Here is a 54385-nt window from a genome sequence, read left to right as displayed (position 1 = left end):
CACAACCCGGACAACGCGGTGAACTACCACCTGGCCGGCATGTGGCTGAACTTCGTGGCCAGCGCGGTGATGATCGCCTTCTTCGTGGCGCGGCTGTCGGGCGTGCTGCGCCAGCGCGATGCCCAGTTGAACCTCGCCCGCGAGCAGCTGCTGCGGGAGTCGCGTGCCGAGGCGCTGAACGATCAGGCGGCGGCTGTCGCGCATGAGATCGGCACGCCGCTGGCCACGCTGGCGGTGATCGCCGGCGAGTTGCGTGGGGATGCCTCCGACGCAGCGCGTGCGAACACGCCACTCGCCGAGTACCTCCCCGATTTCCGCACGATGGAGCAGCAGCTGGACCTGTGCCGCTCGATCCTGGCCCGGCTGCGCGCGGACCGCGAACCGCTGGCGCCGCAGCCGCTCGACACCTGGCTCGCGCCGTTCGTCGAACGGTGGCAGTTGCGCCATCCGCAGGCCAGCCTGCAATCCACGCTCGCACCGGAGGCGGCCACGCACCCCGTGGACGCCGCCCGCGTGAGCCAGATCCTGACCATCCTGCTGGACAACGCCGCGCGCAGCCAGCAGGCCATGGGCCATGCGATGCGCCAGACGCCGCCGCTGCGGCTGGATATCACCGGCGATGGCCACGCGCTGCGCTTCGCCGTCACCGACCACGGCGGCGGCATCCCCCCGGCGCTGCGCGCGCAACTGGGCGAGGCGCCCGTCGCCAGCACGCACGGCGGCCAGGGCATCGGCCTCTACCTCGCGCAAAGCGCCGCGCGCCAGCTTGGCGGCAGCCTGTCCTGGCAGGACCACCGCGGCGGTGGCACCGTGGCCGTGCTGCGCCTGCCGCTGGCCGGCGCCACCCCGCTCAACCTCACTTCCTCCGACTTCCAACCGTGATGACAGACGCCTCCGCGCCCACCGACGCAACGCCCTTCCTGGTGATCGATGACGACGAGGTCTTCTCGGGCACGCTCGCGCGGGCGCTGACGCGGCGCGGCTATGCGGTGCAGGTGGCCCACCACGGCAGCGCGGCGCTGGCGCTGGCCGCGCGCACGCCGTTTGCCTACGTCACGCTGGATCTGCATCTGGGGCCGCCCGCCGAGGCCAGCGGCACGGCGCAGGCGGAATCGGGCCTGCATCTGGTGGCGCCGCTGCGCGCCGCGCTGCCGGACGCGCGCATCCTCGTGCTGACCGGCTACGCGAGCATTGCCACAGCCGTGGCGGCGGTCAAGCAGGGGGCGGACGAATACCTGGCCAAGCCGGCCAATGTCGATTCGATCCTGACGGCACTGATGGCGGGGATTTCGGAAGAGGCGGCCGAGGCGGCGCTGGAGGAGCCGACGCCGCTATCGGTGGCGCGACTCGAATGGGAGCATATCCAGCGCGTGCTCACCGAGCACGGCGGCAATATCTCGGCCACGGCACGGGCGCTGAACATGCATCGGCGCACCTTGCAGCGCAAGCTCGGCAAGCGGCCGGTGTCGCGATAGTCGCGCTAGGCGCGTCGGGCGAAGCGAAATAACTTACAGACGAAGCTGGACGTAGTCCCAGCCGAGATCATCGGCGGACGATTCATGGTCCACGCCGGCCATGCGCACGGCGTCATTGGCGTGGCGGTCGGCCAGGGTGACCAGCTCGCCCGAGGCGATGGCCAGCGCCGTGGCGGCAGCCTGGCCACCGTGCGCGGCCTGCCGCTCGGGCTGGTCCGCGTGGACCGAGGCCGAAGCCGGGATCGGCAGCGCGGCGGCGGCGGCCGGGGTCACGGCGGGCCGGACGCACAGGAAGACGGTGGCGGCGGTGATGCTCGCCACCACGCTCGCGGTGGCGATGGCAACGCGGCGCTTGCGCACCTGGTTGCGTTTGAAAAAAAGCGTGCGCGAAGGTTGGCGCGACATAGGCAGACTCCCGGCAGGTGTTTGAAGTGAAATGCGGTGGCTCCCGCTCCGGTCCATCGACCAGCAAGGTGCGCAAGGGTCGCATTTCGACGAGGTCTGGCGCCAGCATGCTTACCAATGCTTACGGTCGTTACTGGCGGGAGGCATCCGCGCGGGACGCTGACACATGCCGGTCAAGACCCCAAAACAAAACGAGCCAGACATCGGTCTGGCTCGTTGTTCCTTCAAACCCGCCGGGGCGGCTTACAGCACGTAGCGCGACAGGTCCTCGTTGCCGGCCAGGTCGGCCAGGCGCTCATCGACATACTTGCCGTCGATGGTCACCGTCTCGCCCGAAGAGCGGGTGGCGTGGAACGACAGGTCTTCCAGCAGCCGCTCCATCACCGTGTACAGCCGGCGCGCGCCGATGTTCTCGACCTTCTCGTTCACCGAGAACGCGATCTCGGCCAGCCGGCGGATGCCGTCCTGCGCGAACTGCAGGTCCACCTCTTCCGTCTTCAGCAGCGCCTGGTACTGCTTGGTCAGGCTGGCGTCGGTCTGGGTGAGGATGGCCTCGAAGTCCTGCACGGACAGCGACTCCAGTTCCACGCGGATCGGGAAACGGCCCTGCAGTTCCGGAATCAGGTCGCTCGGCTTGCTCAGGTGGAACGCGCCCGAGGCGATGAACAGGATGTGGTCGGTCTTGATCATCCCGTACTTGGTGTTCACCGTGGTGCCTTCCACCAGCGGCAGCAGGTCGCGCTGCACGCCCTGGCGCGACACCTCGCCGCCGCCCACATCGCTGCGGCTGGCGATCTTGTCGATCTCGTCCAGGAACACGATGCCGTTCTGCTCGACGTTGGCGATGGCCTTGTGCTTCAGCTCCTCCTCGTTGACGAGCTTGGCGGCCTCTTCGTCGATCAGCAGCTTGAACGCTTCCTTGACCTTCATCTTGCGGCGATGCTTCTTGCCCTGGCCCAGCCCGGCGAACATCGTGCGGATCTGCTCGGTCATGTCCTCCATGCCCGGCGGGCCCATGATGTCCATGCTCGGCTGGCCGGCGGCCACTTCCAGCTCGATATCCTTGTCATCGAGCTGGCCCTCGCGCAGCTTCTTGCGGAAGGCCTGGCGCGTGTTCGAGTCCTTGTCCTCGGTCTGGGCGAAGCCGATGTCGCGCGGCGGCGGCAGCAGCACGTCCAGCATGCGGTCCTCGGCGGCGTCCTCGGCCTTGGTGCGCACCTTCTTCATTTCCGATTCGCGCGTCTGCTTGATGGCCATCTCGGCCAGGTCGCGCACGATGGTGTCCACGTCGCGGCCCACGTAGCCCACTTCGGTGAACTTGGTGGCCTCGATCTTGATGAACGGCGCATCGGCCAGCTTGGCCAGCCGGCGCGCGATCTCGGTCTTGCCCACGCCGGTGGGCCCGATCATCAGGATGTTCTTCGGGGTGATTTCCTGGCGCAGCGGGTCTTCCACCTGCTGGCGGCGCCAGCGGTTGCGCAGCGCCACGGCCACGGCCTTCTTGGCCTTGTTCTGGCCGATGATGTGCTTGTCGAGTTCGGAAACGATTTCCGACGGGGTCATGGTTTGCGACATGGTATCCGGGGGTTCAGTGCGGTGCGGTGCAGCGCCAGCGGGCGACGCTTATTCCAGCGTCTCGATGACGAAGTTCGTGTTCGTGTAGATGCAGAGCTCGCCGGCGATGGTCAGCGCCTTCTCGACCACGTCCTGGGGAGCCAGTTCGGTGTTCTCGATCAGCGCCTTGGCCGCCGACTGCGCGTACGCACCGCCCGAGCCGATGGCCGCGATGCCGCCCTCGGGGTCCAGCACGTCGCCGTTGCCGGTAATGACCAGCGTGGTGTCGCGGTCGGCCGTGATCAGCATGGCCTCGAGCCGGCGCAGCGCGCGGTCCGAGCGCCAGTCCTTGGCCAGGTCCACCGCGGCGCGGGTCAGGTTGCCCTGGTACTTCTCGAGCTTGGCCTCGAAGCGGTCGAGCAGCGAGAAGGCGTCGGCCGTGCTGCCGGCAAACCCGACCAGCACCTTGCCGTTGTAGATGCGGCGCACCTTGCGCGCCGTACCCTTCATCACGATATTGCCGAGAGTGACCTGGCCGTCACCGCCGAGCGCAACCTGGTTGCCGCGTCGGACGCTGACGATGGTAGTGCCGTGATACTGTTCCATGGTGCCTTCGTGGTCCTTCTGTGATCTGTGGAGTGTGTCAGGGGGTAGGTGGCGACACGCAGCGCGCTTTCAAGAGCCGCACGCATCACAGGCGCCCGCCACGGGCAATCCCCACAATATAGAAGGCGCCGGGCGGGCGCCAAAACAAAAAGGCCACGCATCGCTGCGTGGCCTTCTGCCTTCCGGGCTGGCGCGGGGGTTAGTCCGTGCTTAGTCCGCGTACACCCCGGCCTTCTTGATCACCGGCGTCCACTTGTTGATTTCCGCCGTCAGGAACGTGCGCAGCGACTCCGGCGTGGCGCGCTGGGCCGGCACGGCCTCGGCGCCGAGTTCCGCCATCTTGGCGCGGAACGTCGGGTCAGCCACGGCCTTCTGCAGCGCGGCGGAGAGCTTGTCGATCACCGGCTTCGGCGTGCCCTTCGGCGCGTACATGGCGTGCCAGATCTTCACTTCCACGCCCGGCAGGCCCTGCTCGGCCGCAGTCGGGATGTCCTTGAACGCCTCCACGCGGCGCGACTGCATGGCCGCGTACGGCTTCAGCGCGCCAGCCTTCAGCTGGCCGGCGATGTTGGTGGTCTGGTCGCACATCAGGTTGACCTGGCCGCCCAGGATGTCCGTCAGCGCCGGCGCCGTGCCCTTGTACGGCACGGTGGTCAGCTCGGTCTGGATCGCGCTCTGGAACAGCAGGCCGCACAGGTGCGAGGCCGAGCCGATGCCGGCGTTGGCCATCGACAGCTTGCTGGCATTGGCCTTGATGTACGGCAGCAGGTCCTTGAAGGTAGCCGGCGGCAGTTGCTTGTTGCCGACCAGCACCATCGGCACGTCGGCCACTTCACCGACCATCTCGAAGTCCTTCAGCGGGTCGAAGCCCAGGTTCCGGTACAGCGCCGGTGCCGTGGACATGCCGATGTGGTGGATCAGGATGGTGTAGCCATCGCCCTTGGACTGGGCCACCTTCTTGGCACCGATGGTGCCGCCGGCACCGCCGAGGTTCTCGATCACGATGGTGGTGCCCAGGTGCTTGGACATGACCATGGTCAGCTCGCGCGCCACCTTGTCGGTCGGGCCGCCAGCCGCGAACGGCACCACGGCCTGGACCGGCTTGTTGCCCGGATATTCCTGAGCCTGCGCCCCCGTGAAAACGCCCACGCCGGCAACAGCCAGCGCGGCCGCGAAATGCATTGCAACTCGTTTCATTACTGTCTCTCCTGGATACCCTGCTTTTCCCGTTCTCACCATCCGCCTTGCCTCCTCCTCTTTACACCCCTTGCCGCCGGCCGGGCCGCCCGGGAGGCGGCGCCGCCGGTCGCGGTCCATATTGGAAACACGCGGTGACCATCGGCTCAATGTATGGGAAGCGAACAGCAACTGACCCCGCTGACAGGCGGAGCCGGAGGTGGATGTTAGCAACCTGAAAGATTAGCGAGGTATAGGGGCTAACCCGCGAGAAAGCGGCGTTTTCGGCGGATTCGCCACGCTTGCGCCGCGCTTGTGCCGCGCAGCCGCTTACGCAACTGAATTGCATCGACCCGGGCGCTATGGTTAAATGGCCCGCATGACACGCACCATCCCGCATCCGGCCGCCCAGGCAGCCGGGCCGCTCCCCGACGCCACGCTGGACGCTGCGCAGGCGCGCCTGCGCCAGCTTGGCGCGCGCGTGACGCAGCCGCGCGTGGCCATCCTCGCCTGCCTGATCGACGCCGAGGACCCGCTCACGCACCAGGCCGTGATCGACCGCCTGCCGGCCGATGGCGACGTGGACCGCGTCACGGTCTACCGCGTGCTCGACTGGCTGGTCGAGCAGGGGCTGGCGCAGAAGCGCGCGGGCCATGACCGCGTGTTCCGCTTCACGCTGGTGGAGCACGAGGCCGCGCGCGCCGAAGTCCATCGCCAGCACAGCCATTTCCACTGCACCCGCTGCGACCGCACGTTCTGCCTCGAGGCGGCCGGCGTGCCCGCGCCGTCGGTAGCGCCCAAGGTGCCGCGCGGCTTTGCCGTCGAGCACGTGGAGCTGACCGTCAACGGCGTGTGCGCCGAATGCGGCCGCACGCGCGGCGCCGGCGACGCCCACTAGGCGCCGCAAACCTTTCCCGGAGTTCCAAGACATGTCCAAACTGATCCCGGTCACGATCCTGACGGGCTTCCTCGGCAGCGGCAAGACCACGCTGCTCAAGCGCATCCTCACCGAGCAGCACGGCATGAAGATCGCCGTCATCGAGAACGAGTTCGGCGAGGAGAACATCGACAACGAGATCCTGGTGCAGGACGGCCGCGAGCAGATCGTCCAGATGAGCAACGGCTGCATCTGCTGCACGATCCGGGGCGACCTGGTGCAGGCGCTGTCCGACCTGATCACCCAGCGCGACGAAGGCAAGCTCGATTTCGACCGCGTGGTGATCGAGACCACCGGCGTGGCCAACCCGGGCCCGGTGGCGCAGACCTTCTTCATGGACGAGGAAATCGCCGCGCGCTACCTGCTGGACGCCGTGATCACGCTGGTGGACGCCAAGCACGGCAACCTCCAGCTGGACAAGCAGGAGGAAGCGCAGCGCCAGGTAGGCTTTGCCGACGCCATCTTCATCACCAAGTCCGACCTGGTGCCCGAGGCCGAGGTGGCCGACCTGCGCCATCGCCTGCTGCACATGAACCCGCGCGCGCCGATCCGCACCGCCAACTTCGGCGAGACCCCGATCGACACGATTTTCGACCTGCGCGGCTTCAACCTGAACGAGAAGCTCGAGATCGACCCCGATTTCCTGCGCGCCGAGGCCCATGAGCACGATGAGCACGATCATGGCCACGTGCACGACGAGCACTGCGGCCACGACCACGATGACCACGACCACGGTCACGGGCATGGCGTGCACGACCACCACCACCATCACCACCACACGGACCACATCGCCTCGTTCGTCTTCCGCAGCGACAAGCCGTTCCACTACGGCAAGCTCGAGGAATTCCTGTCGGGCATCCTGTCGGTCTATGGCGAGAAGCTGCTGCGCTACAAGGGCGTGCTCTATATGGAAGGCGTGGACCGCAAGGTGGTGTTCCAGGGCGTGCACCAGCTGATGGGCAGCGACATCGGCGCCAAGTGGGAAGACGAGACCCCGGGCACCAAGATGGTCTTCATCGGCGTGGACCTGCCGCGCGATGCCATCCTCAAGGGACTGGCTGCCTGCCTGGCCTGAGCCCCTCCCACCCGATGTGAAGCAACCGCCGCATCCTGTGGCGGTTGCCGCCGGACCGGTTTTCCGCCCACCCTTCCCCTCCTTTGGGCGGGGTACCGGGAAAACTCCTGTCTCTTGTCCGGCTTTCTCCCATATCTACGAAAAACTTGTTCAAGTACAATAGGCCGGATTTGATACGGGCGACGCACGTTTGAGCGGCGCCGGTATTGGCAGGGCGGCGGTCGTCGTCAGCATGAGGCGGGCCGCCGGCAGGCGCGGTCGCAGTGCTTCATGCGGAGACCGCCCTCCGCTTGGGGTACCTTGGCAACAGCGCCGTCACTCGTCGACGCGTAGAGAGAGGTGTCCCCATGACAGCCGCAACGAAGACCAAAGAAAGCCGCAGCAAGACAGGCACCGCTGCGGCGGAGACGCCAGACGCGCAGCCAGCAGTGAAGGCAGCGCCAGCTCCCCGCGGCAGTACGGCGCACGCCGATGCGGGCGAGGCCAAGGGAGGCACGCGAAGCAGCAAGACTGCAGCCAGCCAGAGTGAACCGACCGCACCGCGCAAGCGGGCGGCCACTGCACCCGAGCGGACCAAGACGCCGCCGGTCGCATCAACAAGAGAATCAGCAGCAACCATGAGCAGCAACAAACTTCTGACTGAAGCTGAAATCCTGAAGATGAGCGACAAGGATTACATGAACGAGGCGCAACTGGCCTTCTTCAAGAATCGCCTTGAGCAGCTTCGCGACGAAATCCTCAAGAATGCGGACCAGACCACGGAACACCTGCGCGAGACGGTGATCGTGCCGGACCCGGCCGACCGCGCCACCATCGAGGAAGAACACGCCCTCGAGCTGCGCACCCGCGACCGCGAGCGCAAGCTGCTGAAGAAGGTGGAGCAGTCGCTCCAGCGCATCGAGTCCGGCGACTACGGCTGGTGCGAGGAAACCGGCGAGCCGATCGGCGTGCCGCGCCTGCTGGCCCGCCCCACGGCCACGCTGTCGCTGGAAGCCCAGCAGCGCCGCGAACTGCGCCAGAAGCTGTTCGGGGACTGATCTCCCGCCCGCTCCGACAGACACGGCCCGGTCATCCGGGCCGTTTTGTTTGGTGACACATTGATGACGCGCCGGTGCCGGGCGGTTTGTCTCACGGCGGCCACGGCACTACCATTGGCAGGACACCTACCCACGTGGCCGGGCTGTCGTCCGGCGCGGCTTTCTGCTACAGTCGCAACCTTGTTGCAATAACACCTTGCGCGCCGCTTTGGCGCGCCCATCGCCGAAATCGCCCGTTCCATGGCTCCTCGTCTGCCCGTCACCGTACTGTCCGGCTTCTCCGGCGCCGGCAAGACCACCGTGCTGCAACACCTGCTCGCGCAGGGCGGCACGCGCGTGGCCGTGGCCGCGAGCCAGGGCGACCTGCTGGCCGAGGTGGACCGTCTGGCGCAAGCCGGCCAGCACGACTACGTGGTGGTGGAAGCCCAGGCCACCGAAGAGCCGCTCGGCATTGCCGAGGGCTTCGCCTTCGAGGACGCCCACGGCGACGCCCCGGCAGGCGTGGCGCACCTGGACACCCTGGTGACGGTGGTCGATGCCGAGCGCTTCCTGCGCGACTATCACGACGCCCATTTCCTGTCCGAGCGCGGACTGGCCGCCCATGACGACGACGACCGTACCGTCGTGGACGTGCTGATCGACCAGATCGAAGTCGCCGACGTCATCGTCATCAACAAGATCGACCTGGTCGATGCCGGCCAGCTCGGCCGCCTGCACGCGGTACTGCACGCGCTGAACCCGCGCGCGGACCTCGTCGATGCAAGCCACGGCAAGGTGCCGGCCGGGCGCGTGCTCGGCACGGGCCGTTTCGACCCGGACGCCACCCCGAATGCCGCCGGCTGGCAGGTGGCGCTGCAGGGCGAGCCGGTGCCGGCCGCCGCTGGCATGGGGGCCCTGCTGTACCGCCGGCGCCGCCCGTTCCATCCGCAGCGTTTCGCGGACCTGATTCATACCGAATGGATGCGCGAGCATGGCGACGTGCTGCGCTCCCGGGGCATCTTCTGGCTGGCCAGCCGCATGGACATTGCCGGCGACTGGCATCAGGCAGGCGGCGTGTGCCGCCCCGGTGCCGCCGGCGCCTGGTGGGCCGCGATCGACGCCGAGGAATGGCCGGCTGACGCCGCCTCGCGCGCCGGCATCGAGGCCGATATGGTCGATGACGGCCTGCCCGCCGAGTACGGCGACCGCCGCCAGGAACTCGTGCTGATCGGCGAGAACCTCGACGCCCCGGGGCTAGAAGCCCGGCTGGACACCTGCCTGCTGACCGACGCCGAACTCGCGGCGGGCCCCGAAGCATGGGCGGCCTACCCCGACCCGTTCCCCGACTGGGGCGACGCCTTCGGTGACGATCACGATCATGACCACGCGCATGACCATGACCACGATCATGGCGATGACGCGTGCGATTGCGGCCATGCGCACTGAAGCCACCTTTCTCGCCGACCGCATCGGCGGCCGGATGGCCCGCTGGCGCGCCCACGGCCCCGGCCTCTGGACCGCGCTGTGCCTCGTGCTGTGCCTGCTGCTGGCCCAGCACGCGGGCCTGATCCACCGCGTGATGCACGGCGGCCTGCCGGGCATGACGGCCCCGGTGACGGCTGAAGCCGCCACTGACAGCACCGACACCCATACCGACACCTTCGCGCTCAAGCTCGGCCTGCACTCGTGCGTGCTGTTCGATGGCGCGACGCTGGCTGACAGCCACCACGGCAGCGTCGACCTGCCGGTGCTGGTCTTCGGCAAGCCAGTCAAGCCGGCCAGCCTCGCCTGGCGTTGGCCCGACCTGCCCGCCGCCCGGCCCTTCCACTCTCGCGCCCCGCCTGCCTCGCCCGTCTTCGCCTGATCGCGCGGCTGCGGTGTGAACCGCCGCCCGCGCTTCGTCATCGAATTCGAATCGCGAGCCATGTCCTCCCCTATTCATTTCTCCTCGGCGGTGCGCCGCACCCCGCTGGCGGCCGTTGCCGCCTTTCTCGTCACCGCCGGCTTCACCGCTGGCGCCTCGGCTCAGGAAGCCGCGACTCCGGTTGCCCCTCAGGCCGCCCCGCAAACCCTCAAGGAAGTGGTGGTCACTGCCAATCCGCTCGGCAGCGACCTCAACGACATGGTCGCGCCGGTCTCCTCGCTCGGCGGGGACGCCTTGGCCGTGCGCCAGGCCAGCACACTCGGCGAGACGCTGAACAGCCTGCCCGGTGTGACCTCGACCTATTTCGGCCCGAACTCGAGCCGGCCGATCATCCGGGGGCTCGATGGCGACCGTATCAAGGTGCTCCAGAACGGCGGTTCCACGCTGGACGCCTCCACGCTCTCCTATGACCACGCGGTGCCCATCGACCCGCTGGTGGCCGAGAAGATCGAAGTGGTACGCGGCCCGGCCGCGCTGATGTACGGCGGCAGCGCCATCGGCGGCGTGGTGAATGTGATCGATAACCGCATCCCGCGCGACCCGATTACCGGCGTGAGCGGCGCGGCGGACGTAAGCGGCACCATCGGCGGCGACAAGGGCCGCAACGCCAGCGGCCTGATCGAGGCCGGCAATGGCCAGTTCGCCGTGCACGCCGACGCCTTCGTGCGCCAGACCAGCGACCTGAAGATCCCCGGCTACGCACGCAGCGGCAACCTGCGCGCCACCCAGCCGCTGCCCGAGGGCGAGAGCGAGGCCTACGGCAAGATCCCGAACACCAACGCGCACCAGGAAGGCGGCGCGATGGGCGGCGCCTACACCTGGAGCGACGGCTTCGTCGGCGCCAACTTCTCGACCTATCGCAACGACTACGGCACCCCGGCCGAAGCCGACGCGCGCATCAAGATGCGCCAGGACCGCTACGCGGTGGAGGGCGAGGCGCGCAATTTGTCGAACAACACCGGCGGCTTTATCGAGGCGGTGAAGGGCAAGTTCAGCTACACCGACTACGAACACCGCGAGATCGAGGACGGCGAGACCGGCACGATCTTCAAGAACCACGGCTGGGACGCCCGCCTGGAAGCCACGCACGGCAAGATCGGCAACATGACCGGGGTGATCGGCACGCAGTTCGGCCACACCAACTTCTCCGCGCTGGGCGAGGAGGCGTTCGTGCCGAGCACCGCCACGGACAACGCCGCCATCTTCGTGTTCGAGGAAATGCCGCTGGTGGCCTCGGGCGACCTGAAGCTGAACCTCGGCGGCCGGCTGGATCACAGCAGCGTCAAGGCCAGCGCCAACGGCAACGACCGCTTTACCGATGCGAACCGCAGCTTCAACGCGGGCAGCGCTTCGGCCGGGCTGCTGTGGAAGCTGGACCCGGTGTGGTCGGTGACCACGAACCTGTCCTACACCGAGCGCGCGCCCACGTTCTACGAGCTGTACGCCAACGGCCCCCACCTGGCCACCGGCTCTTACGAGGTAGGCGACCCCAACGCGAACAAGGAGCGCGCCACCTCGCTGGACCTGGGCGTGCGCTTCAAGCAGGGCGCGCATAGCGGCTCGCTCTCGGGCTACTACAGCCGATTCCAGAACTACCTGGCGCTGGTGAATTCGGGCAGCTTCCGCGACGCGGAAGGCAATGTGGTGGCCGCCGGCAGTGACGGCGCGCTGCCGGAGCTGCAATACCTCGGCGTGCCGGCCACGCTGTATGGCTTCGAGGCCGAAGGCAAGACGCGGCTGCTGCAGAAGATGCTGACGACCAGCGACACGCTGGACTTCGAAGCCCGCGCCGACTACGTCCACGGCGAGAACCGCAACACCGGCGAGGCCCTGCCGCGCCTGTCCCCGCTGCGGCTGGGCGGCGCGCTGGTCTACGGCGCCGGCCCGTGGGGCGCGCGCATGGACGTGAACTGGAACGCGCGCCAGAGCCGCGTGCCGAGCGGCGACACGCCCACCGACGCGTACACCACGCTGGGCGTGGCGCTGACGTACAAGCTCAAGGTATCGGGCGTGCAGACGCTGTTCTACGTGCGCGGCGACAACCTCACCAACGAGGAAGCCCGCAGCGCCACGTCGATCCTGCGCGACATCGCCCCGCTGCCGGGCCGCAGCGTCAAGATCGGCATGCGGACGTCGTTCTAAGGGTCAGCCCCCCGAGAACCACTCCGGCACCAGCGAGTACACCGCCGCCGCAACCGGCCTGCCGCGCAGGATCAGCCGGTTGCGGGCGATGCATTCAAGCGTGGCGCCGATCTTCACCGCCACGGCGCGGCTCGCCACGTTGGCTTCGGCCGCCACGATCTCGATGCGGGTCAGGCCGAGCCCGTGGAAGCCATGGCAGGCCATCATCGTTGCCGCGCCCGCCGCCAGCCCCTGCCGCTGGCGGCTCTCCCGAATCCAGTAGCCCAGGTTGCCGAGGTTGTCCTCCGGCCGGATCTGGTTGATCGCCACGCCGCCGTAAAGCTCCCGGCCATCGGGCGAGAACACGCCGATGTCGAACGCGGAGCCATCCGCCATATTGGCGTCGCAGCGCGCGAACCACTCCTGGGCGTCCAGCGTGTTGTAGTCATGCCGCGCCCACGGCATCCAGGCGCCGACGGTGGCCATCGACTCCCGCACCGCCGCCGCGAACGGCAGCACATCGGCCGCACGGAACGGCCGCAGCATGAAGTCCTTGCCCCGCAGCGGCGGCATCATGGCCCGGCGCCTCAGTCGCGGTTGTGGACGGTCTCGCCGTCCAGCGCCAGCGCGCCCACCGCCGCCAGCCCGCGCAGGGTCTGGGCGAAGACCGTCTCGAACGGCGTCTCGGCCATGAAGCGCGCGTGGATGCGCTGCATCAGCGGCGTGCCGTGCATCCACGCCAGCAGCGCGGTGCGCGACATCGACTGCTGCTCCAGCAGCTTGAACTTCACCAGCACCTTTACCGCGTGGCTGGCGTTGCGCAGCGGGTCGCCGCGCAGGTGGGCCAGCCGGCCCTGCGCGCGCGCCACCGCCTCGGACACATCGCCGAACACGCGGCCATGGCCGGGGATGACGAGGCGGGCGTCGAGTTCGGCGATGCGCGCCAGCACGGCGGCCTGCTCCGCGAAGCCGCTTTCGCCGTCGAGTTCGGGAAAGATCACGCCGAAGCCGTTTTCCCAGAGCGCGTCGCCCGAGATCAGGATGCGCGGCCCGGGGGCGAACAGCATGACTGCGTGCGGGTCGTGGCCCGGCGCGGCCACCACGTGCCAGTCGAGCCCGCCCAGGCGCAGGTGGTCGCCGTCGTGCAGCAGCGCGTCGAAGGTGAAGCGCTGGCACTGCTGGCCGGTGGCCACGAAGCTCAGGGCGTCGTCATCCCACGCGGACACCGCCGCCGCCTCGGCGGCCGGGATCGACGTGCGTGGCTGCCAGCGCGCCTGCAGCGCGGCGTTGCCGCCGCAATGGTCCGAATGGAGATGAGTGTTGATGACCTGCCGCAGGGGCCGGCCATCGAGCGCCGATGCGACCAGCGCCTCGGTCTGGGCGGCGTGGGTCAGGTAGCCGGTATCGACGAGCGCCGTGTCGCCAGTCTCGTCATCGACCAGCAGCACGTTGTTGGCCGACAGCCAGCCGCGCTCGAACACGCGGACGGACGGCGGCAAAGAGGCGGAAAAGGAAAGCGGCGCGTTCATGCCCCGTCTCCGCCCAGCCACGCCACGCGCGCAGGCAGCAGCGCCCAGACGCGCCGGCGCTCGGCATCATCGGCCTGGGACCAGCCGGCGATTTCCTCGATGGTGCGCAGGCAGCCTTCGCAATAGCCGGTCACCGGGTCCATCTTGCAGACGTTGCGGCACGGSGACGSCACCGGCGACGTCCCCAACGCGGCAGCGGCGCCGCGCGTGAGGTCGGCTTGCAGGCGGCGCGCGGCGGGCGGGAGCACGGCGGACATCGCGCGGGTCAGTTAGCCACCGGCGCCACCTGCGCCGCCACGTCGGCAACTTCGGCGCCGGTCATGGCCTGGAGCTGGTGCGGCGTGAGGTTGAACACCGCGTGCGGATGGCCGGCGGCGGCCCACAGGCTCTCGTAGCGGAACAGGTCCTGGTCGAGCAGCATCACGGGCGGCACGGCGTGGCCGATGGGGCAGACGCCGCCAATCGCATAGCCGGTCTTCTCGCGCACGAACTTCGCATCGGCCTTGCCCAGCGGGCCCACGCGGGCGGCCACCTTGGCCTCGTCCACGCGGTTGCTGCCGCTGGCGATGACGAGCACCGGGGCGTCGTCCGCCACGCGCCGGAAAATGATCGACTTGGCGATCTCCGCCACGCTGCAACCGAGCCCGGCGGCGGCTTCGGCCGAGGTCTTGCCGGTGGCCGGCAGCATCACCACCGGGCGGTCATGGCCGATGCCGGCGAGCAGGTCGGCCACGCGCTGCGCGGCGTCGGGCAATTCGCCGAGTTCGTTCGGCTCGTTGGATGCGGGGGACGCGCTCATGGGTGGATTCTCCTTATCTATCTATATAGGGGGCAGCTCAGGTGCAGACCGCCGCGTCGTCCGCCGCCGCCCACTTGGTCAGCAGGGCGCGGCCCACGCGCGAGTTGTTCGGGCGGCCGATGGCCTGCGAGATGTAGTCGCCGGTGCGCACCACCGCCTCCAGGTCGATGCCGGTATGCAGCCCCATGCCGTGGAGCATGTAGAGCACGTCCTCGGTGGCCACGTTGCCGGTGGCGCCCTTGGCGTACGGGCAGCCGCCCAGCCCCGCCACGGACGCGTGGAAGATGCCGATGCCCACTTCCAGGCTGGCCAGGATGTTGGACAGCGCCTGCCCGTAGGTATCGTGGAAATGACCCGAGAGCCGGTCGATCGCAAACTCCATCGACGCCGCGCGCATCACTTCCTGCACCCGCGCGGGCGTGCCGACGCCGATGGTATCGGCGATGTCGATCTCGTCGCAGCCCAGGTCGCGCATGCGGCGCACCACGTCCACCACGTCGTGGACGGACACCTCGCCCTGGTAGGGGCAGCCCAGCGTGCAGGAGATGCTGCCGCGCAGCCGCACGCCGGCTTCCTTGGCGGCGGCCGCCACCGGCTCGAAGCGGGCGATCGACTCGGCGATCGAGCAGTTGATGTTCTTCTGCGAGAACGCCTCGCTGGCCGCGCCGAAGATCACCACCTCGTCGGCCCCGGCCGCCACGGCGCCCTCGAAGCCGCGCAAGTTCGGCGTCAGGGCCGAATACAGCGTGCCGGGGCGGCGCTGGATGCGCGCCATGACCTCGGCGCCGTCCGCCATCTGGGGCACCCACTTGGGCGAGACGAACGACGCGGCCTCGATATTGACGAAGCCCGCGTCGGTGAGCTGGTTGATCAGCGTCACCTTGACGTCGGCGGGCACCATCGCTTTTTCGTTCTGGAGCCCGTCGCGCGGGCCCACTTCGACGATCTTCACGTACTGGGGCATGGTCATGGCTGTCTCCTCGGTTCCTTGTCTGGACGTGCCGGCCCGGCTCAGTAGCCGCGCTGCAGGTCCACCACGCCGGCAATCGGCTTGCCTTCGGCCAGCGCGCGGATCTTGCCGGCGATCTGGGCGATGCTGTCCTCGCGCAGCGTCAGCGCCGAGATATGCGGCGTGATGGTGATGCGCGACTCCTGCCAGAACGGATGGTCGGCCGGCAGCGGTTCGGTGCGGAATACGTCCAGCGTGGCGCCGGCGATCTGCCCTTCGCGCACGGCGGCCAGCAGGTCGTCTTCCACCAGGTGCGGGCCGCGCGCCACGTTGATCACATAGGCGCCCCGGGCCAGGCGGTAGAGCAGGCCGGTGTCGATGATGTCCTCGGTCTCGGTGGTCAGCGGCAGCACGTTCACCAGCACGCGCAGGCCGTCGAGGAAGGCGCGCTGGCCGTCCTCGCCATGGAACGATTCCACGCCTTCCACGGCCTTGGCCGAGCGGCTCCAGCCGCGCACCGGGAAACCGAAGCCGGCCAGCGTGCGGGCGATGTGGGCGCCCAGCGTGCCGATGCCCATCACGCCGATGGTGAAGTCGGCGCGGCGATGGGGCTTGAGGAATTTCCACGTGCCGGCGCGTTCCTGGGCGTCGTAGGCGTCGAGCTTGCGGAAGTAGCGCAGCACGGCGGCGGTGACGTATTCAGCCATCTGGGCGGCCATGCCGGCGTCATCGAGGCGCACGATGGGCACGCCGGCCGGCAGCGCGTCGGGGTCTTCGTCGCGCAGGCGCAGGATGCCGTCCACGCCGGCACCGAGGTTGAACACGGCGCGCAGGTCCTGGCGGCCACGCAGCATGGCCACGGGCGGACGCCAGACCACGGCGTAGTCGGCGGCCTCGCCCTGGCTTTCCTCCCACTTCAGGCATTGCGCCTCGGGCAGCGCCTCGGCAAAGCCTTCGATCCAGGGTTCATAGCGGCCATCCGGCACGTACAACTGCAACTTCATCTCGACTCCAGTTCTTTTCGGGGGTGTTGTGGGGGCATTTTGGCACGGCAGACCCTGCTTTGCTCCCCTCTCCCTCTGGGAGAAGGGAGCAAACCGTCAGGCAGCCGTTGGCTCCGCCACCGCGAACGCCAGCAGTTGCGCGCCTTCCGCTACCTGCTCGCCCACGCCGTAGAGCACCTCGCTGACCACGCCGTCGGCGGGGGCGCTGATGGTGTGTTCCATCTTCATGGCTTCCATCACCAGCAGCGGGGTGCCGCGCGTGACGGTGCTGCCGGGCGTCACCATCACGGCGATCACCTTGCCCGGCATCGGGGCGGTGAGCTTGCCGCCCTCGCTCTCGGCCTCGCCGGCGTGGCCCAGCGGGTCCAGCCACGCCAGTTCCGTGTGCCGGCCGGCGGTGAAGACGTGGAACATGTCGCCCTCCACGTGCACCTGGCCGTGGGTGCGGCGGGTGCCCAGGTCCACGCGGATGTCGTCGGCCTTGAACACGTAGGCGAACGGCGCCGCCTGATCGGCATAGATCAGCGTGCTGCGGCGCGGGTCGGCGCGCAGCACCACTTCCACCTTGTTGCCGCGATGCGAGAAGTACAGCGTACGGGACTCCCGGCCGTTCAGGCGCCACGGGCCGGCGTGGGTCCACGGCGAGTGCCGGTCGGCCTCGTCGATGCGGCGCGTGCGGGTCTCGCGCTCGAGCAGCGCAGCCACGGCCAGCGCGATGGCCTCCATGCCGGCCGCCTTGGGCGGCGGGAACAGCACCGCCTGGTTGCGTTCGATCAGGCCGGTGTCGAGGTCTGCCGTGCGGAACGCCTCGGACTTGACCAGCCGCTGCAGGAAGGCGACGTTGGTTTGCAGCCCCACCACGTGGTAGCCGGCCAGCGCCTGCTCCATGCGCGCCAGCGCCGCGTCGCGGTTGGGGCCCCAGACGATCAGCTTGGCGATCATCGGGTCATAGAACGGGCTGATGGTGTCGCCCTCGCGCACGCCGGCATCGATCCGCACGCCTGCCGGGCCGTGGGAGTCCCCGCCAAGCATGAACTGCACCGCCGGCGGCGTGCGCAGGAAGCGCAGCGTGCCCGTGGACGGCAGGAACTGGTTGTCGGGGTTCTCGGCGTAGATGCGCGCTTCCAGCGCGTGGCCGTCGATGCGGAGCTGGTCCTGCGTCAGCGGCAGCGGCTCGCCGGCCGCCACGCGCAACTGCCACTCCACCAGATCCTGGCCGGTAATCATCTCCGTGACCGGATGCTCCACCTGGAGGCGGGTGTTCATCTCCATGAAGTAGAACGAGCCGTCCTGATTGGCGATGAACTCGACCGTGCCGGCGCCGACGTAGCCCACGGCCTTGGCCGCCGCCACCGCCGCCTCGCCCATCGCGCGGCGCCGTTCCTCGGTCATGCCGGGCGCGGGGGCCTCCTCCAGCACCTTCTGATGGCGCCGCTGCACCGAGCAGTCGCGCTCGAACAGGTAGACGCAGTTGCCGTGGGTGTCGGCAAAAACCTGAATCTCGATATGGCGCGGGCGGGTCAGGTATTTCTCGACCAGCACCTTGTCGTCGCCGAAGCTGGCCGATGCCTCGCGCTTGACCGAGGCCAGCGCGGCCTCGAAGCCCTCGCCCGCCTCCACCACGCGCATGCCCTTGCCGCCGCCGCCCGCGCTGGCCTTGATCAGCACCGGGTAGCCGATGCGGTCCGCCTCGCGGCGCAGCAGCGCCGGGTCCTGATCCTCGCCGTGGTAGCCGGGCACCAGCGGCACGGACGCGCTTTCCATCAGCTGCTTGGCCGCGCTCTTGCTGCCCATGGCGTGGATGGCCGAGGCCGGCGGGCCGATGAAGACCAGCCCTTCGGCGGCGCACGCCTGCGCGAACGCCTCGTTCTCGGACAGGAAGCCGTAGCCCGGGTGGATGGCCTGGGCGCCGGTCTCCTTCGCCATCTCGATGATGTGGTCCGCGCGCAGGTAGCTGTCGCGCGCGGCCGGGCCGCCGATATGCACGGCTTCGTCGCAGAACGCCACATGGCGCGCGTTCGCGTCCGCATCGGAGTAGACGGCCACCGTGCGGATGCCCAGCCGGCGGCACGTGGCCGCCACACGGCAGGCAATCTCGCCACGGTTGGCGATCAGGATCTTGTTGAACATGGCTCCTCCTTTGTTTCCCTTGTTATCCGGGGGGCGGCCAGTTGCTTACCTCACGGCAGGGCCGTCATCCCGCGTAGCCTTCCGCGCGGATGTCGAGCCGGGCCAGCAGCGCGCGGTCGCGCTCGGCCTGCGGGTTGCCGGTGGTCAGCAGCTTTTCGCCATAGAAAATCGAATTGGCGCCAGCCATGAAGCACAGCGCCTGCAACGCTTCGTCCATGGCCTCGCGGCCGGCGGACAGGCGCACCATCGCGCGCGGCATGGTGATGCGTGCCACGGCAATCGTGCGGACGAACTCGAACGGGTCCAGCGCTTCGGTGCCCGCCAGCGGCGTGCCCTCCACCTGCACCAGGTTGTTGATGGGGACCGACTCGGGGTACGGGTCCAGGTTGGCGAGCTGGGCGATCAGGCCGGCGCGCGCCTCGCGTGCCTCGCCCATGCCGACGATGCCGCCGCAGCAGACGTTGATGCCGGCGCCGCGCACGTGGCCGATGGTGTCCAGGCGGTCCTGGTAGGTGCGCGTGCCGATGATCTTGCCGTAGAACTCGGGCGAGGTATCGAGGTTGTGGTTGTAGTAGTCCAGGCCGGCGTCAGCCAGGCGCTGCGCCTGCTCGGCCTTGAGCATGCCCAGCGTCACGCAGGTCTCCAGGCCCATCGCCTTGACCTCGCGCACCATGTCGATCACCGGCTCCAGATGGCGGTCCTTCGGGCTGCGCCAGGCGGCGCCCATGCAGAAGCGCGTGGCGCCGTTGGCCTTGGCGTTGCGGGCGGCCTCCAGCACGGCGTCCAGTTCCATCAGCTTCTCGGCCTTCACGCCGGCGTCGTGGTGCGCGCTCTGCGGGCAGTAGCCGCAATCCTCCTCGCAGCCGCCGGTCTTGATCGACAGCAGCGTGGAAAGCTGCACCGTGTTGGCGTCGAAGTGTTCCCGATGCACCTGCTGCGCGCGGAACAGCAGGTCGTTGAACGGCAGCGCGAACAGCGCGGCGACGTCATCGACCCGCCATGCGGCGTTTTCATCACGCTCGGCGGCGGCTTGCAGGTTGCGGGCGGACTGGCGCAGGGCGTCGGCGGAAATCGTGGCGACGGTCTGGGCGGAGGTCTGTTGGGATTGTTGGGCTTGTTGGGTCATGGTCTTTTGCGGATTCTGTGTAGTCGGGGCTCAGTCAGCGGACTGGGCCACGGCGGTGTATCGGATATGCGGCGGCATGCTGGCCAGCAGCGGGGCGAGGTCGAGTTCCGTCGCCGCCACGGCGGGGGCCACCTGCCAGGGCAGCTCGCCCAGGCAGGGCGCGCCGAGCGCGTCGTGCAGCGTGGCGATGTTCTCGTGCGGCAGCAGCATGTCGGGGTCGATGCGGTTGGCGATCCAGCCGGCCAGCGTGAGCCCGCGCGCCCGCACCGCGTCGGCGGTCAGCATCGCGTGGTTCAGGCAGCCAAGCCGGACGCCCACCACCATCACTACGGGCACGTTGAGCATTTCGGCCAGGTCGGCGGTGTTCCAGCGCGCGGCGCCCACGTCGAGCGGCACCTGGAAGCCGCCCACGCCCTCCACCACCACGGCTTCGGCGCGATGGCGCAGCGACGCGAACGCGGCTTGGATCGGCTCGCGCGTGATGCGCAGCCCTTCCATGGCCGCCGCCAGGTGCGGAGAAACCGGCGTGCGCATCAGGAACGGGCACATCTCCTCCTGCGGCACGATCACCGAGCCGGCGGCGCGCAACTGCTCCACGTCGTCGTTCTGCCAGCGCTCGTCCAGCCACTCGCCGCCACTCGCCACCGGCTTCATGCCGACAGTGGTGTAGCCCGCCGCGTGCAGCGCGTGCAGCAGCGTGGCCGTGGCGTGGGTCTTGCCGACGCCCGTATCGGTGCCGGTGACGAAGCAGGCCACGCGGCCGGGCTTCTTCTGCGCCTTGTCGATATCCGTCATGCGGCCTCCCGGTGCGGGATGGCCCGCGCGATGGCATCGAGCAGCCGCTGCACGTCCTGCGCGGTGTGCGAGGCGGACAGCGTGATGCGCAGCCGCGCGGTGCCGGCCGGCACGGTCGGCGGCCGGATGGCGCCCACGCGGATGCCCTCGGCCTCCAGCGCGGCAGACAGCGCCAGCGCGGCGGCGTTGTCACCGACGATCAGCGGCTGGATCGCCGTGTCGCTTTCGCCCAGCGTCCAGCCGGCCTGCGCGGCCAGCCGGGCCAGTCCGTCGCGCAGCGTGGCAATCAGCCCGCCAAGCTGCGCGCGGCGCTGGCGCCCTTCCTCACCGGCGATGATCGCCAGGCTCGTCAGCAGCGCGTGCGCCACGGCCGGCGGCGCCGCCGTCGTATAGATATAGGGGCGCGCGGTGTTCACCAGATGCTCGATGATCGTGGCGTGCGCCGCCACGAACGCCCCGGCCACGCCGGCGGCCTTGCCCAGCGTGCCGATATAGATCAGCCGTTCCGAGCGCAGGCCGAGGTGCTCCAGCACGCCCCGCCCGTTCTCGCCCAACGCGCCGAAGCCGTGGGCATCGTCGACGATGATCCACGCATCGTGGCGTTCGGCCAGCGCCAGCAGGCCAGCCAGCGGCGCGATATCGCCATCCATGCTGAACACGCTGTCGGTCACGATCAGCTTCAGGCCGCCGGTGTGGGCGGCGAGCTGGGCGTCCAACGCGGCCAGATCGCCATGCGGATAACGCTGCACATCGGCACGGGCCAGCCGAGCGCCGTCGATCAGCGAGGCATGGTTCAGCGTCTCGCAGAACAGCGTCGCGCCGGCGGTGCCGAGCGAGGTCAGCACGGCAAGGTTCGCCATATAGCCAGTGCAGAAGTACAGCGCCTGCGCCTGCGGGATATGCGGCGCCAGCCACCGCGCCAGTTCCTGTTCGAGTTGGGCGTGCGCAATCGAATGGCCGCTGACGAGGTGGGAAGCCCCGCTGCCGGCGCCATAGCGACGCGCGCCATCGGCCAGCGCCTCGGCAATCGCCGGATGGTTGGCCAGCCCGAGGTAGTCGTTGCTGCTGAAGGTCAGCAGCGGCACCGGCCTGGCGTCGATGGCGCCGACCGACTGGTGCGGCGCGCAGGCCGTGTGGGCGATGCGGCGCCGGCGCGTGAGCGCCTGGGCTTCGCGGTCGGCGGCGGCGCGGGTCAGTTGCTCAAGCAGCATGGCGCACCTCCGGCATCGGTCCCGCCACCGCGTGCAGCGTGGTGAGCAGCTGCTCGCCTAGCCATTCGGCGAGTTGCTGGTCGAACACGTACGGCGGCATCAGATAGAGGGTGTTGCCGATGGGGCGCGCCAGCACGCCCTGTTCGCGCGCGGCCAGATGGAAGCGCGACGCGAAATCGGCGCCGGCGACCTCCGGGTCCACATCGGCAGCCCAGATCATGCCGCGCTGGCGCACGTTGACCAGGCGCGGGTCGGCGGCCAGCGGCGCCATGGCGTCGGCCAGCCAGCGGGCGCGCTCGCGGTTGCGGGCGAGCACGTCTTCCGCGTCGAACAGGTCGAGCGTGGCCAGCGCGGCGCGGCAGGCCAGCGGGTTGCCCGTGTACGAGTGCGAATGGAGGAAGCTGCGCGCGATGTCGTCGGCGACGAAGGCGCGCTGGATCTCCGGCCGCGACAGCACCAGCGAGAGCGGCAGGTAGCCGCCGCTGATGCCCTTCGACAGGCACAGGAAGTCCGGCCACGCGTGGGCGGGCAAGGCTTCACCCTCCTGACGCTCGCGCGCCTGCTCCCAGGCGAAGAAGGTGCCGGTGCGGCCACAGCCCACGGCAATCTCGTCGGCAATCAGGTGCACGCGATAGCGGTCGCACAGCGCCCGGGCGCCTTCCAGATAGGACGGGTCATACATCGCCATGCCGGCGGCGCCCTGCACCAGCGGCTCGACGATCAGCGCGGCGATCTGGCCGGCGCGTTCGCGCAGCAGCGCTTCCAGGTCGGCCAGCGCGCGGGTGGCGACATCGGCGGCGCTCTCGCCGGGATTGGCCTGGCGGGCGTCCGGCGACATCGCCACATGGGCGCGGCGCGTGAGCGGGGCGTAGGCGTCGCGGAAGATCTCCACATCGGTCACGGCCAGCGCGCCCACCGTCTCGCCGTGGTAGCCGTGGCGCAGGCACACGAACTCGCGCTTGGCCGGCAGGCCGGTGTTGTGCCAGTAGTGGAAGCTCATCTTGAGCGCGATCTCCACCGCCGACGCGCCATCGGACGCATAGAAGGTGTTGCCGAGCGCCCCGCCGGTGAGCGCGGACAGCCGCTCGGCCAGCGCCACGGCCGGCGCGTGCGTGCAGCCGGCCAGCATCACGTGTTCGAGCGTCTGCATCTGGTCCGCCAGCGCGGCGTTGATGACCGGGTTGGCGTGGCCGAACAGGTTGACCCACCACGAACTGATGGCGTCGAAGTAGCGGCGGCCGTCGCTGTCGATCAGCCACGGGCCCTCGCCGCGTGCGATGGCCAGCGGCGGCTCGTTGGCGCCCGCGTCGGGCCGCAGGCGCGTGCACGGGTGCCACACGGCGCGCTGGCTGCGCGCGGCGAGTGATCCGTCAGCCGCTGGGGAAGAAAGGTGTTCCGGATGTTCCAAGGGAAGCCTCCTTTGTTGTCCGTCCACGCCGGCGCCACGCCGGACGAGGCCGGGGCGCGCTGGCAAGCAGGACGGAATGGGGAGGCTCATGGTAGGAAGGTCCTTGGGGACTTGGCAAACCGGGCTGCCCCGGCACGTTAGCGGCAACTTGACCGAGGTTGCGCGATGTTGGCGGATGCGGTGACGCGCGCGCCGCCCCATTCGGGCTTCCAGCCGCTAACGTCCGGCATCGTCCCGAAACAAATCGGCAGAAAAATCATTGCGGACGCCATGCCGGCGCGCGTTTTTCGAGGAAAGACCGCACGCCCTCGCGCCCTTCCTCGGACGCGCGGATCGCCGCGATCCGGTTCGCGGTGTCGGCCAGCAGGTCGTTGTCGATGGCCCGCCCCGCCACTTCCTGCACCAGCCGCTTGCTCTCGCGCACGGCGTTGGGGCTGTTGGCGACCAGCGCGGCGGCCACCTCGGCCACCTTGGTGTCCAGTTGTGCGGCCGGCACCACGGCATGGACGAAGCCGAGCCGCAGCGCCTCGGCGGCGTCGAACCGCTCCGCCGTGATGAAGTAGCGCCGCGCGGCCTGCTCGCCCATCGCCCGGATCACATAGGGGCTGATGGTGGCCGGCAGCAGGCCGAGCTTGGCCTCGGACAGGCAGAAGTTGGCCGGTTCGGCGGCCACGGCGATGTCGCAGGCGGCCACCAGGCCCACGCCACCCGCGTAGGTGTCGCCGTGGATGCGGGCGATCACCGGCTTGGGGCAGGCCCAGATGGTGTGGAGCATCTGGGCCAGCGTCAGGGCATCGGCACGGTTCTCGTCGTCCGTGTAGCCGGCCATCTTCTTCATCCAGTTCAGGTCCGCACCGGCGCAGAAGGCCGGGCCGGTGCCGGCCAGCACGATGGCGCGCACGTCGGGGGTATCGCCCAGCGCGCGGAACGCGCCGGTCACCTCCGCAATCACGGTTTCGTTGAACGCGTTGCGCACGTCCGGGCGGTTCAGCGTGACCGTGGCAACGTGGTGCACGGCGGTCACGTTCAGCGTGGTGAAGTGCATGGTCTCTGTCTCCGGGGCATCGATGGGGGTGTCAGGAGGCGCGCTCGGTGGCGCCGGCTGGCTTGGGCGGGTCTTCCGGCGCGTCGTCGAACGGCATGCCGATATGGTGGAAGAAGGCGTCCACCTCGGGCAGCCACAGCGCGATGCCGTGGCGGCTGCTGAACAGCTTGTGGGAGTCGCCTTCGAACTCGCCCACGTCGACGAAGCGCGCGTCGGCGGCCGGGCCGCTCGCGGTCGCCTTGTAGTTGTTGTACAGCCGCTCGGGCAGCGGCCAGGGCCAGAAGCTGTCGTTGTCGCCGTAGAACCAGAGCGACGGGTAGCGCGCCGTGCGGCCGTAGTCGCCGAACGCATCGATCAGGTTGTTCTCCCAGCCGGCGCACGCGGCATTGCGCAGGCCGCCGGCGAAGTTGACCACGCCGCGCACGCCCGGATAGCCGATGGCGGACAGCGCCATGGTCGAGAGCCCGCCATGCGACTGACCGATCACCACGATGCGGGTCGGGTCCACATAGGGCTGCTGCACGAGGTAGTCGAGCGCGGCGATGACATCCTCGGCCTGCGCCATGCCGTTGGCGCTGATGTTGCAGCTACCGCCCACGTAGGCGCCGCCGGACTTCGAGAAGCCCTGCCGCATCGGCAGCGCCACCACGTAGCCGCGCCGCACGAACTCCGCGCTCTGCGCGGCAAAGCGCGCGCGGCCCTGGTAGGCGGGCTTGCCGGGCGCCTTGCCGTGGTTGATCACCACCAGCGGGTAGCGGCCATCGGCGGCGGGCCGGAAAATGGTCGTCTCCAGGTCCACGTTGGCGTCCGCGCCGGCCTTGGGCACCATCACCACGCGCTCGATCGTGCGCGGCGGCAGCGCGGCCAGTGCCGACTGGGCGACGGCCGCCCCGCACAGCGTGACGCAGGCCAGCGCGACGGCAACGCCGCGAACGAGGGGGGCAAGGCGCAACATGGTCAGACCAGAAAAAATGCGGTGAGGGAAAAGTCGAAACGGGTACGGCAAAAACGTGGCTGACTGGCGGGCCTACATCCGGAACACGCCGAACTTCATGTCGCCGATGGGCGCGTTGAGGCTGGCGGACAGGCCCAGGCCGAGCACGGTGCGCGTCTGCGCCGGGTCGATGACGCCATCGTCCCAGAGCCGCGCGCTGGCGTAGTACGGATGGCCCTGATGCTCGTACTGGTCGCGGATGGGCTGCTTGAACGCCTCTTCCTCATCGGCGCTCCACTTGCCGCCGCGCCCCTCGATGCCATCGCGCCGCACCGTAGCCAGCACGCTGGCCGCCTGCTCGCCGCCCATCACCGAAATCCGCGCGTTCGGCCACATCCACAGGAAGCGCGGCGAGTAGGCCCGGCCGCACATGCCGTAGTTGCCGGCGCCGAACGAGCCGCCGATGATGACCGTGAACTTCGGCACCTGCGCCGTGGCCACGGCGGTCACCATCTTGGCGCCATTGCGGGCAATGCCTTCGTTCTCGTACTTGCGGCCGACCATGAAGCCGGTGATGTTCTGCAGGAACACCAGCGGGATCTTGCGCTGGCAGCACAACTCGATGAAGTGCGCGCCCTTGAGCGCCGACTCCGAGAACAGGATGCCGTTGTTGGCGATGATGCCGACCGGGTAGCCCCAGATCCGCGCGAAGCCGCAGACCAGCGTGGTGCCGTAGCGTGCCTTGAATTCGTCGAATTCCGAGCCATCGACGAGGCGGGCGATGACCTCGCGCACGTCGTAGGGCTTGCGCGTGTCGGTGGGGATCACGCCGTAGAGTTCTTCGGTGGGATACAGCGGCGGCGCCGGCTCGTGCAGGCGGATCTGGTCCGGCTTGCGCCGGTTCAGGTGCTGGACGATATTGCGCGCCAGCGACAGCGCGTGGTGGTCGTTCTGGGCGAAGTAGTCGGCCACGCCGGACAGCCGGGTGTGGACGTCCGCGCCGCCCAGGTCCTCGGCGCTGACTTCCTCGCCGGTGGCCGCCTTCACCAGCGGCGGGCCGCCCAGGAAGATCGTGCCCTGGTCCTTGACGATGATCGACTCGTCGCTCATCGCCGGCACGTAGGCGCCGCCGGCCGTGCAGGAACCCATCACCACGGCGATCTGCGGGATGCCCTTGGCGGACAGGTTGGCCTGGTTGTAGAAGATGCGGCCGAAGTGGTCGCGGTCCGGGAAGACATCGTCCTGATTGGGCAGGTTGGCGCCGCCCGAATCGACCAGATAGATGCACGGCAGGTTGTTCTCTTCGGCGATTTCCTGCGCGCGCACGTGCTTCTTGACCGTGATCGGGTAGTAGGTGCCGCCCTTGACCGTGGCGTCGTTGCAGACAATCACGCACTCCTGCCCGGCCACCCGGCCGATGCCGGTGATGATGCCGGCGCCCGGCGCGGCGTCGTCGTACATCTCGTACGCGGCCAGTTGGGACAGCTCCAGGAACGGCGTGCCCGGATCGAGCAGTTGCTGCACGCGGTCGCGCGGCAGCAGCTTGCCGCGACCCAGGTGCTTGGCGCGGGCGGCTTCGCCGCCGCCTTCGGCCAGTTTGGCGATGCGGGCCTTGAGGTCCGCCACCAGCGCCTGCATGGCCTCGGCGTTGGCCTTGAAGGCTTCCGAGCGTGCGTTCAGTTTGGTTTCCAGCGTGGGCATGTCTCGTCCTGTTCTTTGTCTCGTTCCCGCTTACCGCTTCCCTGCAACCTGCTAGCTCCTTTCCTGCCCGAGCATCTCGCCATCGACATAGAGCCAGCGCGGCGTCTCCCCGGCCTCGCGCGGCTCGAACACAAAGCGGCTGCGCTCATGCAGCCGCCACGCGCGGCCACCCACCTTGTAGCGGGCGACGAATTCGACGATGGCGTGGGTGTCGTCCTGCTGGGCGTGGGCCTTGACCGTCAGCCCGAGCCAGCGCGTCTCGCGCTCCGGGGCCAGGTCGTTCGGGCAGGTGGTGGCGTGCCAGGTCTGGCGCAGCCAGTCCACCAGCCCCTTGACGTAGGCGCTGTAGCGCGAGCGCATCAGCGCCTCGGCGTTCGGCGGCAGCGCCTCGCCGCGATGAAAGCGCCCGCAGCACGCGGCGTAGTCGGCATGGCCGCACGGGCAAGGCTCGGGACCGGCGCGCTGAGGGCGGCTTGGACTCATCCGATCAGCTCCGGCAGTTGGCGCATGTCAGTGAAGATGGCGCGTGCGCCGGCTTCGCGCAGCTCGCGGGCATCGTTCAGCGCGGCGTAGCCGAGCACGGTCATGCCCGCCGCCACGCCGGCCGTCACGCCGGTGGGGCTGTCTTCCACCACCACGCAGCGCGACGGATCGACACTCATCGTGCGCGCGGCCAGCAGGTAGACGTCCGGCGCCGGCTTGCTGCGCTCGACCTCGGTGGAGGAGAAGATGTGCTCGCGCGTGTCCTGCTGGAACAGCTCGACCAGCCCGGTGCGCGTCAGTTGCAGCTTCACCTTGATGCGGTCCGCGCCGGAAGCCACGCACACGGGCAGGCCGCGCGCGGTGATGGCCTCGATGGCCTCGCGCACGTGCGGCACGGCCACCACCTCGGCCTCCAGCACCTGGTTGCGGCGCGCGAGCCACGTCGACAGCCAGTTCTCGGGCAGCGGCTTGCCCAACCGGCGTTCGATGTTCCCCAGCTCGTCGCGCACGGCGCGGCCGAGGAACCAGCGCTTCGACTCCTCCAGCGAGATGGCGATGCCCAGCTCGTTGAGCATCTCGTTGAGCACGCGGTGGACGATGGGCTCGCTGTCGACGAGCACGCCGTCACAGTCGAAGATCACGCAATCGAAGGCGGAGGGCTGCACGGGGGCCTGGGTTGCTGCGGTCATGCGGGTTTCTTTTCCTTGGTGATGTCATTGCCGCCGACGGCGCGCAGCGGGGTCTGTGCCGTCTGCCGCCGGCTCTTGAGGTAGGACTCCACCTGCTCGAAGCGGTCGAAGCCCCAGAACGGCTCCCCGTCGATGATCACGAACGGCGAGCCGAACACGCCCTTGGCCATCGCCACCTCGATCTCGGCCTTGAGCTGGTCCTTGATCTGGTAGCTGGTGGCGCCCTCGTTCATGGCGATGGGGTCGACGCCCAGCGGCTCGGCCAGCTTGGCCAGCTCCGCCGGCTCGGCGATATTGAGGTCATCGACGAACAGCGCCCGGTACACGGCCTTGGCGAACGCCGTGGCCACATCGGCGCCATGGTGGTTCTGCAGCCACAGCACCGCGCGCGCGGCGTGCTGGGTGGGCAGCGGGAAGTGGGTCGGGCGCTTGTAGTCGATGTGGTGGAATTCGGCGGTGCGCTCGAAGTCGCGCCAGCAGTATTCGCCTTTGAGCGGGATGCTCGGCAGCGGCGACGAGCCCGTCGTCTTGAACACCACGCCCAGCAGGATCGGATGCCACGCCACGTAGCGGCCGTACTTCTGCGCGATCTCGTCGATGCGGGTGCTGGCGAAGTAGCCGTAGGGCGAGGAAAAATCGAAGTAGAAGTCGATCGGTGCGGTCATGGCGAAGGGGGCTCCAGGTCAGATTCGCTTGCGTTGGGGTCAGGAACTAGGAACTGCGACGGCGATTGCCAATAGTACAAGTACGATTGCCGATAGTACGCTTCCCGCCCGCGCTCAGCCGAGCGCGCGGGCGATGAGGATCTTCTGGATGTCGCTCGTGCCTTCGTAGATCTGGCACACGCGCACGTCCCGGTAGATGCGCTCGACCGGGAAATCAGTCACATAGCCGTAGCCGCCGAAGACCTGGATGGCGTCCGAGCAGACCGCCTCGGCCATCTCGCTGGCGAACAGCTTGGCCATGGCGGCTTCCTTCAGGCACGGGCGGCCGGCATCCTTGAGCGCCGCCGCGTGCCAGACCATCTGGCGCGCCACGTCGATGCGGGTAGCCATGTCGGCCAGCCGGAACTGCACGGCCTGATGCTGGAACAGCGGCTGGCCGAAGCTTTCCCGCTCCTTCGCGTAAGCCAGCGCGGCGTCGAACGCGGCGCGGGCCATGCCGATGCTCTGCGAGGCAATGCCGATGCGCCCGCCTTCGAGCCCGGACAGCGCCATCTTGTAGCCGGCGCCCTCCTCGCCCAGCAGGTTCTCAGCCGGGATGCGGCAGTCCTCGAACACGATCTGGGCGGTATCGGACGAATGCTGGCCGAGCTTGTCCTCGATGCGCGCCACCACGTAGCCGGGCGTGGACGTGGGCACCAGGAAGGCGCTGATGCCGCGCTTGCCAGCAGCCTTGTCGGTCACGGCCATGACGATGGCCACGTCGGCGTGCTTGCCGCTGGTGATGAACTGCTTCACGCCGTTGAGCACGTAGTGGTCGCCGTCACGCCGGGCGGTGGTGCGCAGCGCGGCGGCGTCCGAGCCGACGTGCGGCTCGGTCAGGCAGAAGGCGCCCAGCATCTCGCCGCGCGCCAGCGGGGCCAGCCATTGCTGCTTCTGCGCGTCGTTGGCGAAGGCCATCAGCATGCTGCACACCGGGCAGTTGTTCACGCTGATGACGGTGGAGGTGCCACCATCCCCGGCGGCAATCTCCTCGAGGATCAGCGCCAGCGACAGGTAGTCGAGCCCCGCCCCGCCGAGTTCTTCCGGCACGGCCACGCCGTAGCAGCCGAGCGCGGCCAGTTCCTTGTGCACCGCCTTCGGAAAGGTCTTGTCGCGGTCCCACTGCGCCGCCTGCGGGGCGATGACGTCCTGCGCGAACTGCCGCACGGCATCGCGGATCATTTCCTGTTCGGGAGTCAGCAGCATGGTGTCCGGTGTCCTTTGTCTCCCTCCCCTTACCAGGGGAGCGGGGTGCCGTCGTAGTTGTGGAAGCTGCCGTTGTCGCGCTGGGTCAGGCCGGCCAGCGTGCGGCGCAGGCCGGTCACGCTCTGCTGCGGCGTGAGGTCGGCCTTGGGGCCGCCCATGTCGGTCTGCACCCAGCCGGGATGCAGCGCCACGCAGATCGCATGGCGCGCGTCCAGCGAGACCGCCTTCAGGGCGGCGTTGGCGCCGGCCTTGCTGACGCGGTAGAGCCAGCTGCGGTTGCTGTCCATCGCGCCGATGCTGCCCATGCGCGACGACAGCACGGCCAGCACGCCGCCACGCCCGTGGTTGCCAGTCTCGACGAACGGCAGGATCAGCGGCAGGGCCATCATCGGACCGAGCACGTTGGTGTGCATCACGCCGTCGAAGTCCTCGCGCGTGACCGGTTGCGCGCCTTCGCTGCGCGGGCCGATCACGCCGGCGTTGTAGATCGCCACGTCAAACGACTCGCCATCCAGCTTCCAGCCCAGCCCGGCCAGCGCGCCGGCGTCGGTCAGGTCCAGCTGGTGGGCCTCGGCGCCGAGCGCCTTGAGCGCCGCCACACCCTCGTCGCTGCGGGCGGCGGCGATGACGCGCCAGCCGTCGGCACGGTACTGGCGGACAAACTCGAGACCGAGACCGCGCGAGGCGCCAAGGACGAGGGCTGTGGGCATGGGAGGACTCCTGTCGTGTGGGTAGGCGAGGTTGGAAGGATCAGACGATTTCGATGCCGACCGCCGTGGCCTCGCCGCCGCCGATGCAGAGGCTGGCCACGCCGCGCTTGCCGCCGGTCTTGCGCAGCGCGCCGATCAGCGTGGTCATGATGCGCGCGCCCGAGGCGCCGATCGGATGGCCCAGCGCGCAGGCGCCGCCGTGGATGTTGACCTTGTCGCGCGGAATCTTGAGGTCGTGCATGGCCGCCATCGGCACCACGGCGAAGGCCTCGTTGATCTCGAACAGGTCCACGCTGTCGGTGGTCCAGTCCAGCTTGCGGTAGAGCTTGGCGATGGCTTCCACGGGCGCCGTGGTGAACCAGCCCGGCGCCTGCGCGTGCGAGGTATGGCCGAGCATGCGCGCCAGCGGCTGCAGGCCGAGCGACTTCGCGGTCGATTCGCGCATCATCACCAGCGCGGCGGCGCCGTCGTTGATCGACGATGACGAGGCCGCCGTGATCGTGCCGTCCTTGGCGAAGGCCGGCTTCAGCGACGGGATCTTGTCCACCTTGATGCGGCGCGGGCCTTCATCGGTGTCGATCACCGTGTCGCCGCCCTTGCCCGACACCGTGACCGGCGTGATTTCCCAGCGGAAGGCGCCGCTCTCGGTGGCCTGCTGGGCGCGGCGCACGGACTCCATCGCGAATTCGTCCTGCTGGGCGCGGGTGAACGCGTACTTGGCGGCGCAGTCCTCGCCGAAGGTGCCCATCGCGCGGCCCCCGCCTTTTTCGTCACGAGAGTAGGCATCTTCCAGGCCGTCCAGCATCATGTGGTCATAGATCATGCCGTGACCGATGCGGTAGCCGCCGCGCCCTTTCGGAATCAGGTACGGCGCGTTGGTCATGCTTTCCATGCCGCCCGCGATGGCGATCTCGAACGATCCGGCCAGCAGGCCGTCGAAGACCGTCATCGCCGCGCGCATGCCCGATCCGCACATCTTGTTGACCGTGGTACAGGCCACGTCCAGCGGCAGCCCGGCGCCGAGCGCCGCCTGGCGCGCAGGCGCCTGCCCCTGCCCGGCCGGCAGCACGCAGCCGAACACCACTTCCTGCACCTGCTCCGGCTTCAGGCCGGCGCGCTCCACGGCGGCGCGGATGGCCGCGGCGCCGAGCTGCGGCGCCGTCAGGCTGCTCAACTCGCTCTGGAACGCGCCCATGGGCGTGCGGGCGGCGGATACGATGACGATCGGGTCTTGCATGGTTGTCTCCTGAATACCGGTTCGTACTGTCTTGAAATCAGCGGATCGAAGCCTGCGGGGGGTCGCCGTACTGGCGATAGGCCGCGGCCAGTTGTTCGTGCAATTCCTCATTGCTGCTGGCGGCCATGCCGAGGTCGCGCAGCAGGCCATCGGACACGCCGTAGACCCAGCCATGCACTGTCACGGCCTGGCCACGGTCCCAGGCGTCCTGGAGCACCGTGGTCTGGCAGACGTTGTTGACCTGTTCGATCACGTTCAGCTCGCACAGCCGCGTGTGGGCATCGTCCTCGCGCAGCACCGTGCCGAGGTAGGCGGCGTGCTTGTCGGCCACATCCTGCACGTGGCGCAGCCAGTTGTCGGCCAGGCCGACGCGCTCGCGCTTGAGCGCTACCTTGACGCCACCGCAGCCGTAGTGGCCCACCACGGTGATGTGACGCACCTTGAGCACCTCCACGGCGAACTGGAGCACGGACAGCGCGTTCAGGTCGCTGTGCGAGATCACATTGGCGATATTGCGATGGACGAACACCTCGCCCGGCGCCAGTCCGAGGATCTGGTTGGCCGGCACGCGCGAATCGGAACAGCCGATCCACAGGTACTCGGGTGCCTGCTGGTTGGCCAGGCGCGTGAAGAAGGTGGGGTCTTCCGCGTTGACGCGGTCCACCCAGTCGCGGTTGTTCTTGAACAGTTGCGCGATGGCATCAGTCATGCCGCCCTCCTTGGAAGATCTGTGGGGTGGTCGTCGGCGCCGGGGCCGTAGCGGTGGATAAAGCGGTCTTTACTCTGATAGGCAAAAAAGTCATGGACGTGTCCGGCCATCAGCCGGTCCTTATGGTGCTGCCACATGGCAGCATCGAAGAAATCCTCGTGATGCCGCAGGAAGGCGGCGCGCACGCGTGGGTCGCCGAGCAGGAACGTGCGGAACGTTTCCGGAAAGATGTCGTGCGGACGTACGGTGTACCACACCTCGCCAGACATTTCCTCCTCCTCGTTGCGCGGCTCGGGCACGCGGCGGATGTTGCAATCGGTCAGGTATTCGATCTCGTCATAGTCGTAGAACACCACGCGCCCGTGGCGCGTGACGCCGAAGTTCTTGTAGAGCATGTCGCCCGGGAAGATATTGGCGGCGATCAGTTCCTTGACCGCGTTGCCGTACTCGACGATGCCGTGCTCGACCTGCTCGTCGGTGCCCTCCTGGAGCCACAGGTTGAGCGGCGTCATGCGGCGCTCGATATAGACGTGGCGCACCACGATCTCCTGCCCGCCGTCGCGGCCGCGCTGGTACTCGATCATCGACGGCGCGTGGGCTTCCAGCTCGCGCACCAGCGATTCGTCGAAGCGCGACAGCGGGAAGGCCACGTCGGAGTACTCGAGCGTATCGGCCATGCGCCCGACCCGGTCGTGCTGCTTCACGAGCTGGTACTTCGACTCCACCAGCGCGCGCGTGGTTTCCTTGGGCGGCGCGAAGGCATCGCGGATGACCTTGAACACGTACGGGAACGACGGCAGCGTGAACACCAGCATCACCAGGCCCCGGATGCCGGGCGCGACCACGAACTTGTCCGACGAATGCTGGAGATGGTGGAGGAAGTCGCGGTAGAACAGGTTCTTGCCCTGCTTCTGCAACCCCAGCGCGGTGTAGATCTCCCCGCGCGGCTTGCGCGGCAGGATGTCGCGCAGGAAGGTCACGTAGGCCGATGGAATCTCCATGTCGACCATGAAATAGGCGTGCGAGAACGAGAACAGGATCAGCAGCTGTTCCGGGCGCAGCAGCACGGTGTCCAGCACGAGCTGGCCGGTCGGGCCGTGGATGATCGGGATCGCCAGCGGGTAGGTCTGGTCGCCGTTCAGCACCCGGCCGACGATGACGGCGGCCTTGTTGCGGAAGAACAGCGACGATAGCGCGTGAATCTGGAAGTTCGGCGCAATCCGCGCCTCGCCCAGGTGCTCAGCGAAGGCGCGCACCACGTAGCCGATGTCCCGCGCCAGATCCTCGAACGGCCGCTCCAGCTGGTAGTTGTGCACCATCCGCTCGAAACAGGTGGCCATGCCCTCGCGGCTGCCCGGGTAGTAGGCGCGATAGGTGGGCCGCATCGGCGATTCCTCGTTCTCGATGTACTCGGTCGAGATCGCTGGCCGCACGAAGATGAAATCGTTATTGAAGTACGAGCGGTGCAGGATGCGGGTGCAGACCGAGTTGAAGAAGGTCTCGGCCAGCTCGGGCTGGTGGTGCCTGGTCAGCAGGCCGATGTAGTGCAGCTTGATCTGCTGCCAGATGCCGTCCTCGATCCGCGCGGCGTCGTACTCGTCCTCGAGGATCACCGTGGTCTCGCGCACGCGCTCGTTATAGAACGCGATGCGATCGCGCTGGAGTTGCTGCAGCCCGTGCCAATCCCCTGCCTCGAAACGCAGCTTGGCCGCGTGGCTGACCTCGCGGAACAGCCGGTAGTGCTTGTCGAAGCCGTCCAGCATGGTCCGCGCCACATCGTAGGCAATCTGCGACGAGAGCAGCTTGGGGAAGTGCGACATGTTCGAGGCGGCGGCTGCGGTAAGGGGTCAGGGAATTGTAAAGGGGTTCGCTAGCGTCGGCTGGGTTGACGATAGATCACATTCGATCACATCGTCTCGGCAAACAGCTCCCGGCCGATCAGCATCCGGCGGATCTCCGACGTGCCCGCGCCAATCTCGTACAGCTTGGCATCGCGCCACAGCCGCCCGGTGGGGTAGTCGTTGATGTAGCCATTGCCGCCCAGGATCTGCACCGACTCGCCGGCCATCCACGTGGCCTTTTCCGCCGTGTACAGGATCACCGCCGCGCAGTCCTTGCGGACCTGGCGCACGTGGCCGCTGCCCAGCGAGTCCAGGTTCTTGCCCACGGTATACAAATAGCTGCGCGCGGCCTGGAGCGTGGTGTACATGTCCGCCACCTTGCCCTGGATCAGCTGGAACTCGCCGATGCTCTGGCCGAACTGCTTGCGGTCGTGGATGTACGGCGTCACCACGTCCATGCACGCCTGCATGATGCCGACCGGGCCGCCGGACAGCACCGCGCGCTCGTAGTCGAGCCCGCTCATCAGCACCTTGGCGCCGCCGTTCTCGGCGCCGAGGATGTTCTCCACCGGCACCTCGACGTTCTCGAACACCAGTTCGCCCGTGTGGGAACCGCGCATGCCCAGCTTGTCCAGCTTCTGCGCCACCGAGAAGCCCTTCATGCCTTTCTCGACGATGAAGGCCGTCATGCCGCGCGCGCCGAGGTCCGGCTCGGTCTTGGCGTAGACCACCAGCACGTCGCAGTCCGGCCCGTTGGTGATCCACATCTTGGTGCCGTTCAGCACGTAGCGGTCGCCCCCGGGTCCGCCAACCCTGTCGGCGCGCAACTTCATGCTGACCACGTCCGAGCCCGCGTTCGGCTCGCTCATCGCCAGCGCGCCGATCCAGTCCCCCGACACCAGCTTGGGCAGGTATTTCGCCTTCTGGGCGGCCGAGCCATTGCGGTGGATCTGGTTCACGCACAGATTCGAGTGCGCGCCGTAGGACAGCCCGACCGACGCCGACGCGCGGCTGATCTCCTCCATCGCGATCATATGGGCGAGGTAGCCCATGTTCGCGCCGCCGTACTCCTCGGCCACGGTGATGCCCAGCACGCCGAGGTCGCCCATCTTCTTCCAGGCATCCATCGGGAACTGGTCCGACCGGTCGATCTCGGCCGCGCGCGGCGCCAGTTCGGCCTGCGCCCAACTGCGCACGGAGGCGCGCAGCATCTCGATGTCCTCGCCCAGATCGAATCTCAGGCCTGGCAGTTCGGTCATGTCGGTCTCCTGTCTGTTCGTGTCGGTGTTGTGGGGCGTATTTTATTGACGTTTACGTAAACGTCAATTCCATCCGAAGGCGGATGGCTGAAAGTGCGGCATCAGGCGGTTCTGGTCTTGGGGGCTTCGCCATGTGCCGCTAGCAGCGCCCGGCAATGGCGCTCGTGCTGGTCGATCTCGGCAAGCTGGGCCTGGAGGTCTTCCATCTGGCGCTCCAGAACGTCCCGATGCTGCGACAGGGCGCCCAGGAAACGCTCCAACTGCGGCGCGGTATCGCGTGGCGACTCGTAGAGATCCAGAATTTCGCGAATCTCGTTGAGAGTGAGCCCTAACCTTTTGCCGCGCAGCGTGAGCTTGAGGCGGGTGCGCTCGCGTCCGTTATAGACGCGCTTGCGGCCGCCCGGGCCCTCGCGGTCAGGCGAGAGCAGGCCCTGATCCTCGTAGAACCGGATCGCGCGCGGGGTGACGTCGAACTCGCGCGCGAGGTCGGTAATGGTGTAGGTGGCGGAGGATGGCTGTGCCGGCATGGTGCGCCCAGGAAAGTGAACGGTCGTTCGTTGTACGGTCAAGTTTTGGTCTAAGATGACGAGCAGGCCGCGACGATTGACGTTAACGTTAGCGTCAAGTGCCGCCGCTGACAATGACTGGACAACATGACCCCACAGAGCGCCCGGTGCCCCGCTGCACCCGAAGGCGCCGGATTCGACCGAGACAAGCCCCATGAACGCACTCGAAAGCCAGCTCCACTACCCGTTTGACGAGACCATGCCGGCGCCCGGCACGCGCCAGGAAGTGGCGCCCGGCGTCTACTGGCTGCGCATGCCGCTGCCCTTCGCGCTCGACCACATCAACCTGTGGCTCCTGCGCGACCGCCTGGACGGGCAGGACGGCTGGACCATCATCGACTGCGGCATCACCAACGACATCATCAAGGGGCATTGGGAGACCATCTTCGCCAACGAGCTGGACGGCCTGCCCGTGCTGCGCGTGCTGGTGACCCATTGCCACCCGGACCACGTGGGCCTGGCGCACTGGCTCTGCAAGCACTGGGACGTGCGGCTGTGGATGAGCCTGGGCGACTACATGACCGCGCGCGTGATGTCCGGCGGCAGCGGCGTCGGCTCGAATGCCGGCGGTGACTTCGCGGCGAGCCACTTCGCCCGCCACGGCCTGACCGACCCGGACAACCTCGAAAAACTGCGCGGCCGCAAAGCCTACTATCCGTCGATGGTGCCCGAGGTGCCGACTCAATACCGCCGCCTGATGGACGAGGACACCGTGACCATCGGCGCCGATCCGGCCACGGCCGGCTGGCGCGTGATCACCGGCTTCGGCCATGCCCCGGAGCACGTGGCGCTCTACAACGCCGCCACCAATGTACTGATCTCGGGCGACATGGTGCTGCCGCGCATCTCGACCAATGTCAGCGTGTTCGACATGGAGCCGGAGGCCAATCCGCTCCAGCTCTACCTCGACTCATTGAACAAGTACGAAGACCTGCCGGCTGACGTACTGATCCTGCCGTCGCACGGCCGCCCGTTCCGCAACCTGCATACCCGCATCCGCCAGTTGCAGGAGCACCATGTGGACCGGCTGGCCGAGACGCTGGCCGCCTGCGCCGAGAAGCCGTGCCATGCGCACGACATCGTCGGCGTGATCTTCCGGCGCCAGTTCGACATCCACCAGCTGACCTTCGCGATGGGCGAGGCGCTGGCGCACCTGCACGCGCTCTGGCATCGCGGCCAGCTTGTGCGCGAATGCGGCGATGACGGGATCATCCGCTTCCGGACGGTCTGAGGATCAGAACGGATTAGGACGAGTCAGAACGACTCGGCAAGCGTCCTGAGGTAGCGCACGCCGGCCACGGCGCGGCTGCCGTACCAGGACAGCATCTCGCCATCGACCAGCATCACCGGCCTGCCGATCTGGCGTTCGAGCGCATCGGCATGGTCCTCGGTGAAGCGGTATGGCTCGGTCGAGAGCAGCACGGCGTCCAGCTCGCGCACCAGCGCGTCACTCCAGCGGAAGGTGGGATAGCGCTCGCCGGGCGCATTCGGCCGGCTGCAATCCCCATCGACGCAGGCCGCGAGGTCCGCGCCGTCATCGGGCCAGGTGGCCCAGTACACCAGCGCCAGCATCCTGCTGATATAGGTGGCGCGCGACACCGTCATCCACGGGTCCTGCCAGATCGCGTACAGCACGGTGCGCGCCGGCCAGCGACGGGCGCGGATCGCGTCGAGTTCGGCCTGGAGCGCCTGCGCCAGCCCCTCCGACTGTTGCACTTTGTTGAAAATGCCACCGAGCAGCCGGTACAGCGCGAAGTTGTCCTCGGGCGCGCACGGGTGGGTGACGATCACGTGCGGCACGAAGGTGCGGATCTCGTCCACGGTTTCGCGCCGGTTCTCGTCGATATTGACCACCACGTGGGTCGGCGCCAGCGCCCGCAGCTTGTCCAGCTTGACGTCCTTGGTCCCGCCGACCTTCTCCACCGCCCGCACCGCCGGTTCGGGATGGATGCAGAAGCCGGTGCGGGCCACCATCTGGTCGGCCAGGCCGAGATCGAACAGCAGCTCGGTCACGGACGGCACCAGCGAGGCGATGCGGACCTCGCCACTGGCCGGGTCGTGGGCCTGCCCGAGGGCGTCGGTCCACATCAGGCGTCTCCCCCACCGGCGCGGTCTGCCTTGCGCGGCTTGCGCGGCGCGCGGGCGAACAGCTTGTCGTAGAGCCACAGCGGCATCACGTGCAGGATCGACGCCACCACCCCCATCTGCCACGGAATCACCTTGTAGCGCGTGCCGGCGGCAATCCGGCGGATGGCCTTGCGCGCGAAGACGTCGGCATCCATCAGGAACGGCATGCGGTACGGGTTGTGCGCCGTCATCGGCGTGCGGATATAGCCGGGCGCGATGGTCACCACGCGGATGCGGTGCCGCGCCTGCTCCAGCCGGAGGCTTTCCAGCAGCTTCACCACGGCGGACTTCGAGGCGCTGTAGGCCCCGCCGCCCGGCAGGCCGCGCACGCCGGCCACGCTGGCGATACCGACCAGCGTGCCGCGCCAGCCGCCGACGCCGGGCGCGCGCTCGCGCATCGGGTGCAGGAAAGGCTGGAAGGTGGTCAGGGTGCCGAACCAGTTGGTGTCCATGACCAGGCGGAAGTCGTCCAGGTCCTCGCGCTCGCTGGCCACGGTGCCCACGGAGATCCCCGCGTTGGCGATCACCACATCGGGGCAGCCGAAATGGTCGAGAAAATCGGTGGCGGCGGCGTGCATGGCGTCCGCATCGCGTACATCGGCCGCATAGATGCGCACGGCGTTGGGGTTGGGCAGGGAGGCGGCGAAGTCGCGCAGGGCCTCTTCGCGCCGGCCCACCAGCCCGAGCACGGCGCCCTGCGCCGCGTAGGCGCGCGCCAGCGCCTGGCCGATGCCGCTCGATGCGCCGGTAAGGAAGACTTTCAGGGGTCGCATCGGATCAATATAGTGAATTCGGAGGGAGAACGGCCCGGATCAAGCAAAACGGCCCGGCACGCTTCTCGCGCACCGGGCCGTCGGGGTCATGCCGCGCGGATCAGAGCTTCTTCGCGCGCACGCCCGTGACCAGGAAATCCATGGCCTGGATGGCAGCCGGCTTGGTGCCGGCAATGCTCGGGGAGGTCTCGTACTTGCCCTGCACCACCACGGTCGGCACACCCTCGATCTTGTACGAATCGGCGATCTTGTTGGCGCGCTGGGCGTTCGTGGTCACCGTGAACGAGTTGTAGGTATCGAGCCACTGCTTGCGATCGATGCCGTTCTTGGCCATGAAATCGGCGATTTCGTCGGTGCTCAGCATGCGCTTGCGGTCCTTGTGGATCGCCTCGAACACCTTGCCGTGCAGGGCGTCCAGCTTGCCCAGCGACTCCAGCGCATAGAAGATCTTGGTGTGCGGCAGCAGGTCGTCGCGGAAGGCTACCGGCACGCGCTTGAACACCACGTCCTTGCCCTGCTTGCTGACCCAGGCTTCCAGTTCGGGCTCGAAGTCGTAGCAGTGCGGGCAGCCGTACCAGAAGAACTCGGTCACTTCGATCTTGCCCGCCGGTACCGGCTGGGGCGACTTCAGCACCGTGTAGTCCTTGCCCTCGGCCGGTGCGGCCATGGCTGCGGGCGCAGTCATCAGCAGACCGCCCACGGCGGCGACGGTGGCGAGGAAAGCGGCGATTTTCTTCATCTTCGAAGGGCCTTCTGATAGGTCAGAGAGATCAGGGGGATGGCCCGCACGCAGCGAGCCGACCGGTAAGACAAGTGCGGCGGCGCCCGGTTCCTCCGCGGCGCCGCCCGCCATGTTACTGCTTTGTAAAGCGGATCACCGAAGCTTCGAAACCGTTCGATTGCAGGCGGTCGCGCGCCCGGTTCATGTCCTCGATACGGTTGAACGGCCCCAGACGAACGCGGTACATCTTCACGCCGTTGACATCGCGCTCCGTGACCTTGGCTTCGAAGCCCTGCATGGCCAGATTGGCCTTCTGGCGGTCCGCGTCGTCCTGCGAGCGGAAGGCGCCCACCTGGAGCAGGTAACCCACCTTGTTGGCGTCAGCCTGGGCGATCTCGGCGATCGGGTCGGCTACCGGCTTCTCGGCCGGGCGCGTGGCGGGTTTTTCGGCCGGACGCGAGGCATCGGCCGGCTTGGCGGCGCTGGCCGCGCCGTTGGCGGGCTGGTCAGCCGGGCGGGTGGTCGCCACCGGCGGCTGCGCCGGGGTAGCCGGCTGCCCGTCGGGCTGGCCCACCGGCTTGGCCGGCGTCTTGCTCCACAGCGGCCGGTTCGGGTCGCTCGGGCCCTCGGCCTGCTGCTGCGGTTGCGTCGGCGCCGGCAGCGGCGTGGCCACGTTGCCGGGCTCGCTCGGGCGCTGCTGGGCATTGCCGTTGGCGCCCTTCTGCTGGAACGGCGCGGGCGACTTGGTGATATACAGGGCCACCACCACGGCGATGGCCAGGCCGACGATCAGCCCGAGCACCAGGCCCAGGAACGTACCACCGCGCTGCATCCGGACATGGGTACGGGTTGGGCGCGCGGCGCGCTTGCGTTGCTGTTGCATGAAGTCCTCTTCGGTGTTGCCGGGGATTATAGGGCCTGTCCCGGCAGGCACGATTGAGACCACTCTGAAAAGTGGCCCAAGAATCCGTCACAGGGGCATTGCGGCTCAGTTGGCGGCGGGCTCGCGGTCCATCCGTTGCGGCGCCGAGACGCCAATCACGGCCAGGCCGTTCTTGAGCACCTGGCGCGTGGCCGCCAGCAGCGCCAGCCGGGCGCGCTTGACCGCCTCGTCGTCCACCAGCACGCGGTCCGCGTTGTAGAAGGCGTGGAAGTCGCCGGCCAGGTCGCGCAGGTAGAACGCCACCGCATGGGGCGCCAGCTCGCCGGCGGCTGCCGCCAGCATGTCCGGGAACTCGGCCAGACGGCGGCCCAGGGCCATGGCCTGGGCGCTCACGTCCGCGGCGGTCACGGCGGCCAGGTCGGCCCCGGCCAGTTCCGGCAGGCGGGCTTCCCAGCCGGCGCCGCCCCAGGCCTCGAAGATCGAGCAGATCCGGGCGTGGGCGTACTGCACGTAATACACCGGGTTTTCGTCGTTCTGCTTCAGGGCGAGGTCCACATCGAACACGAATTCGGTGTCGGCCTTGCGGGACAGCAGGAAGAACCGCACGGCGTCGCGGCCGCGCGTGAAGTGGGCCGGCCAGTCCGCCACGCCGGCGTCCAGCAGGCCGCGGATGGTCTCGTCGCCGCCGTTGCTCCACTCGATCAGGTCGCGCACGGTCACGTACGAGCCGGCGCGCTTGGAGATCTTCACCTCCTCGCCGTTCTTCATCACCGTGACCATCTTGTGGAGCACGTAGTCGGGGTAGCCCTGGGGAATGCCCATGTCCAGCCCCTGCAGGCCGGCGCGCACGCGGGCGATGGTGCCGTGGTGGTCGCTGCCCTGCACGTTGATGACCTTGGCGAAGCCGCGCTCCCACTTGGTGGTGTGGTACGCCACATCCGGCACGAAGTACGTGTAGGTGCCGTCCGTCTTCTTCATGACGCGGTCCTTGTCATCGCCGTCGTCGGTGGTACGCAGCCACAGCGCGCCTTCGCTCTCGTAGGTCTTGCCCTTGGCCACCAGCGACTGCACGGCGCCTTCCACGCGGCCATCGCTGTACAGCGACGACTCCAGGTAGTAGCGGTCGAACTTCACGCCGAAGGCCTGGAGGTCGATGTCCTGCTCGTTACGCAGGTAGGTCACCGCGAACTTGCGGATCGAGTCGATATCGTCGATGTTGCCCGAGGCGGTCACCGGCTCGCCGTCGCTGGCAGCCACCGTCTTGCCGGCCAGGAAGTCGGCGGCGATATCGGCGATGTAGTCGCCGTTGTAGGCGGACTCGGGCCAGCCGGCCTCGCCCGGCTTCAGGCCGCGCGCGCGGGCCTGGACCGAGATGGCCAGCGTCTGGATCTGCACGCCGGCGTCGTTGTAATAGAACTCGCGGTGCACCGCCCAGCCGTTCCAGGCCAGCAGGTTGGCCAGCGCGTCGCCCAGGGCGGCCTGGCGGCCGTGGCCGACGTGGAGCGGCCCGGTCGGGTTGGCGGAGACGAACTCCACCAGCACCTGGCCATGCTCGCCGGCCGGCCGGGCGCCGAATCGATCACCTTCGGCCAGCACGGCGCGCAGCACGTCGGCGCGGGCGGCGGGGGTCAGGCGCAGGTTGATGAAGCCGGGGCCGGCAATCTCGGCCTGGGCGACGATCGCCGTGGCACGGGGGTCGGCCTGCACGGCGGCGACGATCTTCTGGGCCAGTTCGCGCGGATTGCTCTTGAGCGCCTTGGCCACCTGCATGGCGATATTGCACGCCAGGTCGCCGTGGGCGGCCACCTTGGGGCGCTCGAAGGTGACGGCGGGCAGGGCGGCGTCGGCCGGGGCGAGCGCGCGCACGGCGTCAGTGAACGCGGCGGCAAGATTGGAGGTCTGAACAGGCAGCATGGATGTCTTTGCCCTGAAGGCGCTAAAGAGAGCGATGAACGGTCCGGAGGCGTTGCGGCAAGTGCGCCGCGCGTCGCGTGACCGGCACCGGAAATCGGGAAACGCGGAATTTTATCAGGTGCTATGCTGACATCATGCGACCGTGCCGCGCGGCTTGTGCGGAACTTCGTCACTCGTGAAAGGAAACATCATGCTGATCACCTTCAAATCCCACGCGGCGCAGGACCTGATCATGATGAAGGATCTTGCCCTCACGCTGCTTGGCATCATCGGCAAGCACATGGGCGAGCGCGGGGTGATCACGTCCGAGGAACTCCCGCGCGCCATCAAGAAACTCGAGGCCGCCGTGCAGGATGCGAAGAAGGTGCACCCCGCCGATACCTCTGTCCACTCCGACGCCCGCGACGAGGACGAGGAAGAACCCCTCCACCTGGGCCAGCGCGCCTACCCGTTCCTGGACATGCTGCGCGCGTCCGAGCGGGAAGGCGCCAACGTGATGTGGGGCGTCTGACGGCCGCGGGCCGTAGTCGACAAGAAACAGGCAAAAAACAGGCAAAAAAATGCCCGGCCACCATCGAGGTGCCGGGCGTCCCGGATCAGGGATATATCCGGAAAGGGGGTTTTGCTGCAGGGGTAAAACGGTACAGGCCCGGCGTGCCGGGCCAGGATATTCGGTTACTCGTCGCTGCGGCGTCCCGCCAGCAGCAACCCGATACAGGCGCCGATCAGCGCGGCAATCCCCACCGCCTTCAGCGGGCTTTCGGCCACGCGCGCACGGCCGTGATCCACGGCTTCATCCATGTGTTCCCGGGCCCAGTGCATGCCATCGGTCCCCCGGGCGCGAATCCGTTCCGCCATCTCGTTGGCCCGCATGCGAAGGCGGCGGCCGGCCGCCAGGCCCTCTTCCGACCCCTCGTGCGTGAGCACGTCGATGGTCTGCTGGAGCTGGGCGATCAGGGCCTTGACCTCGCCCGAAACCGGTACGGCGGCGTCACGCGCCGCGTCGCGGGTATCCCGGGCGGCATGTTTCAGCTGGCGCACGGCAGCATCGGCGCTGTCATGCAAGTGATTGATTTCCTTCCGGACTTTGGGGTTCTGCGTGAGCATAGGGACTCCTCATTGCGGTTCGGGGTACTGAGCACCGCGCCCGCCGGCCGATCCGGCGTGGGCGCGTGCCGCGTGCGTGCCCCTTACCTTCTGCGGATCAGGCCCATCACGAAGGTGACAAGCGCCACGACCAGGAAGATGAAGAACAGGATCTTGGCAATTTCGACGGCACCGGCGGCAATGCCACCAAAGCCGAAGATCGCCGCGATCAGCGCGACAACGAAGAAAACGAGTGCGTAATGCAGCATGGCCAGTCTCCCGAGGTTAGCGGGCGCACCCCGGTTGCTGCGGTGCGCCCGGCTTGCGCCACGGTGCGCAAGCTCATAGCCTCATCGTAGGGTCATGCCCCGGCGCCAGACACCGACCCCCGACCGATTCCCGTGTCAGCCAAGTCCTACAATGCACACCGCGCCGCACCGGGTGCGCCACTCGGGGGCCGTCTGTACGATTGACCCTGCCATGTCGATGTGATTCCATGGCCGCACGTGCGCCCGCGCGTCCGCCCAAACCGGTATTTCCTGGTATTCGTGATGGCCAAGCACTCCCTACTTCTCAGAAATACCCTGCTGCTCGCCGGCGGCATCGTGCTGACTCTGGCCGTCCTGATTGCCTCGGAGACGGGCAACCTGCGCCTGCGCGAGGGCTATACCGAGGCCATCCGCTCCCAGCAGCTGCAAAGCGACCTGGGCGCGCTGATGGGCGAACTCGTCAATGCCGAGGCGGGCCAGCGCGGCTTCCTGCTGACCGGCCAGGACAGCTACCTGGAGCCGTACTACAAGGCGCTGCCGCAGATCAACGCCCTGATGGCGCGCATCCGCCAGCACTACGCCAACGACGCCGAGGGCCTGCGCCAGTTTGGCGAGGCGTCCCAGTTCGTCACGCGCAAGCTCAACGAGATGGCCCTGACGCTGGTCTACGGCAAGCGCGATGTGGACGTGGCGATGGACCTGATCCGCACCGATTTCGGCCGCCAGACCATGGAAGCCGCCCGGCGCGGGCTGGAGCAGCTGCAGGTGCGCGAGTCCGGCACCGTCACGCACAACCTGGAGGCCGCCGAGCATGACCTCCAGCTCTCGCGCTACGGCATCGGGCTGCTGACGGCGATCAACATCCTGCTGCTGGTGACGGTCGGGCTCGGCCATTCGCGCCGGATGTCGATGGCCGAGGCGGCCCGTATCCAGCTGGAAGAAGAAAGCGCCCGGCTCGACCGCAAGGTGCGCGCGCGCACGCGGCAGCTTTCCGCGCTGGCGGCCCACTTGCAGCGCGTGACCGAGGACGAGAAGACCCGGCTGGCGCGCGAACTCCACGACGAACTGGGCGCCATCCTGACGGCAATCAAGCTCGACCTGCACTGGGTGCGCATGCGCGTGCAGGAGACCCACCCCGAGGCCCGCGACAAGCTGACCCGCGTGATGCTGCACGTGGACCAGGGCATCCAGATCAAGCGCCAGCTGATCGAGGACCTGCGCCCCACCGTGCTGCTGAACCTGGGCCTGCGCGAGGCCATCATCCAGTCCGTGGAAGACGGCGGCGCGCGCAACCAGTGGGAAACCGACGTGGAGCTACCCGATTCCCTGCCGCCGCTGCGCGACAGCGCGGCCATCGCGCTATACCGGATCGTGCAGGAATCGCTGACCAACGCCAGCAAGTACGCCGAGGCGCGCCACGTGTCCGTGGCGCTGGCCTGCACCGACGACCATCTCACCATGACCATCCGCGACGATGGCAAGGGGCTGCCGCCAGACTTCGACGCCGGCAGCACGGCCGGCCACCATGGCCTGCTGGGGATGGAGCAGCGCGTGCTGGCGCTGGGCGGGACGATGCAGATCGATTCCGCGCCGGGCCAGGGCGTGAGCGTGCGCGTCGAGGTGCCGCTCACCACATCGGTGCTGGCGCCGCCGGAGGAAGCAGAGAAGGAAGCCGAGCTGTAGGCCGTCAGGCCGAAGTCGCGCCGCGGCCGTCAGGCCGAGGTGGCGTATTCCTCGATCACGCGGAACACCTGCTCCAGTTCCAGCGACTTGTCGAAGAAATAGTCGGCCCCGGCCTCCGTGCACTGGCGGCGGTACATCGAGACCTGCGCATGATTGGTGTAGACGATGCGGATGCCGGAGAGCCCGGCGCGCTGCATCTCGCGCAGCACGTTGATGCCGTTGCCCTGCTTGAGCTGCAGGTCGACGATCACCACGTCATAGTGTCCGCTCGCGGCCAGCCGGATGGCCATGGCCTCGGTATCGGCCCAGTCCACGGATTCGACGAACGGGAAAGCCGTCAGGTATTCCAGCAGCATGCCCCGCAGGACCGCGGAATCCTCGATCAGGAGGACACGCAGCGATCGGGTCGAGGAGGCCGTGGCTTGCTCCGGCATGGTGCGATAGGGGGCGGGGAAAAAGGTCTGTTTGCTGACTGGGGACGACGGGACGCTACTCCACCAGGCCATTCTTGATGGCGTAGTACGTCAGGTCGGCGTTGGTCTTCATGCCCATTTTTTCCAAAATGCGCGAGCGATAGGTACTCACGGTCTTCACGCTCAGGAACAGCTCGTCGGCGATGACCGAGACCGACTGCCCGCGCGACAGCTTGCAGAAGATCTGGAACTCGCGCTCGGAGAGGGTCTGGTGCACCGGTTGCTCGGTCGGCTTGTCCAACCCGCCGATCAGCAGGTCGGCCACGGTCGGGCTGACGTAGCGGCGGCCCTGGGCCACCGTGCGGATCGCCTTGACGAGGTCGTCCGGCGCCGATTCCTTGGTCAGGTAGCCCGACGCGCCGGCACGGATCAGGTTGATCGCGTACTGGTCTTCCGGATAGGTGGACAGGATCAGCACCGGCAGGTTGGGCAGGCGCTGCCGGATCAATTTGAGTACGTCGATGCCGTTCCGGTCCGGCATGGATATGTCGAGTACGAGGACATCGAACTCGCTGTCGCGCAACTGCGCCATCACTTCGTCGCCGCTGGCGGCTTCGCCCGTCACCTTGATGTCGGGTTCCTCTGAAATGAACTGGCGCAGACCGGCGCGAACGATCTCATGATCGTCGGCGATCAAGACGCGGATCATCGGTGTCTCCCACGGTGAGGGGCCGGCCGGGCTGAAGAAACACGGCCCGCGCCGGTTTCTGCATTGTAGTGCCGGCGCCGCAGCAAATATGTCAGTGTCAGGCTGACATGATGCGCCACGGCACAAGCGTGCTGCACTGCGCCAAATCGGGCGCCCGGCACACAAGTACGTCAAGGCGCCAGAACGCCAGAACGGGCGCCGAAGCGCCCGTTCTGGTCATGCATCCCGCGTCCTGCGCCCCGGCCTGGGGGTGAGGCGGCCTGGAGGGTACCGCCCCGGCCCCGGCCGGACACCGAGCGCTGGGATAGCGATCGACTACTGGATCTTGGTACCGGCGTCCGCCCCCGCCCCGGCATTGGCGCCGAGCGGCGTCACGCCGTCTTTCGACTCGCCCTTCTTGCTCTTGGCCTTGGCGTGGCTGCCCTGCTTGCTCTTCGACTTGGTCTCGGCCTTGGTGCCAGCCTCGGCACCGGCATGGGCGCCGAGGTCCGCCTTGCTGTCGGCGGCCGTCGGCGCGCTCGTCGTGGCGGCGCCACCTTGCGTGCTCAGGCCGCCCGATGCGTTGGCGCCCGCGCTCACACCTGGCGCGTTCACCGAGGCGCCCAGTCCGTTTTGCGCACCGGCGGTGACGCCGGTACCTTGGGCCATCGCCACGGAGGAAGCGGCAGCAATCGACAGGGCGGACAGGGAGATCAGCAGCTTGTTCATGGAAGAGACTCCTATTCTGGAATGCTCCGCGACGAAACATTCGTCGCGGCATTCACGCGGTGTCACGTGAACTGAGGCTCAGTCTAAGGAGTCTTTCCGGCGCGGTCTGTGAGGACTTGTAATGCCCTGTAAGCAGTGGTGAGGCCCGTTACAGGTTCGGCGCGAGCGCGCGTGCCAGCGTGGCGCGGTCTTCGCCACGGCGCGCCACCATGTCGTCGAGCTGGTCCTGGCCGATCTTGCCCACGCTGAAGTACGTGGCGTCCGGATGCGCGAGATAGAAGCCGCTCACCGAGGCCGCCGGCGTCATCGCCAGCGATTCGGTGATGCCCATGCCGATCTCGGCGGCATCGAGGAACTCGAACATCGCGCCCTTGACCGTGTGCTCCGGGCAGGCCGGATAGCCGGGCGCCGGGCGGACACCGGGATACGACTCGGCGATCAGCTCGTCGTTGCTCAGCGTCTCGCCGGCGTTGTAGCCCCACAGGTCCGTCCGCACGCGCGCGTGCAGGCATTCGGCGAAGGCTTCGGCCAGGCGGTCGGCCAGCGACTTGAACATGATCGCGCTGTAGTCGTCGTGGTCGGCCTCGAACTGGGCCTCCTTCTTGTCCACGCCAATGCCGGCCGTGACCGCGAACAGGCCGATGTAGTCGGCCACGCCGCTGTCCTTCGGGGCGATGAAGTCCGCCAGGCAGCGGTTGGGGCGGCGCACGCCGTCCACCACCGGGCGCTCGCTCTGCTGGCGCAGGTTGTGCCAGGTCAGGGCGACCTTGGTGCGGGTCTCGTCGGTGTAGATCTCGATGTCGTCGTCGTTGACCGTGTTGGCCGGCAGCAGCGCCATCACGCCGTTGGCGGTCAGCCAGCGGCCCTGGATCAGGCGGGCCAGCATGCTCTTGCCGTCCGAGAACACGCGGCGGGCRGACTCGCCSACGATCTCGTCRTTGAGGATGTCCGGGAATTTGCCGGCSAGGTCCCAGGTCTGGAAGAACGGACCCCAGTCGATGTAGTTCGCCAGTTCGGCGAGGTCGTAGTTGCGGAACACGCGACGGCCGATGAACTTCGGCTTCGGCGCGACGTAGCCGCTCCAGTCCACCGGCGTCTTGTTGGCGCGTGCCTGGGCCAGCGTCACCATCGGCGTGGCCTTCTTGCCGGCGTGCTGGGTGCGGATGCGGTCGTAGTCGACGCGCAGGTCATCCAGGTATTTCTTGGCGCCTTCGTCCGACAGCAGGCTGGAGGCCACGCTGACCGAGCGCGAGGCATCGGGCACGTAGACCACCGGGCCTTCGTAGTGCGGGGCGATCTTGACCGCCGTGTGCACGCGCGAGGTGGTGGCGCCGCCAATCAGCAGCGGAATCTTCTTGATGCGGAAGTAGTCGTCACGCTGCATCTCGGACGCCACATAGGCCATTTCCTCGAGCGACGGGGTGATCAGGCCGGACAGCCCGACGATGTCGGCGCCCTCGACCTTGGCCCGCGCCAGGATCTCGTTGCAGGGCACCATCACGCCCATGTTCACGACTTCGAAGTTGTTGCACTGAAGCACCACCGACACGATGTTCTTGCCGATGTCATGCACATCGCCCTTCACCGTGGCGATGACGATCTTGCCGCGCGCGCGCACGTCGCCGCCGGCCTCGGCCACCAGGCGCTTCTCTTCCTCGATGAACGGCAGCAGGTGCGCCACGGCCTGTTTCATCACCCGCGCGCTCTTGACCACCTGCGGCAGGAACATCTTGCCGGCGCCGAACAGGTCGCCGACCACGTTCATGCCGTCCATCAGCGGCCCTTCGATCACCTCGATGGGGCGACCGCCGCGCGCGAAGATCTCCTGGCGCGCCTCCTCGGTGTCCTCGACGATGAAGTTGGTGATGCCGTGCACCAGCGCGTGCGCCAGCCGCGCGGCCACCGTCACCGGCTGCTCGGGCGTGCCGCGCCAGGCCAGGTTCTCTTCCCGCTTGGCGCCGCCGCCCTTGAAGCGGTCGGCGATTTCCAGCAGGCGGTCGGTGGCGTCGTCGCGGCGGTTCAGCACCACGTCTTCCACGCGCTCGCGCAGTTCCGGGTCGAGCTGGTCGTACACGCCGAGCTGGCCGGCGTTGACGATGCCCATGTCCATGCCCGCCCCGATGGCGTGGTACAGGAACACGGTGTGGATGGCCTCGCGCACCAGGTCGTTGCCGCGGAACGAGAACGAGACGTTCGAGACGCCGCCGCTCACCTTCGCGTACGGCAGGTTCTGCTTGATCCAGCGCGTGGCCTCGATGAAGTCCACCGCGTAGTTGTTGTGCTCCTCGATGCCCGTGGCCACCGCGAAGATGTTCGGGTCGAAGATGATGTCCTCGGGCGGGAAGCCCAGCTCGTTCACCAGCAGGTCGTAGCTGCGCTTGCAGATCTCGGTCTTGCGCGCGAAGGTGTCGGCCTGGCCCTTCTCGTCGAACGCCATCACCACGCTGGCGGCGCCGTAGCGGCGGATCAGCCCGGCGTGGTGGCGGAACTGCCCCTCGCCCTCCTTGAGCGAGATCGAGTTCACCACCGCCTTGCCCTGCACGCATTGCAGGCCGGCCTCGATCACCTCCCACTTGGACGAGTCGATCATGATCGGCACCCGCGCGATGTCCGGCTCGGAGGCAATCAGATTCATGAAGCGCACCATCGCCGCCTTCGAATCCAGCATGGCCTCGTCCATGTTGATGTCGATGATCTGCGCGCCGTTCTCCACCTGCTGGCGGGCCACGGCCAGCGCCTCGTCGAACTGGCCGTTCAGGATCATGCGCGCGAACGCCTTGGAGCCGGTGACGTTGGTACGCTCGCCCACGTTGACGAACAGCGTGTCGTCGTCGATGGTGAACGGCTCCAGGCCGGAGAGGCGCATCGGACGCGGGGGCAGGTTTTGCTGGCTCATGGGAAGGCTATGTGTCTTGTGTGGGGCGGGCGATGGATCAGGCTGCCGTGGTGGCAGTTGCGGTGTCGTCGCGGTACTGGCCGGGCCAGGCGCGCGGCGCCTTGTTGGCCACGCGCGCGGCGATGGCGGCGATGTGCTCGGGCGTGGTGCCGCAGCAGCCGCCCACCAGGTTCACCAGTCCGGACGCGGCGAATTCCTCCACCAGCGACGAGGTGACCTCGGGCGTTTCATCGAAGCCGGTGTCGCTCATCGGGTTGGGCAGGCCAGCGTTCGGGTAGCAGGACACCGCGGCATCGCACACCTTGGCCAGTTCGGCGATGTACGGGCGCATCAGCGTGGCGCCCAGCGCGCAGTTCAGGCCGAAGGTGATCGGCCGGGCGTGGCGCAGGCTGTTCCAGAACGCCTCGACGGTCTGGCCGGACAGGATGCGCCCCGAGGCGTCGGTCACGGTGCCGGAGATCATCACGGGCACGCGCTCGCCGGTGTCCTCGAACAACTGGTCGATGGCGAACAGCGCGGCCTTGGCGTTCAGCGTGTCGAAGATCGTCTCGACCAGGAACACGTCGGCGCCGCCCTCGAGCAGCGCCTTGCCCTGCTCGTAGTAGGAATGGCGCAGTTCCTCGAACGTGACGTTGCGCGCGCCGGGGTCGTTCACGTCCGGGCTGATGCTGGCGGTCTTCGGCGTGGGGCCGAAGGCGCCGGCCACGAAGCGCGGCTTCTCCGGCGTGCTGAACTTGTCGCAGGCGGCGCGCGCCAGGCGGGCGGCCTCGACGTTCATCTCGTAGGCCAGATCGGCCATCTTGTAGTCTTCCTGCGCCACGCGCGTGGCCCCGAACGTGTTGGTCTCGATCAGGTCCGCGCCGGCGGCGAGGTATTGCTCGTGGATCTCGCTGATGACGTCCGGGCGCGTCAGCAGCAGCAGCTCGTTGTTGCCCTTCACGTCGATGCGATGGTCCACGAAGCGCGCGCCGCGGTAGTCGGCCTCGCCAAGCTTGTAGCGCTGGATCATGGTGCCCATGGCGCCGTCCAGGATCAGGATGCGGTCGCGCAGCAACCGGGGCAGGTTGGCGGCCCGCGTGTACGGACGGACAGGTGTGGGAGTGGCGCTCATGACGGGGCTGGGGGCGGAAGACTGCCGAATTTTGGGTAAGAGCGGGATTTTATCAGGGTGATCAAGGCATTGCGGGCAGAAAGGACATCGGAAACCCCGCTAATCCGCGCCGCACCCGGGTTGTCAGTGCCGGGCGTGGCGGCCTACACTGGGAGACGTAATCGCCACCGCACATGTTCCCAACCCGCCCCAACCGGCCATCCGCATGCAACACCTGAGTCCCGCCGACGCCCGCGCCCTGCTCGACAACGCCCCCGATGCGCTGTTCATCGACTGCCGCAGCGAGATGGAATACCTGTTCGTCGGCCATCCGCAGGGCGCCCACAACGTGCCCTGGAACGACGGGCCGGACTGGGAGGTGAACCCGCATTTCGTCCAGGCGGTGAAGAAACTGGCCGGCCATGCCTCGGCCCGCCCGGTGCTGCTGATCTGCCGCAGCGGCAACCGCTCCACGGCGGCGGCGCGTGCGCTGGAAGGCGCTGGCTTCACCACGGTGTACAACGTCCTGCACGGCTTCGAGGGCGACCTGGACCCGCAGCGGCATCGCAATACCCTGAATGGCTGGCGCCACGACGGGCTGCCGTGGGAACAGTACTGACAACGCCGCTGACCCGCCCCCACCATGAAAAACGCCCGCTTGCGCGGGCGTCGTCGTATCGCGGTGTGGCAGACGGTGCCGGGATCAGTGCATGACCAGCGGGTTGTTCATCACCGTATCGAACTTGCCGAGGAATTCATCCACCTCTTCCACGGATGGCTCGCTCTCGATCAGACGCGTCACGTCGGCGCGGAAGGTCTCGGCCATATGGCCACCGAGGAAAATTTCGCGTTTCAGGTTCTTGTCGACGATTTCGTAGCCGCCCGAGGCAAGGGGCGCATGCTCGACATCTGCTCCAAACTCGACAATGCAGTAATTGTCGCTGTTGTAGATCATTTGCATTGCGCTACCTCCTGGCGTCATGGTTGGCGACAATCCCGCGGATTATTGCGGTTTCCGGCGTAAACCGGCGTGAATGCCGCGATTTCACCTCCAAGCTGAGGGTAGTCGTCCGTAATTCAAGTTCTGCTGCCGGACGAAACCTTGCGTGCAATTGCTGCCCTCCTAGGTTGGGCATCGGCGCCGCACGCAAGTTTCTTGAGCGCCGAGCAGTTCTGTATTCCAAAATCTTTCAGCTTCTTACTACGGCACGTCGCATTGACCGCCACATGCCGCATTGCCGAGGAACGCATCGAACACCGCGAAAAAGCGTTCCGGCTGTTCCAGGAACGGCAAGTGCGCGGCCTCGGGCAATACCTCGAGCTTCGCACCGTGGATCTTGCTGGCAATGGATTGCGCCATCGAAACGGGCGCACCCTCGTCGTTTTCGCCCACGATCACCAACGTGGGGCAATGAATCCGGCCGATGGCCTCCGAGAGGTCGAAGGCCACGATGGCTTGCGCCACCCCGACGTAGCCTTCCACCGGCGTCCCCAGGAGCATCCTGCGGATCCTCTCGACCGGCTCCGGATGCGCTTCCCGGAATCCGGCCGTCAACCACCGCGCCAGCGTGGCGTTGACCATGCCCGCCATGCCATGGGCCTCGGCCTGGCCGATGCGGTTGGCCCACATCGGGTGCGCCGTCATCGGCGTATGGTCGTGCGTGTCGACCAGCGTCAGCGACAGCAGCCGCTCCGCATGCCGCACGCCGAGCGTCTGCCCGATCATGCCGCCCACCGACACCCCGCAGAAATGCGCCTGCGGTATCTCGAGGGCGTCCATCAGCGCGGCCACGTCATCGGCCAGTCGCGCCATCGTATAAGACCCGATCGGGGCATCGCTGCCGCCATGGCCGCGCAGGTCGTACCTCAGTATGCGATAACGGGGCGCCAGATGCTGCACCGTGTCGTCCCAGAGCGACAGATTCGCCCCCAACGCGTGCGCCAACACCACCCACGGGCCGTCCGAACCATCGATGCGGACTTGCAGGTCCACGTCGCCAGTGCGTATGCGTCGGGGGGTCGTGTCAGCCATATGTCGGTCTCCGGGGTGTCACAGCACGAATCATTCTCATCGTCCCTCAGTACTACGATAGACGAGATCAATCTGTGTGCCATCGGGTTCCGTCTGACGGAGGCGCGCCGGCAGCCATTTCAGCGCCGGCGCCAGCCACACTTCCACGCGCCGTTTATCGCCCGGATGCCGTGGCAGGCGCACGAAGTGCTTCGTCGTGACCATGCCGTGCACGCCGATCTCGATGGTCTCCTCGCCCACGTATTGCACCTGCATCGGCTCCACCTCGCGGGTATCGGCCACATTGAAGGTGTCCGTCACGCCCGGCGCGGCATAGCGCTGGGGGTCGGCGGCGACCCATCCGACCAGTTGCAGGAACACGCTGAAGCGGTCCTGGAAGTTCTGCGGCATCGGCACCTGGCCGCCACGCGTTTCAAACACGATTTGCCCGGCGGCCGGGTCGAAGCGCGCCACTTCCTTCTTGCTGCGGCGGGCTTCCTCGTAGCGCAGCGGGGTCAGCCCGCCCGGCCCCATCTGGCCGGCGCTCTGGAACACGAAGCGGAACCACAGCACGCGCGTCTCCACCACCAGCCGGTAGTGGCCGCCGTCCTGCTCCCAGCGGATCAGGCCGTCCGGGTTCTGCACGCCGTTGACGTAGCTCGAGTAATGCATGGTGGCCGAGGGCGGYGGGCTGTACTGGGGCGATGCCGGCGCGGGCGGGGCCGGGGGGGCCGGCGCGGCGGTGGCGGTGGCGCCGGCTGGCGCGGCACCCTCCCGG

Annotated in this window: 55 protein-coding genes (1 of these 55 cut by a window edge); 12 read left to right on the top strand and 43 right to left on the bottom strand. The window is 68.0% G+C overall.

The annotated features are described in order from the left end of the window. Both AC1DEL_RS18310 and AC1DEL_RS18305 read left to right on the top strand, forming a co-directional pair. Positions 1–882, top strand: the 3' portion of a protein-coding gene (locus AC1DEL_RS18310) for an ATP-binding protein (protein ID WP_477125857.1). The gene continues 447 nt to the left of window position 1, outside the view; the window shows 882 of its 1329 coding nt (coding positions 448–1329); its start codon lies beyond the left edge, outside the window; it ends in the stop codon at positions 880–882. Further along, entirely contained in the window at positions 882–1475 is a 594-nt protein-coding gene (locus tag AC1DEL_RS18305) for a response regulator transcription factor (protein WP_092291381.1), read from the top strand. Before AC1DEL_RS18310 ends, AC1DEL_RS18305 begins: the two co-directional genes overlap by 1 nt. 33 nt (positions 1476–1508) lie before the next feature. Here AC1DEL_RS18305 and AC1DEL_RS18300 read toward each other — a convergent pair whose 3' ends face one another. From AC1DEL_RS18300 to AC1DEL_RS18285, 4 genes are all read right to left on the bottom strand, one after another. Next, entirely contained in the window at positions 1509–1880 is a 372-nt protein-coding gene (locus tag AC1DEL_RS18300) for a hypothetical protein (RefSeq protein WP_092291379.1), read from the bottom strand. 243 nt (positions 1881–2123) lie between these two features. Continuing rightward, positions 2124–3455 carry an ATP-dependent protease ATPase subunit HslU gene (hslU, locus tag AC1DEL_RS18295; protein WP_092291377.1) on the bottom strand — a complete coding sequence of 444 codons (1332 nt, stop codon included), beginning with the start codon at positions 3453–3455 and terminating at the stop codon, positions 2124–2126. Positions 3456–3503: 48 nt separating this feature from the next. Further along, on the bottom strand, positions 3504–4040 hold the full coding sequence (hslV, locus tag AC1DEL_RS18290; RefSeq protein ID WP_092291375.1) for an ATP-dependent protease subunit HslV: 537 nt from the start codon (positions 4038–4040) through the stop codon (positions 3504–3506). 210 nt (positions 4041–4250) lie between these two features. Then, positions 4251–5237, bottom strand: a complete 987-nt coding sequence (locus AC1DEL_RS18285) for a tripartite tricarboxylate transporter substrate-binding protein (protein ID WP_092291373.1) — start codon at positions 5235–5237, stop codon at positions 4251–4253. Between the two features lie 358 nt (positions 5238–5595). Between AC1DEL_RS18285 and AC1DEL_RS18280 the strand changes: the two genes are divergently transcribed. The 6 genes from AC1DEL_RS18280 to AC1DEL_RS18255 all read left to right on the top strand — a co-directional run bounded on the left by AC1DEL_RS18280 (position 5596) and on the right by AC1DEL_RS18255 (position 12310). Continuing rightward, on the top strand, positions 5596–6114 hold the full coding sequence (locus AC1DEL_RS18280) for a Fur family transcriptional regulator (protein ID WP_092292099.1): 519 nt from the start codon (positions 5596–5598) through the stop codon (positions 6112–6114). Between the two features lie 31 nt (positions 6115–6145). After that, entirely contained in the window at positions 6146–7228 is a 1083-nt protein-coding gene (locus AC1DEL_RS18275; RefSeq protein ID WP_477125856.1) for a CobW family GTP-binding protein, read from the top strand. A gap of 617 nt (positions 7229–7845) precedes the next feature. Then, positions 7846–8265, top strand: coding sequence for an RNA polymerase-binding protein DksA (dksA, locus tag AC1DEL_RS18270; protein WP_008642844.1), 420 nt, complete (start codon positions 7846–7848; stop codon positions 8263–8265). 240 nt (positions 8266–8505) lie between these two features. Next, a complete protein-coding gene (locus tag AC1DEL_RS18265) occupies positions 8506–9690 on the top strand; it encodes a GTP-binding protein (RefSeq protein WP_092291369.1) in 1185 nt (394 codons plus the stop codon). After that, positions 9623–10108 carry a hypothetical protein gene (locus AC1DEL_RS18260; RefSeq protein WP_255370704.1) on the top strand — a complete coding sequence of 162 codons (486 nt, stop codon included), beginning with the start codon at positions 9623–9625 and terminating at the stop codon, positions 10106–10108. Before AC1DEL_RS18265 ends, AC1DEL_RS18260 begins: the two co-directional genes overlap by 68 nt. Positions 10109–10168: 60 nt before the next feature. Next, on the top strand, positions 10169–12310 hold the full coding sequence (locus AC1DEL_RS18255) for a TonB-dependent receptor (protein WP_092292095.1): 2142 nt from the start codon (positions 10169–10171) through the stop codon (positions 12308–12310). 3 nt (positions 12311–12313) lie between these two features. Here AC1DEL_RS18255 and AC1DEL_RS18250 read toward each other — a convergent pair whose 3' ends face one another. The 24 genes from AC1DEL_RS18250 to AC1DEL_RS18135 all read right to left on the bottom strand — a co-directional run bounded on the left by AC1DEL_RS18250 (position 12314) and on the right by AC1DEL_RS18135 (position 36285). Beyond that, positions 12314–12862: a GNAT family N-acetyltransferase gene (locus tag AC1DEL_RS18250; RefSeq protein ID WP_092292093.1), complete on the bottom strand. Its 549-nt coding sequence runs from the start codon at positions 12860–12862 to the stop codon at positions 12314–12316. Positions 12863–12876: 14 nt separating this feature from the next. Next, positions 12877–13818, bottom strand: coding sequence for an MBL fold metallo-hydrolase (locus AC1DEL_RS18245; protein ID WP_441591433.1), 942 nt, complete (start codon positions 13816–13818; stop codon positions 12877–12879). Further along, on the bottom strand, positions 13815–14075 hold the full coding sequence (locus AC1DEL_RS18240) for a DUF1289 domain-containing protein (RefSeq protein WP_477159143.1): 261 nt from the start codon (positions 14073–14075) through the stop codon (positions 13815–13817). The genes AC1DEL_RS18245 and AC1DEL_RS18240 overlap by 4 nt, the downstream gene beginning before the upstream one ends. Positions 14076–14083: 8 nt before the next feature. Beyond that, positions 14084–14617 (bottom strand): YbaK/EbsC family protein, encoded by a 534-nt coding sequence (locus AC1DEL_RS18235; protein WP_092291363.1) that lies wholly within the window; start codon positions 14615–14617, stop codon positions 14084–14086. Between the two features lie 37 nt (positions 14618–14654). Continuing rightward, positions 14655–15587, bottom strand: a complete 933-nt coding sequence (locus AC1DEL_RS18230; RefSeq protein WP_092291361.1) for a hydroxymethylglutaryl-CoA lyase — start codon at positions 15585–15587, stop codon at positions 14655–14657. Between the two features lie 41 nt (positions 15588–15628). Continuing rightward, positions 15629–16570 (bottom strand): 2-hydroxyacid dehydrogenase, encoded by a 942-nt coding sequence (locus AC1DEL_RS18225; protein WP_441591436.1) that lies wholly within the window; start codon positions 16568–16570, stop codon positions 15629–15631. Between the two features lie 96 nt (positions 16571–16666). Next, positions 16667–18700: an acetyl/propionyl/methylcrotonyl-CoA carboxylase subunit alpha gene (locus AC1DEL_RS18220; RefSeq protein WP_477125855.1), complete on the bottom strand. Its 2034-nt coding sequence runs from the start codon at positions 18698–18700 to the stop codon at positions 16667–16669. A 64-nt stretch (positions 18701–18764) separates the two neighbouring features. Continuing rightward, positions 18765–19826, bottom strand: coding sequence for a biotin synthase BioB (bioB, locus tag AC1DEL_RS18215; protein ID WP_092291355.1), 1062 nt, complete (start codon positions 19824–19826; stop codon positions 18765–18767). 30 nt (positions 19827–19856) lie between these two features. Then, positions 19857–20621: a dethiobiotin synthase gene (gene bioD / locus AC1DEL_RS18210; protein WP_092291353.1), complete on the bottom strand. Its 765-nt coding sequence runs from the start codon at positions 20619–20621 to the stop codon at positions 19857–19859. Further along, positions 20618–21832, bottom strand: coding sequence for an 8-amino-7-oxononanoate synthase (gene bioF, locus AC1DEL_RS18205; protein WP_092291351.1), 1215 nt, complete (start codon positions 21830–21832; stop codon positions 20618–20620). The genes bioD and bioF overlap by 4 nt, the downstream gene beginning before the upstream one ends. Beyond that, positions 21822–23240, bottom strand: coding sequence for an adenosylmethionine--8-amino-7-oxononanoate transaminase (bioA, locus tag AC1DEL_RS18200; protein WP_477125854.1), 1419 nt, complete (start codon positions 23238–23240; stop codon positions 21822–21824). Before bioA ends, bioF begins: the two co-directional genes overlap by 11 nt. A 256-nt stretch (positions 23241–23496) precedes the next feature. After that, positions 23497–24285 (bottom strand): enoyl-CoA hydratase/isomerase family protein, encoded by a 789-nt coding sequence (locus AC1DEL_RS18195; RefSeq protein ID WP_477125853.1) that lies wholly within the window; start codon positions 24283–24285, stop codon positions 23497–23499. A 31-nt stretch (positions 24286–24316) separates the two neighbouring features. Continuing rightward, a complete protein-coding gene (locus tag AC1DEL_RS18190; RefSeq protein WP_092291345.1) occupies positions 24317–25240 on the bottom strand; it encodes a dienelactone hydrolase family protein in 924 nt (307 codons plus the stop codon). Positions 25241–25312: 72 nt separating this feature from the next. Further along, positions 25313–26920 carry a carboxyl transferase domain-containing protein gene (locus AC1DEL_RS18185; RefSeq protein ID WP_477105391.1) on the bottom strand — a complete coding sequence of 536 codons (1608 nt, stop codon included), beginning with the start codon at positions 26918–26920 and terminating at the stop codon, positions 25313–25315. Positions 26921–26971: 51 nt separating this feature from the next. Beyond that, positions 26972–27403 carry a YchJ family metal-binding protein gene (locus tag AC1DEL_RS18180; RefSeq protein ID WP_477125852.1) on the bottom strand — a complete coding sequence of 144 codons (432 nt, stop codon included), beginning with the start codon at positions 27401–27403 and terminating at the stop codon, positions 26972–26974. Continuing rightward, on the bottom strand, positions 27400–28092 hold the full coding sequence (locus tag AC1DEL_RS18175) for an HAD family hydrolase (protein ID WP_092291339.1): 693 nt from the start codon (positions 28090–28092) through the stop codon (positions 27400–27402). Before AC1DEL_RS18175 ends, AC1DEL_RS18180 begins: the two co-directional genes overlap by 4 nt. After that, positions 28089–28757 carry a 2-hydroxychromene-2-carboxylate isomerase gene (locus tag AC1DEL_RS18170; protein ID WP_092291337.1) on the bottom strand — a complete coding sequence of 223 codons (669 nt, stop codon included), beginning with the start codon at positions 28755–28757 and terminating at the stop codon, positions 28089–28091. Before AC1DEL_RS18170 ends, AC1DEL_RS18175 begins: the two co-directional genes overlap by 4 nt. Before the next feature lie 114 nt (positions 28758–28871). Further along, the gene (locus AC1DEL_RS18165; RefSeq protein ID WP_477105393.1) at positions 28872–30002 is read right to left on the bottom strand and encodes an acyl-CoA dehydrogenase family protein; all 1131 of its coding nucleotides are present in this window, start codon (positions 30000–30002) and stop codon (positions 28872–28874) included. Between the two features lie 29 nt (positions 30003–30031). Continuing rightward, entirely contained in the window at positions 30032–30712 is a 681-nt protein-coding gene (locus AC1DEL_RS18160) for an SDR family oxidoreductase (protein ID WP_092291333.1), read from the bottom strand. Between the two features lie 40 nt (positions 30713–30752). Beyond that, positions 30753–31949, bottom strand: coding sequence for an acetyl-CoA C-acetyltransferase (locus AC1DEL_RS18155; RefSeq protein ID WP_092291331.1), 1197 nt, complete (start codon positions 31947–31949; stop codon positions 30753–30755). 37 nt (positions 31950–31986) lie between these two features. Continuing rightward, the gene (gene can / locus AC1DEL_RS18150; protein WP_092291329.1) at positions 31987–32658 is read right to left on the bottom strand and encodes a carbonate dehydratase; all 672 of its coding nucleotides are present in this window, start codon (positions 32656–32658) and stop codon (positions 31987–31989) included. Then, positions 32655–34478: a bifunctional isocitrate dehydrogenase kinase/phosphatase gene (gene aceK / locus AC1DEL_RS18145; protein WP_477125851.1), complete on the bottom strand. Its 1824-nt coding sequence runs from the start codon at positions 34476–34478 to the stop codon at positions 32655–32657. The genes can and aceK overlap by 4 nt, the downstream gene beginning before the upstream one ends. Positions 34479–34564: 86 nt before the next feature. Further along, on the bottom strand, positions 34565–35758 hold the full coding sequence (locus tag AC1DEL_RS18140; RefSeq protein ID WP_441591451.1) for an isovaleryl-CoA dehydrogenase: 1194 nt from the start codon (positions 35756–35758) through the stop codon (positions 34565–34567). A 101-nt stretch (positions 35759–35859) separates the two neighbouring features. Then, positions 35860–36285 (bottom strand): MerR family transcriptional regulator, encoded by a 426-nt coding sequence (locus AC1DEL_RS18135; RefSeq protein ID WP_092292091.1) that lies wholly within the window; start codon positions 36283–36285, stop codon positions 35860–35862. 193 nt (positions 36286–36478) lie between these two features. Between AC1DEL_RS18135 and AC1DEL_RS18130 the strand changes: the two genes are divergently transcribed. Next, a complete protein-coding gene (locus tag AC1DEL_RS18130) occupies positions 36479–37555 on the top strand; it encodes an MBL fold metallo-hydrolase (RefSeq protein ID WP_441591453.1) in 1077 nt (358 codons plus the stop codon). A gap of 23 nt (positions 37556–37578) precedes the next feature. Here the strand turns inward: AC1DEL_RS18130 and AC1DEL_RS18125 are convergent, their stop codons facing one another. From AC1DEL_RS18125 to argS, 5 genes are all read right to left on the bottom strand, one after another. Beyond that, entirely contained in the window at positions 37579–38412 is an 834-nt protein-coding gene (locus tag AC1DEL_RS18125; RefSeq protein ID WP_477125850.1) for a helical backbone metal receptor, read from the bottom strand. Then, positions 38412–39224, bottom strand: coding sequence for an SDR family oxidoreductase (locus AC1DEL_RS18120; RefSeq protein ID WP_092291319.1), 813 nt, complete (start codon positions 39222–39224; stop codon positions 38412–38414). The genes AC1DEL_RS18125 and AC1DEL_RS18120 overlap by 1 nt, the downstream gene beginning before the upstream one ends. 100 nt (positions 39225–39324) lie before the next feature. Further along, positions 39325–39963: a thiol:disulfide interchange protein DsbA/DsbL gene (locus AC1DEL_RS18115; RefSeq protein ID WP_477125849.1), complete on the bottom strand. Its 639-nt coding sequence runs from the start codon at positions 39961–39963 to the stop codon at positions 39325–39327. 115 nt (positions 39964–40078) lie between these two features. Next, positions 40079–40828 carry an SPOR domain-containing protein gene (locus AC1DEL_RS18110; RefSeq protein WP_092291315.1) on the bottom strand — a complete coding sequence of 250 codons (750 nt, stop codon included), beginning with the start codon at positions 40826–40828 and terminating at the stop codon, positions 40079–40081. Positions 40829–40933: 105 nt separating this feature from the next. Beyond that, positions 40934–42742 (bottom strand): arginine--tRNA ligase, encoded by a 1809-nt coding sequence (argS, locus tag AC1DEL_RS18105; RefSeq protein ID WP_477125848.1) that lies wholly within the window; start codon positions 42740–42742, stop codon positions 40934–40936. Positions 42743–42932: 190 nt separating this feature from the next. On the opposite strand from argS, the gene AC1DEL_RS18100 reads away from it, so the two are divergent. After that, on the top strand, positions 42933–43253 hold the full coding sequence (locus AC1DEL_RS18100) for a DUF1840 domain-containing protein (protein WP_092291311.1): 321 nt from the start codon (positions 42933–42935) through the stop codon (positions 43251–43253). Positions 43254–43417: 164 nt separating this feature from the next. Here AC1DEL_RS18100 and AC1DEL_RS18095 read toward each other — a convergent pair whose 3' ends face one another. Further along, complete coding sequence (locus tag AC1DEL_RS18095) at positions 43418–43849, bottom strand: ElaB/YgaM/YqjD family protein (protein ID WP_092291309.1); 432 nt, start codon at positions 43847–43849, stop codon at positions 43418–43420. A gap of 83 nt (positions 43850–43932) precedes the next feature. Beyond that, positions 43933–44097: a DUF1328 domain-containing protein gene (locus AC1DEL_RS18090; RefSeq protein WP_092291307.1), complete on the bottom strand. Its 165-nt coding sequence runs from the start codon at positions 44095–44097 to the stop codon at positions 43933–43935. 282 nt (positions 44098–44379) lie between these two features. On the opposite strand from AC1DEL_RS18090, the gene AC1DEL_RS18085 reads away from it, so the two are divergent. Next, entirely contained in the window at positions 44380–45780 is a 1401-nt protein-coding gene (locus AC1DEL_RS18085) for a CHASE3 domain-containing protein (RefSeq protein WP_092292089.1), read from the top strand. A gap of 29 nt (positions 45781–45809) precedes the next feature. Here the strand turns inward: AC1DEL_RS18085 and AC1DEL_RS18080 are convergent, their stop codons facing one another. The 5 genes from AC1DEL_RS18080 to AC1DEL_RS18060 all read right to left on the bottom strand — a co-directional run bounded on the left by AC1DEL_RS18080 (position 45810) and on the right by AC1DEL_RS18060 (position 51617). Continuing rightward, on the bottom strand, positions 45810–46214 hold the full coding sequence (locus AC1DEL_RS18080; RefSeq protein ID WP_092291305.1) for a response regulator: 405 nt from the start codon (positions 46212–46214) through the stop codon (positions 45810–45812). A 55-nt stretch (positions 46215–46269) separates the two neighbouring features. Continuing rightward, positions 46270–46902, bottom strand: a complete 633-nt coding sequence (locus tag AC1DEL_RS18075; protein ID WP_061956399.1) for a response regulator — start codon at positions 46900–46902, stop codon at positions 46270–46272. 315 nt (positions 46903–47217) lie between these two features. Next, the gene (locus tag AC1DEL_RS18070; protein WP_092291303.1) at positions 47218–47610 is read right to left on the bottom strand and encodes a hypothetical protein; all 393 of its coding nucleotides are present in this window, start codon (positions 47608–47610) and stop codon (positions 47218–47220) included. A 148-nt stretch (positions 47611–47758) separates the two neighbouring features. Further along, positions 47759–50506, bottom strand: a complete 2748-nt coding sequence (gene metH / locus AC1DEL_RS18065) for a methionine synthase (RefSeq protein WP_477125847.1) — start codon at positions 50504–50506, stop codon at positions 47759–47761. A 37-nt stretch (positions 50507–50543) separates the two neighbouring features. Beyond that, positions 50544–51617, bottom strand: coding sequence for a homocysteine S-methyltransferase family protein (locus tag AC1DEL_RS18060; RefSeq protein WP_092291299.1), 1074 nt, complete (start codon positions 51615–51617; stop codon positions 50544–50546). A 205-nt stretch (positions 51618–51822) separates the two neighbouring features. Between AC1DEL_RS18060 and AC1DEL_RS18055 the strand changes: the two genes are divergently transcribed. Beyond that, a complete protein-coding gene (locus tag AC1DEL_RS18055) occupies positions 51823–52215 on the top strand; it encodes a rhodanese-like domain-containing protein (protein ID WP_092291297.1) in 393 nt (130 codons plus the stop codon). 84 nt (positions 52216–52299) lie between these two features. Here the strand turns inward: AC1DEL_RS18055 and AC1DEL_RS18050 are convergent, their stop codons facing one another. From AC1DEL_RS18050 to AC1DEL_RS18040, 3 genes are all read right to left on the bottom strand, one after another. Beyond that, positions 52300–52557 (bottom strand): BTH_I0359 family protein, encoded by a 258-nt coding sequence (locus AC1DEL_RS18050; RefSeq protein WP_092291295.1) that lies wholly within the window; start codon positions 52555–52557, stop codon positions 52300–52302. A 240-nt stretch (positions 52558–52797) separates the two neighbouring features. Beyond that, complete coding sequence (gene pcaD, locus AC1DEL_RS18045; RefSeq protein ID WP_092291293.1) at positions 52798–53628, bottom strand: 3-oxoadipate enol-lactonase; 831 nt, start codon at positions 53626–53628, stop codon at positions 52798–52800. A gap of 36 nt (positions 53629–53664) precedes the next feature. Beyond that, positions 53665–54385 (bottom strand): DUF3108 domain-containing protein (locus AC1DEL_RS18040; protein WP_477159142.1); only part of this gene is annotated, 721 nt, incomplete at its 5' end.

The sequence above is a fragment of the Cupriavidus sp. 10L43_2 genome (genome assembly GCF_056395265.1).
This window is presented reverse-complemented; position numbering and strand designations above follow the sequence as displayed.

Excerpts from the sequence above, each read along its gene's own strand:
- AC1DEL_RS18170 (WP_092291337.1), bottom strand. The coding sequence starts at position 28,757 with ATGACCGCACCGATCGACTTCTACTTCGATTTTTCCTCGCCCTACGGC.
- AC1DEL_RS18160 (WP_092291333.1), bottom strand. The coding sequence starts at position 30,712 with ATGCCCACAGCCCTCGTCCTTGGCGCCTCGCGCGGTCTCGGTCTCGAG.
- AC1DEL_RS18175 (WP_092291339.1), bottom strand. The coding sequence starts at position 28,092 with ATGACCGCAGCAACCCAGGCCCCCGTGCAGCCCTCCGCCTTCGATTGC.
- bioD (WP_092291353.1), bottom strand. The coding sequence starts at position 20,621 with ATGACGGATATCGACAAGGCGCAGAAGAAGCCCGGCCGCGTGGCCTGC.
- AC1DEL_RS18190 (WP_092291345.1), bottom strand. The coding sequence starts at position 25,240 with ATGTTGCGCCTTGCCCCCCTCGTTCGCGGCGTTGCCGTCGCGCTGGCC.
- hslV (WP_092291375.1), bottom strand. The coding sequence starts at position 4,040 with ATGGAACAGTATCACGGCACTACCATCGTCAGCGTCCGACGCGGCAAC.
- AC1DEL_RS18120 (WP_092291319.1), bottom strand. The coding sequence starts at position 39,224 with ATGCGACCCCTGAAAGTCTTCCTTACCGGCGCATCGAGCGGCATCGGC.
- AC1DEL_RS18100 (WP_092291311.1), top strand. The coding sequence starts at position 42,933 with ATGCTGATCACCTTCAAATCCCACGCGGCGCAGGACCTGATCATGATG.
- AC1DEL_RS18220 (WP_477125855.1), bottom strand. The coding sequence starts at position 18,700 with ATGTTCAACAAGATCCTGATCGCCAACCGTGGCGAGATTGCCTGCCGT.
- AC1DEL_RS18155 (WP_092291331.1), bottom strand. The coding sequence starts at position 31,949 with ATGCAAGACCCGATCGTCATCGTATCCGCCGCCCGCACGCCCATGGGC.
- pcaD (WP_092291293.1), bottom strand. The coding sequence starts at position 53,628 with ATGGCTGACACGACCCCCCGACGCATACGCACTGGCGACGTGGACCTG.
- AC1DEL_RS18095 (WP_092291309.1), bottom strand. The coding sequence starts at position 43,849 with ATGCTCACGCAGAACCCCAAAGTCCGGAAGGAAATCAATCACTTGCAT.
- AC1DEL_RS18255 (WP_092292095.1), top strand. The coding sequence starts at position 10,169 with ATGTCCTCCCCTATTCATTTCTCCTCGGCGGTGCGCCGCACCCCGCTG.
- AC1DEL_RS18225 (WP_441591436.1), bottom strand. The coding sequence starts at position 16,570 with ATGAAGTTGCAGTTGTACGTGCCGGATGGCCGCTATGAACCCTGGATC.
- AC1DEL_RS18230 (WP_092291361.1), bottom strand. The coding sequence starts at position 15,587 with ATGACCATGCCCCAGTACGTGAAGATCGTCGAAGTGGGCCCGCGCGAC.
- AC1DEL_RS18050 (WP_092291295.1), bottom strand. The coding sequence starts at position 52,557 with ATGCAAATGATCTACAACAGCGACAATTACTGCATTGTCGAGTTTGGA.
- AC1DEL_RS18245 (WP_441591433.1), bottom strand. The coding sequence starts at position 13,818 with ATGAACGCGCCGCTTTCCTTTTCCGCCTCTTTGCCGCCGTCCGTCCGC.
- bioB (WP_092291355.1), bottom strand. The coding sequence starts at position 19,826 with ATGACCCAACAAGCCCAACAATCCCAACAGACCTCCGCCCAGACCGTC.
- can (WP_092291329.1), bottom strand. The coding sequence starts at position 32,658 with ATGACTGATGCCATCGCGCAACTGTTCAAGAACAACCGCGACTGGGTG.
- bioF (WP_092291351.1), bottom strand. The coding sequence starts at position 21,832 with ATGCTGCTTGAGCAACTGACCCGCGCCGCCGCCGACCGCGAAGCCCAG.
- AC1DEL_RS18195 (WP_477125853.1), bottom strand. The coding sequence starts at position 24,285 with ATGCACTTCACCACGCTGAACGTGACCGCCGTGCACCACGTTGCCACG.
- AC1DEL_RS18305 (WP_092291381.1), top strand. The coding sequence starts at position 882 with ATGACAGACGCCTCCGCGCCCACCGACGCAACGCCCTTCCTGGTGATC.
- AC1DEL_RS18080 (WP_092291305.1), bottom strand. The coding sequence starts at position 46,214 with ATGCCGGAGCAAGCCACGGCCTCCTCGACCCGATCGCTGCGTGTCCTC.
- argS (WP_477125848.1), bottom strand. The coding sequence starts at position 42,742 with ATGCTGCCTGTTCAGACCTCCAATCTTGCCGCCGCGTTCACTGACGCC.
- dksA (WP_008642844.1), top strand. The coding sequence starts at position 7,846 with ATGAGCAGCAACAAACTTCTGACTGAAGCTGAAATCCTGAAGATGAGC.
- AC1DEL_RS18125 (WP_477125850.1), bottom strand. The coding sequence starts at position 38,412 with ATGTGGACCGACGCCCTCGGGCAGGCCCACGACCCGGCCAGTGGCGAG.
- AC1DEL_RS18180 (WP_477125852.1), bottom strand. The coding sequence starts at position 27,403 with ATGAGTCCAAGCCGCCCTCAGCGCGCCGGTCCCGAGCCTTGCCCGTGC.
- AC1DEL_RS18085 (WP_092292089.1), top strand. The coding sequence starts at position 44,380 with ATGGCCAAGCACTCCCTACTTCTCAGAAATACCCTGCTGCTCGCCGGC.
- AC1DEL_RS18060 (WP_092291299.1), bottom strand. The coding sequence starts at position 51,617 with ATGAGCGCCACTCCCACACCTGTCCGTCCGTACACGCGGGCCGCCAAC.
- AC1DEL_RS18250 (WP_092292093.1), bottom strand. The coding sequence starts at position 12,862 with ATGCCGCCGCTGCGGGGCAAGGACTTCATGCTGCGGCCGTTCCGTGCG.
- AC1DEL_RS18070 (WP_092291303.1), bottom strand. The coding sequence starts at position 47,610 with ATGAACAAGCTGCTGATCTCCCTGTCCGCCCTGTCGATTGCTGCCGCT.
- AC1DEL_RS18110 (WP_092291315.1), bottom strand. The coding sequence starts at position 40,828 with ATGCAACAGCAACGCAAGCGCGCCGCGCGCCCAACCCGTACCCATGTC.
- AC1DEL_RS18115 (WP_477125849.1), bottom strand. The coding sequence starts at position 39,963 with ATGAAGAAAATCGCCGCTTTCCTCGCCACCGTCGCCGCCGTGGGCGGT.
- AC1DEL_RS18280 (WP_092292099.1), top strand. The coding sequence starts at position 5,596 with ATGACACGCACCATCCCGCATCCGGCCGCCCAGGCAGCCGGGCCGCTC.
- AC1DEL_RS18265 (WP_092291369.1), top strand. The coding sequence starts at position 8,506 with ATGGCTCCTCGTCTGCCCGTCACCGTACTGTCCGGCTTCTCCGGCGCC.
- hslU (WP_092291377.1), bottom strand. The coding sequence starts at position 3,455 with ATGTCGCAAACCATGACCCCGTCGGAAATCGTTTCCGAACTCGACAAG.
- AC1DEL_RS18275 (WP_477125856.1), top strand. The coding sequence starts at position 6,146 with ATGTCCAAACTGATCCCGGTCACGATCCTGACGGGCTTCCTCGGCAGC.
- AC1DEL_RS18185 (WP_477105391.1), bottom strand. The coding sequence starts at position 26,920 with ATGCCCACGCTGGAAACCAAACTGAACGCACGCTCGGAAGCCTTCAAG.
- AC1DEL_RS18135 (WP_092292091.1), bottom strand. The coding sequence starts at position 36,285 with ATGCCGGCACAGCCATCCTCCGCCACCTACACCATTACCGACCTCGCG.
- AC1DEL_RS18300 (WP_092291379.1), bottom strand. The coding sequence starts at position 1,880 with ATGTCGCGCCAACCTTCGCGCACGCTTTTTTTCAAACGCAACCAGGTG.
- AC1DEL_RS18055 (WP_092291297.1), top strand. The coding sequence starts at position 51,823 with ATGCAACACCTGAGTCCCGCCGACGCCCGCGCCCTGCTCGACAACGCC.
- AC1DEL_RS18130 (WP_441591453.1), top strand. The coding sequence starts at position 36,479 with ATGAACGCACTCGAAAGCCAGCTCCACTACCCGTTTGACGAGACCATG.
- aceK (WP_477125851.1), bottom strand. The coding sequence starts at position 34,478 with ATGTCGCACTTCCCCAAGCTGCTCTCGTCGCAGATTGCCTACGATGTG.
- AC1DEL_RS18165 (WP_477105393.1), bottom strand. The coding sequence starts at position 30,002 with ATGCTGCTGACTCCCGAACAGGAAATGATCCGCGATGCCGTGCGGCAG.
- AC1DEL_RS18285 (WP_092291373.1), bottom strand. The coding sequence starts at position 5,237 with ATGAAACGAGTTGCAATGCATTTCGCGGCCGCGCTGGCTGTTGCCGGC.
- AC1DEL_RS18140 (WP_441591451.1), bottom strand. The coding sequence starts at position 35,758 with ATGACCGAACTGCCAGGCCTGAGATTCGATCTGGGCGAGGACATCGAG.
- AC1DEL_RS18235 (WP_092291363.1), bottom strand. The coding sequence starts at position 14,617 with ATGAGCGCGTCCCCCGCATCCAACGAGCCGAACGAACTCGGCGAATTG.
- AC1DEL_RS18260 (WP_255370704.1), top strand. The coding sequence starts at position 9,623 with ATGACCACGCGCATGACCATGACCACGATCATGGCGATGACGCGTGCG.
- AC1DEL_RS18075 (WP_061956399.1), bottom strand. The coding sequence starts at position 46,902 with ATGATCCGCGTCTTGATCGCCGACGATCATGAGATCGTTCGCGCCGGT.
- AC1DEL_RS18090 (WP_092291307.1), bottom strand. The coding sequence starts at position 44,097 with ATGCTGCATTACGCACTCGTTTTCTTCGTTGTCGCGCTGATCGCGGCG.